The 45,420-nt window shown below is 71.1% G+C and carries 41 protein-coding genes and 1 tRNA gene (1 of these 42 cut by a window edge); 27 read left to right on the top strand and 15 right to left on the bottom strand.

Annotated elements, in window-relative coordinates; all coding sequences use genetic code 11:
* Positions 1–275: 275 nt before the first annotated feature.
* Both AC067A_RS21780 and AC067A_RS21775 read right to left on the bottom strand, forming a co-directional pair.
* Positions 276–449, bottom strand: a complete 174-nt coding sequence (locus AC067A_RS21780; protein ID WP_479244135.1) for a hypothetical protein — start codon at positions 447–449, stop codon at positions 276–278.
* Positions 450–490: 41 nt separating this feature from the next.
* Positions 491–706 carry a hypothetical protein gene (locus tag AC067A_RS21775; RefSeq protein WP_479244145.1) on the bottom strand — a complete coding sequence of 72 codons (216 nt, stop codon included), beginning with the start codon at positions 704–706 and terminating at the stop codon, positions 491–493.
* Between AC067A_RS21775 and AC067A_RS21770 the strand changes: the two genes are divergently transcribed.
* Complete coding sequence (locus AC067A_RS21770; protein ID WP_479244134.1) at positions 660–890, top strand: hypothetical protein; 231 nt, start codon at positions 660–662, stop codon at positions 888–890. The genes AC067A_RS21775 and AC067A_RS21770 overlap by 47 nt on opposite strands.
* 191 nt (positions 891–1,081) lie before the next feature.
* Here the strand turns inward: AC067A_RS21770 and AC067A_RS21765 are convergent, their stop codons facing one another.
* The 5 genes from AC067A_RS21765 to AC067A_RS21745 form a co-directional block, all read right to left on the bottom strand.
* Positions 1,082–3,703 (bottom strand): RICIN domain-containing protein, encoded by a 2,622-nt coding sequence (locus AC067A_RS21765; protein ID WP_479244133.1) that lies wholly within the window; start codon positions 3,701–3,703, stop codon positions 1,082–1,084.
* 40 nt (positions 3,704–3,743) lie between these two features.
* Complete coding sequence (locus AC067A_RS21760) at positions 3,744–6,137, bottom strand: non-reducing end alpha-L-arabinofuranosidase family hydrolase (RefSeq protein ID WP_479244132.1); 2,394 nt, start codon at positions 6,135–6,137, stop codon at positions 3,744–3,746.
* Between the two features lie 382 nt (positions 6,138–6,519).
* Positions 6,520–8,115: a sigma-70 family RNA polymerase sigma factor gene (locus AC067A_RS21755; protein WP_479244131.1), complete on the bottom strand. Its 1,596-nt coding sequence runs from the start codon at positions 8,113–8,115 to the stop codon at positions 6,520–6,522.
* Between the two features lie 866 nt (positions 8,116–8,981).
* The gene (locus tag AC067A_RS21750) at positions 8,982–9,203 is read right to left on the bottom strand and encodes a hypothetical protein (RefSeq protein ID WP_479244130.1); all 222 of its coding nucleotides are present in this window, start codon (positions 9,201–9,203) and stop codon (positions 8,982–8,984) included.
* 306 nt (positions 9,204–9,509) lie between these two features.
* Positions 9,510–9,917 carry a MarR family winged helix-turn-helix transcriptional regulator gene (locus AC067A_RS21745; RefSeq protein WP_479244129.1) on the bottom strand — a complete coding sequence of 136 codons (408 nt, stop codon included), beginning with the start codon at positions 9,915–9,917 and terminating at the stop codon, positions 9,510–9,512.
* Between the two features lie 162 nt (positions 9,918–10,079).
* Here AC067A_RS21745 and AC067A_RS21740 point away from each other — a divergent pair, with 162 nt between their 5' ends.
* Complete coding sequence (locus AC067A_RS21740) at positions 10,080–11,027, top strand: quinone oxidoreductase family protein (RefSeq protein WP_479244128.1); 948 nt, start codon at positions 10,080–10,082, stop codon at positions 11,025–11,027.
* A 67-nt stretch (positions 11,028–11,094) separates the two neighbouring features.
* Here AC067A_RS21740 and AC067A_RS21735 read toward each other — a convergent pair.
* Positions 11,095–11,165 (bottom strand) — tRNA-Gly (locus tag AC067A_RS21735).
* Between the two features lie 405 nt (positions 11,166–11,570).
* Here AC067A_RS21735 and dcd point away from each other — a divergent pair.
* The 5 genes from dcd (at position 11,571) to AC067A_RS21710 (ending at position 16,278) form a co-directional block, all read left to right on the top strand.
* Positions 11,571–12,146, top strand: coding sequence for a dCTP deaminase (gene dcd, locus AC067A_RS21730; RefSeq protein WP_479244127.1), 576 nt, complete (start codon positions 11,571–11,573; stop codon positions 12,144–12,146).
* 13 nt (positions 12,147–12,159) lie between these two features.
* Positions 12,160–12,657, top strand: coding sequence for a phosphoribosyltransferase (locus AC067A_RS21725; RefSeq protein ID WP_317596877.1), 498 nt, complete (start codon positions 12,160–12,162; stop codon positions 12,655–12,657).
* Between the two features lie 272 nt (positions 12,658–12,929).
* Positions 12,930–14,042, top strand: a complete 1,113-nt coding sequence (locus tag AC067A_RS21720; RefSeq protein WP_479244126.1) for a peptidoglycan DD-metalloendopeptidase family protein — start codon at positions 12,930–12,932, stop codon at positions 14,040–14,042.
* Positions 14,043–14,224: 182 nt separating this feature from the next.
* Positions 14,225–15,571 (top strand): ATP-binding protein, encoded by a 1,347-nt coding sequence (locus tag AC067A_RS21715; protein ID WP_479244125.1) that lies wholly within the window; start codon positions 14,225–14,227, stop codon positions 15,569–15,571.
* Positions 15,568–16,278, top strand: coding sequence for a LuxR C-terminal-related transcriptional regulator (locus AC067A_RS21710; protein ID WP_479244124.1), 711 nt, complete (start codon positions 15,568–15,570; stop codon positions 16,276–16,278). Before AC067A_RS21715 ends, AC067A_RS21710 begins: the two co-directional genes overlap by 4 nt.
* 61 nt (positions 16,279–16,339) lie before the next feature.
* Here AC067A_RS21710 and AC067A_RS21705 read toward each other — a convergent pair whose 3' ends face one another.
* The 3 genes from AC067A_RS21705 to AC067A_RS21695 form a co-directional block, all read right to left on the bottom strand.
* A complete protein-coding gene (locus AC067A_RS21705) occupies positions 16,340–17,203 on the bottom strand; it encodes a Yip1 family protein (RefSeq protein WP_479244123.1) in 864 nt (287 codons plus the stop codon).
* Positions 17,204–17,452: 249 nt separating this feature from the next.
* Positions 17,453–19,708, bottom strand: a complete 2,256-nt coding sequence (locus AC067A_RS21700) for a (Fe-S)-binding protein (protein WP_479244122.1) — start codon at positions 19,706–19,708, stop codon at positions 17,453–17,455.
* A gap of 107 nt (positions 19,709–19,815) precedes the next feature.
* Positions 19,816–20,304 (bottom strand): sugar transferase, encoded by a 489-nt coding sequence (locus AC067A_RS21695; RefSeq protein ID WP_479244121.1) that lies wholly within the window; start codon positions 20,302–20,304, stop codon positions 19,816–19,818.
* Positions 20,305–20,566: 262 nt separating this feature from the next.
* On the opposite strand from AC067A_RS21695, the gene dnaK reads away from it, so the two are divergent.
* From dnaK to AC067A_RS21675, 4 genes are read left to right on the top strand one after another with little or no spacing between them, the layout of a single operon-like run.
* Entirely contained in the window at positions 20,567–22,405 is a 1,839-nt protein-coding gene (dnaK, locus tag AC067A_RS21690; protein WP_479244120.1) for a molecular chaperone DnaK, read from the top strand.
* Positions 22,402–23,058: a nucleotide exchange factor GrpE gene (gene grpE / locus AC067A_RS21685; RefSeq protein ID WP_479244119.1), complete on the top strand. Its 657-nt coding sequence runs from the start codon at positions 22,402–22,404 to the stop codon at positions 23,056–23,058. Before dnaK ends, grpE begins: the two co-directional genes overlap by 4 nt.
* A 33-nt stretch (positions 23,059–23,091) precedes the next feature.
* A complete protein-coding gene (dnaJ, locus tag AC067A_RS21680) occupies positions 23,092–24,267 on the top strand; it encodes a molecular chaperone DnaJ (RefSeq protein WP_479244118.1) in 1,176 nt (391 codons plus the stop codon).
* 2 nt (positions 24,268–24,269) lie between these two features.
* A complete protein-coding gene (locus tag AC067A_RS21675) occupies positions 24,270–24,713 on the top strand; it encodes a heat shock protein transcriptional repressor HspR (protein WP_383438555.1) in 444 nt (147 codons plus the stop codon).
* Positions 24,714–24,777: 64 nt separating this feature from the next.
* On the opposite strand, the gene AC067A_RS21670 is transcribed toward AC067A_RS21675, so the two are convergent.
* Positions 24,778–25,245, bottom strand: a complete 468-nt coding sequence (locus tag AC067A_RS21670; protein WP_479244117.1) for a hypothetical protein — start codon at positions 25,243–25,245, stop codon at positions 24,778–24,780.
* A 5-nt stretch (positions 25,246–25,250) separates the two neighbouring features.
* Positions 25,251–26,255 carry a helix-turn-helix transcriptional regulator gene (locus AC067A_RS21665; protein ID WP_479244116.1) on the bottom strand — a complete coding sequence of 335 codons (1,005 nt, stop codon included), beginning with the start codon at positions 26,253–26,255 and terminating at the stop codon, positions 25,251–25,253.
* Positions 26,256–26,576: 321 nt separating this feature from the next.
* Between AC067A_RS21665 and AC067A_RS21660 the strand changes: the two genes are divergently transcribed.
* On the top strand, positions 26,577–26,897 hold the full coding sequence (locus AC067A_RS21660) for a Rieske (2Fe-2S) protein (protein ID WP_026058376.1): 321 nt from the start codon (positions 26,577–26,579) through the stop codon (positions 26,895–26,897).
* A 225-nt stretch (positions 26,898–27,122) separates the two neighbouring features.
* Here the strand turns inward: AC067A_RS21660 and AC067A_RS21655 are convergent, their stop codons facing one another.
* Positions 27,123–27,527, bottom strand: a complete 405-nt coding sequence (locus AC067A_RS21655) for a pyridoxamine 5'-phosphate oxidase family protein (protein WP_479244115.1) — start codon at positions 27,525–27,527, stop codon at positions 27,123–27,125.
* Between the two features lie 121 nt (positions 27,528–27,648).
* Between AC067A_RS21655 and clpB the strand changes: the two genes are divergently transcribed.
* On the top strand, positions 27,649–30,240 hold the full coding sequence (clpB, locus tag AC067A_RS21650) for an ATP-dependent chaperone ClpB (RefSeq protein ID WP_479244114.1): 2,592 nt from the start codon (positions 27,649–27,651) through the stop codon (positions 30,238–30,240).
* A 422-nt stretch (positions 30,241–30,662) separates the two neighbouring features.
* Positions 30,663–31,199 (top strand): type III secretion system chaperone family protein, encoded by a 537-nt coding sequence (locus AC067A_RS21645; protein ID WP_479244113.1) that lies wholly within the window; start codon positions 30,663–30,665, stop codon positions 31,197–31,199.
* 74 nt (positions 31,200–31,273) lie between these two features.
* On the opposite strand, the gene AC067A_RS21640 is transcribed toward AC067A_RS21645, so the two are convergent.
* Positions 31,274–32,443 (bottom strand): pyridoxal phosphate-dependent aminotransferase, encoded by a 1,170-nt coding sequence (locus AC067A_RS21640; protein WP_479244112.1) that lies wholly within the window; start codon positions 32,441–32,443, stop codon positions 31,274–31,276.
* 190 nt (positions 32,444–32,633) lie between these two features.
* Here AC067A_RS21640 and AC067A_RS21635 point away from each other — a divergent pair, with 190 nt between their 5' ends.
* The 13 genes from AC067A_RS21635 to AC067A_RS21575 form a co-directional block, all read left to right on the top strand.
* Positions 32,634–32,819 carry a hypothetical protein gene (locus AC067A_RS21635; RefSeq protein ID WP_479244111.1) on the top strand — a complete coding sequence of 62 codons (186 nt, stop codon included), beginning with the start codon at positions 32,634–32,636 and terminating at the stop codon, positions 32,817–32,819.
* Positions 32,820–32,871: 52 nt separating this feature from the next.
* Complete coding sequence (locus tag AC067A_RS21630) at positions 32,872–33,075, top strand: hypothetical protein (RefSeq protein WP_479244110.1); 204 nt, start codon at positions 32,872–32,874, stop codon at positions 33,073–33,075.
* 280 nt (positions 33,076–33,355) lie between these two features.
* Positions 33,356–33,874 (top strand): DUF2617 family protein, encoded by a 519-nt coding sequence (locus AC067A_RS21625; protein WP_479244109.1) that lies wholly within the window; start codon positions 33,356–33,358, stop codon positions 33,872–33,874.
* Positions 33,875–33,949: 75 nt separating this feature from the next.
* Positions 33,950–35,623, top strand: a complete 1,674-nt coding sequence (locus AC067A_RS21620) for a polyamine aminopropyltransferase (protein ID WP_479244108.1) — start codon at positions 33,950–33,952, stop codon at positions 35,621–35,623.
* 107 nt (positions 35,624–35,730) lie between these two features.
* Positions 35,731–36,687, top strand: coding sequence for an SRPBCC family protein (locus tag AC067A_RS21615; RefSeq protein ID WP_479244107.1), 957 nt, complete (start codon positions 35,731–35,733; stop codon positions 36,685–36,687).
* 241 nt (positions 36,688–36,928) lie between these two features.
* Complete coding sequence (locus AC067A_RS21610) at positions 36,929–37,714, top strand: aldose epimerase family protein (protein WP_479244144.1); 786 nt, start codon at positions 36,929–36,931, stop codon at positions 37,712–37,714.
* 24 nt (positions 37,715–37,738) lie between these two features.
* On the top strand, positions 37,739–38,278 hold the full coding sequence (gene pyrE, locus AC067A_RS21605; protein ID WP_479244106.1) for an orotate phosphoribosyltransferase: 540 nt from the start codon (positions 37,739–37,741) through the stop codon (positions 38,276–38,278).
* 221 nt (positions 38,279–38,499) lie between these two features.
* On the top strand, positions 38,500–39,522 hold the full coding sequence (gene fbaA, locus AC067A_RS21600) for a class II fructose-bisphosphate aldolase (RefSeq protein ID WP_479244105.1): 1,023 nt from the start codon (positions 38,500–38,502) through the stop codon (positions 39,520–39,522).
* 243 nt (positions 39,523–39,765) lie between these two features.
* Complete coding sequence (locus AC067A_RS21595) at positions 39,766–41,763, top strand: Ig-like domain-containing protein (protein WP_479244104.1); 1,998 nt, start codon at positions 39,766–39,768, stop codon at positions 41,761–41,763.
* 82 nt (positions 41,764–41,845) lie between these two features.
* Positions 41,846–43,303: an MFS transporter gene (locus tag AC067A_RS21590; protein WP_479244103.1), complete on the top strand. Its 1,458-nt coding sequence runs from the start codon at positions 41,846–41,848 to the stop codon at positions 43,301–43,303.
* A gap of 14 nt (positions 43,304–43,317) precedes the next feature.
* The gene (locus AC067A_RS21585; RefSeq protein ID WP_479244102.1) at positions 43,318–43,731 is read left to right on the top strand and encodes a DUF3151 domain-containing protein; all 414 of its coding nucleotides are present in this window, start codon (positions 43,318–43,320) and stop codon (positions 43,729–43,731) included.
* A gap of 187 nt (positions 43,732–43,918) precedes the next feature.
* Entirely contained in the window at positions 43,919–44,722 is an 804-nt protein-coding gene (locus tag AC067A_RS21580; RefSeq protein ID WP_479244101.1) for a DUF3152 domain-containing protein, read from the top strand.
* 120 nt (positions 44,723–44,842) lie between these two features.
* Positions 44,843–45,420 carry the 5' portion of a tryptophan 2,3-dioxygenase gene (locus AC067A_RS21575; RefSeq protein ID WP_479244100.1) on the top strand. The gene runs 271 nt beyond the window's last position, so 578 of the gene's 849 nt are visible here — the first part of the coding sequence; its start codon is at positions 44,843–44,845; its stop codon lies beyond the right edge, outside the window.

Here is a 45,420-nt window from a genome sequence, read left to right as displayed (position 1 = left end):
GATCACTGCGGGCCACCCGGTCCGGCCGCCAGTCCCGTCGCCGTCCTGCAACAACCCTGGCTTCGAGACTCCACCGCCGCACCGTCCTGCGAACTACAACTACCTGTACTGCTTGCCGGCAGTTCTTCTCTGCCAGGCCCTTCTGTCTCTTCTGGCTACGAGAGAAACCATAGCGACGCTGCCACCTAATGTCTACTCCGGCCGTTATAGATTTTTGAGTGTTCGGCGATGAGGTAACCGACCTCGAACCGTGATGCAGGGCGGGCATGGCGCGTTCACACCGGGTGGACCGCCCCACGTCGGGGCAGATACGACGGGCAGGAAGGAACGGGCAGGTCGTTGCGCGGTTTCCGCCCCGGGACGCCGAGGAGGCGGTTGCCTTCGGTGGCTTGGTAGGGGGCGGTCAGGACCCGGTCGCGGTACCCCTGTCGCTCGCGGAGTGTCGCCATGGTCGAGTCCCTTCGTGGGGGTGGGGAACGGCCGCGGGTCCTCACACCTCGTCGGCGTGGGTGGCGCCGGCACGTGAGGACGGGCTGCTGGTGGTGAGCCAGGAGAGGGCGGGTTCCGCGGTGGTTTCGGTGTCGACGGTGAGGTGGAGCCGTGTGCCGCCGTCGGGAACGGGGTAACTGCGCTGTTCCGTCCCGGCGAAGGAGCGGCGGATGACTTGGGCGACCGCGCGGGCGGCCTCGGGGGCGGCGGCGACGATGCGGATCTCGGCCTGTCCGGCCGAGGGCGGGGGCGCGGTGACGGCCCGCCTGGCCGGCGCCCCGGCCGACCGACCGCCGCCGACCAAGCACATGGAGCTGGTCGACTGGCTCGAGTTCGAGCACGGCCTCGGCCGCGCCAACGCCCTCGTCGCCCCCACCCTCGCCGAGGACAACGGCAAGTGATCATGCGGGGGCGCCCGGGGCGCGGCGGCACTCGGCCGGACCAAGGGAACCAGCGGCCGATCTGACGCCGCATGAGGTCTCGTACGGCACGTTGTGGCACGGCGTCCCGTCGAGGGGGCGGGGAGGCGTCTTCCCTCAGCCAGGGCGGGGCCGCAGGCCGTTGTGCCTGCGGCCCCGCCCGGGTGTCGGGGTCAGGACGGGTCGCCGTACTGGAGGCCGCGTCCGTTGGTGCCGATGTAGACGCGCCCGAAGGTGTCGGGGTCGCCGGTGACGACGCCGCCGCTGATGTTGCCCCACTGGTGGGCGTCGTCGTTGACGCGGAGCCAGGTGGCGCCCTTGTCGGTGGAGCGGAAGACTCCGGTGACGTCCTTGACGGTACCGATCAGGTACAGGGCCTGGTAGGAGGCGCCCGGCGCGGCTTTGCCGAAGCCGAGGGCGGAGGCGGACTTCGACGTGCTGAGCGTGGTGAAGGTGCGGCCGCCGTCGGTGGAGTGCAGCAGCCCCTTGTCATGGCCGGCGATCCACAGGTCCCCGGCGATGCCGGGGACGGCAGTGAGCCGGCCGGCGGGCAGGCCGGTGGCGCGGGCGGTGAAGGTCGCGCCGCCGTCGGTGCTGACGTGGAGCGTGCCGCCGGACAGTGAGTAGAAAGTCCTGCCCGAGGAGCGGTCGGCGACGACCACGGCGTCGGTGCCCAGGCCGCTGACCTTCGACCAGTTCGCCCCCTTGTCGGTCGAGCGGTACGGAACCTGGCCGCCCTGGGTCCAGACGATGGTCGAGCCGTCCGCCGCGAGCGCGACACGCCCGTCCTGGGCGCCGGCCACCGGCTCCGCCTTGAAGCCGTTCCAGCTGATGCCGCCGTCGGTGGAGTAGGCACCGTCCTGCGCGCCGCCACGGCCGACACGGACCATCACCGAGGGGTTGGACTGGGCGAAATCGATGTCGGTGCTGTTGGTCATCATCGGGTTGCTCAGCCGCCCGGCGGGCACCTTGGTCAGGTCGTCGTGGCGGAAACCGCCTTGGTCACCCATGGCGGTGATGACGGCGGCACCGCCGGGAGGGGCGATCGCGTCCATCAGCGCGGTCTCCTCCAGTCCGCGTGCACCCACGGTCCAGTGGCCGGTGCCGCCGCTGTCGGTGGCGGTGGCGTCCTTGCTGCGCCAGATGCCGTTGCCGGTGCCGTACAGCACGTGCCCGGAGTCGAAGGGGTCGATGGCCAGGGCGGTCATCCAGTGCCCGGTGTGGGTGCCGATGTACGGAGCGGCGGAGGCGTCCCGTGCCGACTTGTCGGCCAGTGCCTTCCAGGTGGTGCCGCCGTCGGTGGTGCGGTAGACCTCGTCCTCGGGCCACCAGCGGTCGAGGGTGGTGACCATCACCGTGGACGGCTTCTGCGGGTCGACGGCCAGACCGGAGAACCCGTAAGAGCCCTGGGACGGGGAGATGTTCTTCCACGCCCCGCCGGCCGGTGTGTACTTCCACACCGAGCCCCCCGTCACGCCGTTGGGTCCGAGGTTGTTGGTGTACGTCAGGTACAGCGAGCCGTCACCGGAGATCACGCCGTGCTGCGGCAGTTGGCCCGCAGGCTGCCCGGAGACGGTCTGCCAGGTGCTGCCGCCGTCGGTGGAGCGGTAGAGGGAGGTGGACCTGTCAGCGACGCCGACGTAGATCGTCTTGCTTCCGGCCGGGCCGTACGTCACGAAGGAGATGCCCGCGCCGCTCCCCGCCCCGTCCTTGACGGGGAACGAGGAGACCTGACTCCATGTCGCGCCGTGGTCGGTGCTCCGCCACAGGCCGTTCTTGCGGGTGCCGAGGAGCAGGGTGCCGTTGTTCGCGGGGTCGATCACCAGGCGTTCGCCCGCCCCGCGGCCGTCCTCGTTGGCGCCCAGCTTGAAGGGCAGATCGGTGCGCTGGAAGGTGCGGCCCCGGTCGGTGGAGCGCAGGATCGCGCCGTTGCCCGCCCAGCTGTTGGTGTAGGTGCCCGCCCCGAGGTAGAGCCGGTCGGGGTCGACGGGGTCGGTGGCCAGCGAATCGATGCCCAGCAGGTTCCAGTCCTTCTCGCCGACCCAGTCGGTCAGTGGGATCCACTGCTCGGCCGCGGCGTCCCAGCGGTAGGCGCCGCCCATGTCGGTGCGCGCGTACAGCAGGCCCTTCGCACGCGGGTTGAACACCAGCCCGGTGACGTAACCGCCGCCCACCACCTGGGCGTTGTTCCACACATACGGTCCGGTTCCGGTCGCCTGGGACCCGGCCGTCTTCACCAGCTTCCACTGCTGGTTGGTGCTGCCCCGGCCGGGATACTGGATGACCACCGCGCCGTCGGCCGTGGAGCCTCCGGAGACGTCCAGGACCTGGCCGCTCCTGCGGGAGGTGAAGGTGACGGTGTCGGAACCGCTCACCTCGTCGATCCGCCACTCCTGAGAGGTGGAGGCGCTGTCGGTCTGCTGCTCGGCGGCGGCCGCCTGGGCGGACGAACCGCCCGCTATGCCCAGCACTTTGCCGCTGTTGCGGTTCACCAGCTCGTAGTAGCCGTCCCCGGTGGGTCGCAGCTTCCACTGCTGGTTGGCGGTGTTCTGGTCGGTCCACTGCTGGATGCGGGTGCCGTCGGCGGTGGAGAAGGCGTTGACGTCCAGCACCTTGCCGCTGCGTACGGAAACCAGCCGGTAGTAGGCATTGCCGTCGACCGTCGCGGCCTGCGAGTCGTCCTGCACGAACAAGAGATACGGCACGACGAGGGCGGGCGCTCCGAGCAGCAGTCCGGTCGCCGTCCAGCGACGGCGGTGACGCCCGCGGCGCCCACGGTTCGTGGGGTTCTTCATGGGGGGTGTTTCTCCTTGCGTATGACCGTGGATCGGGCAGTCAGCGCTGCAGGGTGAGGACACCCGGCCGGTACGGCAGCTTCACGTAGTCGGTGCCGTCCGAGGCGGGGTTCCTGCCCTGGTAGAGGAACTGCAGGTTGCAGGGGTCGATGGTCATGGTCTGGTCGGGGTTGGTGCGGACCAGGTCACCGTGGCTGATGTCATTGGTCCAGGTGGCACCGCTGTTGGCCTTGCCCGCGAAGGGGCTGGACTCGCTGCCGGCCTGCTCGGCCCACGGGCCGTTCAGGCTGGAGGCCGTGAACGAGCGGAAGTAGCGCCCGCGCGCACCCATCGCCTCGACGATCATGAGGTACTGGTTCTGGCCCTGGACCTTGTAGACCTCCGGCGCCTCGAACAGCCTCGCCTTCGTGTCGCTCATGACCGTCGTGTACGAGGAGCCGAAGCTGCCCGGGAAGTTCCCGATCGGCATGGTCGACTTGTAGATCTTGCCGTTGTCATCGGCGAAGAACAGGTACATGTTCTGGCCATCGGCGATCACGGTCGGGTCGATCGGGGCGCCTACGGGGAGGCGGCCGGTGAACAGCTCCCGCGGCGCCGACCAGCCGTTGGGGTCGGTGGGGTCACTGGACGTGCGGTAGCTGAAGGGCCAGGCGGTACCCCACCCGTTCGAGACCAGTACCCAGATCTTCTTGGGCGCGAAGTAGAACAGTTTGGGCGCCACCGCGGACCCGCTGATACTGGTCTGGGTGGCTGTCGCCATGTCCGACCAGTTCGTGAACGGACGGAACGTCATCGCGCCCCACTGCGATCCGGTGGAGGTGGTCGCGTAGACCAGGTGCTTGCCGTTGTACGTCACGGTGGTGAAGTCCTTCAGCGCGACCGACCCGTTCGCCGGCTGCGCCAGCGGGCCCGTCGAGGTCCACCGGTACGTCGACGGAAGCGCGCACGTGCCGCCGCCCGACCCGGACGACCCGGACGGGGCGGACGGGGCGGTCCACTTCTGGTTGCCGACGCCCCCACAGGCGTGCAGCTGGATCTTGGTGCCGTTGGCGGTGGCCGCGCCGACGGCGTCGAGGCACAGCCCGGACTGGACGCCGGTGATCGTGCCGTTGGTGTTGATGTTCCACTGCTGGTTGGTGCCGCCGTTGCAGTCCCAGATGACCACCGCGGTGCCGTTGGCGGTGCCCTTGCTCTTGGCGTCCAGGCACTTGTCGCCGTGGATCTTCAGCTGCTTGCCGGAGGTGTGGGTCCAGCGCTGGTTGGTCTGTCCGTTGCAGTCCCACAGCTGCGCCTGGGTGCCGTTGGCGGTGGTGGAGGCGGGGATGTCGATACAGCGGCCGGAGGCCACGCCCTTGATCTCACCCGTACCGGTACCGGTACCAGGTCCGTCGGACGGCTTGCTCGGGGTGGTACCCGGGCCGGAGTTGAGGGCCTTCATGACGGCGGCGTACGCGGGCTTGGGCTTGCCGTCGTTGTCGAACAGCAGCGGGTTCTCGCCGGTGCGCCAGGAGTCGCTGTCACGAACGCCCCACACCGTGATGCCGGTGCAACGGGCCACGGACAGGCAGGCTCTGACCGCGTCGGCGTAGTGGGTGGGCGATGCCTGGGCGATGTCCAGCTCGGTGATCTGGACATCGACGCCCAGGGCGGCGAAGTTGGCCAGGGTGGTCTTGAAGCCCGCCGGCGGGCCGCCCGCTCCGAAGTGGCTCTGGAGCCCGACGCAGTCGATGGGAACGCCGCGGGACTTGAAGTCCTTGACCATTCTGTAGACGCCCTGGGTCTTGGCGTCCGACCAGTTCTCGATGTTGTAGTCGTTGTAACAGAGCTTGGCCGAGGAGTCGGCCGCACGGGCGGTGCGGAACGCCTCCTCGACGAAGCCGTTGCCCAGGACCTTCTGGAACACCGAGCTGCGGAGCCGGCCGCCGGGGCCGTCGGCGAACGCCTCGTTGACCACGTCCCACGCGTAGACCTTGCCCTTGAAGTGGGTCATCGTGGTGGTGATGTGGCGGTTCATCACGCTGCGGAGCGTGTTCGCGTCGCCGATCGAGCCGACCCAGGCCGGGAGCTGCGAGTGCCAGACCGTGGTGTGGCCGCGCACGCGCTGGCCGTTCGCCTTCGCACGGTCGACGATCCGGTCGGCGGGGCCGAAGGTGAAGTTGCCGCGGGACGGCTCGACGGCGTCCCACTTCATCTCGTTCTCCGGGGTGATCATGTTGAACTCCCGGTCGGCGATGGCGGTGTACGCCGAGTCGCCGAGCCTGCCGGCGGCCACAGCGGTGCCGAAGTACCTGCCCGAGGGGGCCGCCTGCGTCCCCAGGTTCGCGGCTCCGGCGGAGCTGGGGAGGAGCGTCACGACACCGGCCACCACCGTCGCGGCCGACAGTCCTATTGCCACTGTCCGGCGACGCCGGCTGAGCCGGTGCAGGCCCTTCATGATTCTCCTCGGGGGTCGCGGGTCACCCTGGGTGCCGTGATCGTGGGGGCGTGTCGCGTCATGGGAGGGGCTTTCTTCCGGGGATACGTCAAAGGGGGATAGCGGGGAACCCGCCACGCCTGCCCGTCGTGGTGAGCGGCGGGAAGAGCACCCCATGCAAAGGAGGCCTCCGCACGCGCGGTCCCGTAACGGAAATGTCGCGCCGTTCGGACGATTGCCCGGTGATGCATCTCGCGGGCGGAAAGCGTTATGCCGAGCCCCGCGGTCCGGTCGTCGCGGTGGAAAGGGCGCGCCGCCCTGATCACCAGTGAAGGTTTCCGGAATGGCGGCAGCCGTCGATGAACACGGACCGAAGCTGGATCACGTGCTCAACGAGCGGTTCTCAGGACCAGGACCCGCGCACGATGAAGGAAGCCTGGCCGGCGAAGGCCCGAGTGCCGTCGGAGCCGTCGAGCCAGACGCCACCGTCGCGGTGGCGGATGACCGATCCCGGATAGTTGTGCGCGTGCAGGGTCACCGACCCGGCGACCGCCCCCGGGCGCGGACAGAAGGTGGCGTCTTCACGGAACAGTTCGCTGCCGTCGTCGCTGCTCAGCCGCAGCCGCAGGTCACGATGGCGCAGATACCGGCCGTCGGCGGCGCGGAAGGTGACGCACCGTGTGTCGGCCAGCCCCCCGATGACCGTGAAGGTGACCCGCTGGCGTGTCCCCGCGCTGCTGGACGTGGAGACCCGGCCGAGCGTCGCGAAGTCGCCGGCGTACGTGAGGTACAGGGCGGGCTGGTCCACGGACTCCAGCGACTGCGCGCCCAGCGGAACAGTGCCCGCGGAGGCGGACGGACTCACCGGGGACGGTTCGGCCGACGTGGTGGTGCGCGACGGGATCGGCGTGGGAGTGCCGACCGTGGGGTTGCCGACCGTAGGAGTGCCGACCGTGGGGTTGCCGACCGTAGGAGTGGCGATGACCCCGGGCTCCCGATGCGCCGGTTCGGGCCAGGTCGCGTAGGTGGCGGTCCCGGCGATGAGCACCGCGCCGGTGGCGAGGCTCACCAGCTGGTGAGCGGTCACCGCGTGGAGTTTGCCGATCAGCGCGCTGTGGAGACCGCCTCCCGCCGTCGCCGTGCCGACGGCGGCGTGTGCCGTGGCCAGCCCGGCGGCGCTCGCGGCCGTACCCGACAGCAGGCCCTTGGCGGCCAGCGTGGCGACGAGCCCGGCAGGGACGGCCAGCGGCGCGAGGCTGAGGAGCAGCAGTTCGGCCGGAACCCGTTCTGTCGTCGTCGCCATGCAGACCGGGCAGCCGCGGGTGTGCCGCGCGATCCGCTTGCGCCACACCGATGCGGGGAGACCGTCCCAACCGGCGACGGTCTCGTTCAGCTGCGGACAGCGCGGGTCGGCCTCCAGCGCGGCGACGATCGCCCGGCTCAGTTCCAACTGCTCGCGCATGCGTTGCAGGCGTACTCCGACGTGGGCGACGGTGAGTCCCGTCGCGGCGGCGATGTCGTCACGGCTCAGCGAGCCGGCGCGTTCTTGCCACCACAGCGACAGCAGCGCCCGTTGGTCCTCGTCGAGCCACCGTCCGGCTTCGACGGCCTGCCGGCGCTCGTCCGACAGACGCAGACGCAGGATCGTGACGTCCTCGGGTTCGGCCCCGGCGTCCGGTATCCGGCGTGCCTCGTCGATGACCGTGGTCCGGTCGGCGAAGGTGCGTTGCCGGTGCCAGTGGGTGTTGATCTGGCGGAGCGTGATCGACACCAGCCAGGACCGGAAGCTCTCCGGGGCACGCAGGGCAGGCAGGTCGCGCACCACGCGCAGCAGGGTTTCCTGGACGACGTCGTCGACGTCGGCGTGTCCGCTCAGCGCTCGCCCGACGATGTTGTAGACCAACGGCAGGTACGCGGCGATCAGCTCCTCGCGCGCCCGATCATCACCGGCCTGCGCCGCGACGACCAGCCCCGCGTGGTCCGCGTCCATGAGCCCCATCCCCACCTCCCTCAGGGGAGCGGTCTTCCCTCCGGGAAGCGATCCGCCGAGTACGGCGCCTCACCTTAGCGTCGGCAAGCTATGCGGCCAAAGCCCGTGCCTTGGGCCAACGGACCGGCCCGTGCCGGCTGGTGCCCGGCACCGCGCGTGAGGACGGGAGCGAGGTGCTCGTTCACCGCTCGGCGGTCCACGGTGCGCCGAGCGCATCCTGCTCGAGGGCGCGTGGGTGCGCTTCGACCTCACCTCGTCACCGAGGACGGCGAAGCCGGCGCTCCGGAGAACGACGAAGCCCCGGGTCGCTGACCTGGGGCTTCGTTCGAGAGCGGATGACGGGAATCGAACCCGCGCCATAAGCCTGGGAATCACCGACGTCCGTCTCGCTCAGCTCTAGTCCGACCTGCGGAAATGCTTCTTGGCAGGGCATTCCTCGCCGGTCCCGAGACGCCTGTGTCGACCGCTGATCACCGCCCTGAAGGGCACGGCTGGGGCACGCTGCCAGAGCCTGGAAGCGATCTGCGCCCACACCAGCACCGACGAGCCGGCCATGGCCGCCATCCGGGGCGGCCTGCCCACGCTCCGCCGTCTGGTGCCCGAAGCCGTCGTCACGAGTGGGAGCTAGCCCGCCTCGCGTCGAGCCGCACTCGTGCCAGGGGCTGACGCTTGCGCGTCCTCGTCGAACAGGAAGGTGTCGATCTCCCCGAAGTCGGCCGCCCGGAAGGGATGTGTGCTGGGCTGCGGCGATGTTGCGGCGGCGCAGGGGGACGCCTCTTCCGGAGCGGAGAACGGCGAGGTCAGGTCGATGAGAGGGGTCCTCTTCCTTGTGGGTCCGTGAACGCGTCTGGGGTGCCGTGACCGGGCACGGGGTCCTACAGCTTGCTCATCTTGGTGTACGGACTCAGGATCCGCTCTTGCGCCGAGCCGAAATCCACGACGACCGCGATCCCGTCCTCGACGCCGACGACCCGGCCGAGGCCGTGCACGTCGTGTGTGACCTGGTCGCCTACGGCGAACTGCTTGGGAGGCAGCGCGACCGGGGCTTTGAAGGGGCTGGTGGGCAAAAAGCGCTTCGGTGCACTGGGCTTTGTCATTGCTACCAGTATGCGCCCGCACGTATCCGCTAGGGCCGTTCACGTCCGCAGTGAGGTGGAGCCGAGAGGAGTCTCACCGAGAAGCAGAAGCCCCGGGTCGCTGACCTAGGGCTTCGTTCGAGAGCGGATGACGGGAATCGAACCCGCGCCATAAGCTTGGGAATCACCCGGCACTTGGGCTTGCTTATGGCCTCTGAGCTGCGAGAACGACCGACCTTGGGCCCCCTTCCGGCTGCTCCTCCACCCCGTTGTCGACCGCTGTTCACCGCCCCTACTGGCACGTTGTGGCACGGCCTCCGGACGGCGTCATCGTGTCTCCTTCCACTCGGCGGCTCGGTGGGTCTGTTCGGTGAGTACTTCGCGGGCGCGCTCCAGGAGATCGCACAGCGCGGTGTGCTCGGCGGGCGTGAAGGCTTGTGAGAGGGCGCGCTCGAGCACGATCACCTCCTGGTAGGCGCGGTCGAGCAGGTTCCCGCCGAGTTCGGTGAGAGAGGCGATGAGGACCTTCGCGTGTACGGGGGAGGTCTCCCGTTTGATCAGGTCCTTGTTCTGCAGCCCGGTGAGGACCGGGGCCATGGTCTGCTGGGTGACGCCGCAGGCGCGTGCCAGCTGGGCCCCGGACAGGCCGTCGGGTTCCCGGGACAGGGTCAGCAGCACCGTGTACTGGGTCATGGTGAGGCCGTAGCCGCGCAGCACCGCCTCATGGTGTGCCATCAACGCCTGCTCTGTGCGCCGGATGCGCGTGCACAGGTACTCCTCCGCAGGGATCTCCGCCACGTCGCCCACTCCAAACTCAGCTCCCTGACTTGACTCAGGTACCTGTCACTCATAGCGTCTTCGGTGTCAGGGTACTGATTCACCACAGGGAGCGTATTGATGAAGGCCATCGTGCTCGGGTCCGACGATCGATTCACCCTCGCCACTGCCGAAGCACCGACCCCGGGCCCCGGCGAGGTGGCCATCCGCGTCCGGCACGCGGGCCTGCAGTGGGGTGACGTGCTCGTCGGCAACGGCCACTTCCCCACGCCGCGCCCCTTCATCCCCGGCTTCGAGGCCGCCGGGAACATCGTCGCCGTCGGCGAGGGCGTCGATACCGCGCGCATCGGCCGGCCCGTTACCGCGCTCACCGCCTCCGGTGCCTTCGCCGAGTTCGTCACTGCCCCGGCCGTACTCGCCTTTCCCGCCGAGGACCTCGACCCCCGCACTGCGGCGGCCTTCGGCTGGGCCACGCCGACCGCGTACGACCTGGTCAGCACGGTCACCCGCGTCCGCCCCGGAGACCGTGTGCTCATCCACGCGGCGCTGGGAGGCGTCGGTTCACTCGCGGCGCAGTTCGCCAAAGCCGCCGGCGCCGCACGCATCGTCGGCGTCGGCGGTGACGCCGAGCAGGCCGATTACGCGGCCGGCCTCGGCTACGACCACCTGATCTCCCGCGCCGACTTCCCCGATGCGCTCGCCGACGAGCGGTTCGACGTCATCCTCGACCCCGTCGGCGGTCCGGCCCGCCTGGCCAACCTCGACCGGCTGGCCCCGCACGGCCGCCTCGCCGTCTACGGCAACATGGCCACGTTCGAACCGGTGCAGATCAACGCCAACGACCTGCTCATGACCGGCGCATCCGTCCTCGCCTACAACAGCAACCTGCTCAGCCGAACCCACCCCGAACGCCTCGCGGCCGGCGCGGCCGAGGCCCTGCGACTGCTGACCGACCGACGGATCCACATCGACATCTCCGCCGAGTACGAACTCGCCGAGGTCCCCACCGCCATCCAGCGCCTCGCCGCAGGGGCCACCCGAGGCAAGGCCGTCATCCGAATCGGCTGACACGAACGGCCCGAGAGAGCTGGGTGACAAAGAAGCCCCAGGTCGCTGACCTGGGGCTTCGTTCGAGAGCGGATGACGGGAATCGAACCCGCGCTATAAGCTTGGGAAGCTCATGTTCTACCATTAAACTACATCCGCGCAGCGGCCGGATGAACCGTGCCGCATCGTTGCACACTGTACCCCATGCGCCACTTGCGGCGAAGCTCGCGCCTCCGGGTGTCCGGAGTGCCGCGTGGAGGGCGCCCTCTTCATCCCCTAATGTGGCTGATCGTCCACCACATGTGTAGGGGAAGGGACTTGATGGGTTCCATGGAGCGCACCGTCGTCCGCTGTGCCGAGGGGCATGTGTTCAGTACCGCGTCGTTCCCGCTTCAGCAGCTCGGGGCAGGGCGGATCGGGCCCGGGCGGCTGATCCGGTGTCCGCGGTGTGCGCGGTTGCGGCATGCGGTGCCGGTGGAGATCGCGCGGCGCTGAGCCGAGGGTGCCGGGGCGCGGACGGCTGCCGATTGGGGCAGGTCCGCGCCCTCTGCGTATCGTGGGGGCGTGCTTCTCTCAGACAAGGACATCCGGGCCGAGATCGATGCCGGACGGGTGCGCATCGACCCGTACGACGAATCCATGGTGCAGCCCTCGAGCATCGACGTGAGGCTTGACCGCTTCTTCCGGGTGTTCGAGAACCACCGCTACCCGCACATCGACCCCGCCGTCGAGCAGCACGACCTGACGCGCGAGGTCGAGCCGGAGGGCGACGAGGCGTTCATCCTGCATCCGGGCGAGTTCGTGCTCGCCTCGACCTACGAGGTCATCACTCTGCCGGACGACATCGCGTCGCGGCTGGAGGGGAAGAGCTCTCTGGGGCGGCTGGGTCTCGTGACGCACTCGACCGCCGGGTTCATCGACCCCGGATTCTCGGGACACGTGACCCTGGAGCTGTCGAACCTCGCCACCCTGCCGATCAAGCTCTGGCCGGGGATGAAGATCGGCCAGCTCTGCATGTTCCGGCTGAGCTCGCCCGCCGAGTTCCCGTACGGGAGCGAGCGGTACGGCTCGCGGTACCAGGGACAGCGGGGGCCGACGGCGTCCCGCTCGTTCATGAACTTCCATCGGACCCAGGTGTGAGGCGGTCGCAGGCATGAGTGAGGTACGCGAGAACCTGACGTACGAGGGCTTCGGGACGGCCGTCCGCGAGCTGGCCCAGACCATCGCCGACGACGGTTACGAGCCCGACATCGTGCTCTCCATCGCGCGCGGCGGCGTCTTCGTCGCCGGGGGTCTGGCCTACGCCCTCGACTGCAAGAACATCCACCTCGTGAACGTGGAGTTCTACACCGGCGTCGGGACCACCCTGGAGATGCCGGTCATGCTGGCGCCCGTGCCGGACGCGATCGACTTCTCCGACAAGAAGGTCCTGATCACCGACGACGTCGCCGACACCGGCAAGACGCTCAAGCTCGTCCACGACTTCTGCGTCGACCACGTCGCCGAGGTCCGTTCGGCCGTCATCTACGAGAAGTCGCACTCCCTCGTGAAGTGCGAGTACGTGTGGAAGAAGACCGACGAGTGGATCAACTTCCCCTGGTCGGTCGAGCCGCCCGTCGTGAGGCGCGAGGGCCAGGTCCTCGACGCCTGAGGCACCGGCCTCCTCTCCTCCAGGACCGTGGGACCCGGTCACCTGAGCCTTCTCAGGTGACCGGGTCCCCGTCGTTTCCGGGTCCCCCCGTTTCCGGGTCCCCGTCGCTTCCGGGCCCCGTCGTCTTCCTGGGCCCCGTCGTCTTCCCGGTCCCCGTCGTTTCGCGGGTACGCGCGCGGGGTGCGGTTCCGCGGATTCGTTGGGTTGTCGGGGCGGGGGCGGACGGGTGGGATGAGCGGGCTCGCGATCTTCCCCCCGGACAAGGAGAAGCGTTGACCGAGAACGAGGCACGGCACCGTTGTGGCGGCGGCCGGGACGGCCACCACGTCCCGGCGGGCGTCAGCCGCCGCACCCTGCTGCGCGGGGCGGTGGTCGGGGGAGGCGCGCTGGCGGTCGGCGGGCTGGTCCTGCCGACCGGCGCGTACGCCGTCCCCGCGATCTACAACCCGTTCGCCGCGTACGCCGTCACCGGCCCGTGGGACCCGCCGAACCACAACGGCGTCGACTTCGGCATGGCCGTGGGCACGTCGCTGCCCGCCTGCGCGGCCGGGACGATCGAGAACATCCCGTACAACGGGACCGGCGGGCACACCGTGACCATCCACCACGGCGGCGGATACCGCAGCCAGTACATGCACCTGTCGAAGTTCCTGCTGGCGAACGGCGCCTCGGTGGGCGCCGGGACCGTCGTGGGGCTCTCCGGCGGGGCGGCGGGCGCCGACGGCTCGGGGAACTCGACCGGGCCGCACCTGCACTGGCACGTGATCGACCCCAGCGGCGTCCGGGTGAACCCGCTCTCCTTCGGCTCCGCGCCGCCGCCCGTGCAGGGCGAGGGGCTGACGCTGCAGAAGATCGCGGGCGCCGGCGGCTACACCGGAGCGCTGGACGGGGTACCCGGCACGAACACCTGGCTCGGCGTCCAGCAGGTGATGAGGGGCTACGGGTACACCGGCCCGCTCGACGGCGCGCCCGGCACCGGCACGTACGCGGCCCTCCAGCGGATGGCGCAGAAGGGCGGCTACGGCGGGCCGGTCGACGGGGTGATGGGCACCAACTCGTGGAAGGGCGTGCAGACCGTCCTGCGCCGCTTCGGGTACGCCGGCCCCATCGACGGCGCGCCGGGCACGAACACCTACGCCGCACTCCAGCGCCTCGCCAAGCTCGGGGGCTACACGGGTCCGGCCGACGGCGTCCTGGGCGGCATGTCGTGGAAGGGCGTGCAGAAGGTGCTCACCGGCTACGGCTACACCGGCCCGATCGACGGCGCGCCCGGCACCGGCACGTACGCGGCCCTCCAGCGGATGGCGCAGCTCGGGGGCTACACGGGTCCGGTCGACGGGGTCCCGGGCACCTACACCTGGGCCGCGCTCGCGAAGCTCGTCTGACGGGCTCGGCCGTCCGGGGGGTCCGGTCACCGCCCTGATCCGTCCTACCTGTACTTCTCGCAATCCGGCCTCTCCTGACCGGTCTTGCTCATATCTTCATCGTTGCGTGTCACGGGGCCGTCGAGGCCCGGCACATCCGCGTACCTTCCGGCGGCCCGCGCCGCCCGGAGCCGAGGAGGACGATGAGGAGCCGTGACGGGCTGTGGCGGGTCGCGGAGCTGCCGACGACCAGGGCGGGTGTCGAGCGGGCCTTCTCGTACTTCACCGCGGGGGTCCGGCTCGGCACGGTCGCGCAGATGGTCCCCGCCCTGAGGCTCGGGGCGGGGCGCTCGCCGTTCGAGGCCGGCTACCTCGCGTGCTGGGCCGCCGCCGCCCTGGCGGCGGTCGCGGTGAGCGCGGTGACGCTCGTGCGCGGGAGGCCGCCGGGCACGGCCGCGTCCGTGCTCGACTTCGCGCTGGCGGGCGCGCTGCTCGTCCTCGGGCCCCTGGTGCTCGCGCCGTGGGACCGCTTCGGCACGTGGACCGCGTTCCAGCCGGGATACGCGCTGTCCGTCATCATCACCGCGGCGGGCGTGCGCGGGCTGGGACTCTGGGCGGCCGGGCTGTTCGCGGTCTGCGCGGGCTACCTGGTCTACCTGGGCGGTGACGTGGGAAGCGACATGGCGCCCACCGCCGCGGGAAACGTCCTGACCTACGTGGTGTACGCGCTGGTCGCCCGCATGTTCTTCGGCTACACCCGGCGCATCGCGCACGACGCCGACGCCTCGCGGGCGCGCGCCGCCGAGCTCGCCCGGCGCGAGGAGGAACGGCGGGCCCGGGTGATGATGCACAACGGCGTCGCCGTCATGCGCCTGCTGACCGAGCAGGGGGACGACGCCACGCGGGCCCGGCTCGTAGGCCAGGCCGAGGTGGAGCTGCGCCGGATGCGGTCCTATCTGCGAGGCCAGGGCCCGGACGGCGGCGAGGGCGGCGACGGCGGCGCCGGGGGCGGGGGCGGGGGCGACGCGCACGCGGTGCGGCTCGCGCCGGTGATCACGCGGGTCCGCGACCGTTTCGCCGACCTCGGCGTCGTCGCCTCCCTCGACCTCGGCACCGCCCTGCGGGTGCCCGTCGCGCAGGCCGAGGCGCTGGAGCGCGCGCTGGAGAGCCTCCTCCTGAACGTACGGGCGCACGCCCGCGCGCACGAGGTGGTGGTGCACCTCGACGCGGACCCCGCCGGGGAGGGGGAGGAACCCGGGGGCTGGACGCTGACCGTGCACGACGACGGCGTCGGCTTCGACCCGGCGTCGGTGACCGCGGGCGTCGGACTGCGCGAGGTGGTCGTCGGCGAGCTCCGCCGGCGGGGCCTGGGGGTCGGGATCGCGTCGACGGTGGGCGAGGGGACGACGGTGACGGTCCGGTCGCGCCCCGGCCGGGGCGCGGATCCGGCGCGACCGGCCGGGGGCCCCGGAGGGGGCCGGGTCGTCGGCGCCGGGGACGCGCGGCAGGAGCGGCCGACCGTACGGGCCGCCTTCGCGGACGTGCCGTGAGGCCGGCCGTGGCGGTCGTCGACGACGCGTGGCTGATCCGGGATTCGATCGGCCTGCTCGTGCCCGGCGTGGAGGTCGTCGCCGCGGTCGCGACGGTGGAGGAGCTGGTACGCCTCGCCCCCGCGACGGACCTCGTGCTGCTCGACCTGCACCTCGCCGGCCCCGAGCGGCGGGCCGACGTCCGGCAGGGCGTCGCCGCCGTCCGGACCCTCACGGGACACGGCTACCGCGTCTGCGTCTACAGCCAGGAGGAACGCCGGTTCGTGCTCGCGGCGTGCCTGGCGGCGGGTGCGAGCGGCGTCGTCTCCAAGGCGCTGCCCCGCGACCGGACCGAGGCGCTCTTCCTGGAGGTCGCCGCGGGCGGCACCGTCGTGCCGCAGTCGGTCGTCGGCATCCTCGAGGCGCTCGTCCGGCGCGGCCGCATCACCCTGTTGAGCGAGCGTCAGCGCCAGATCCTGCACGGGCGTGCCCGCGGACTGAGCTACGCCCGGATCGCGCGGGACCTCTTCGTGAGCGAGTCGACGCTCCGCGGCTACTGGTTCGAGCTGACCGGGTCGCTGTCGGACTCGCTGCGCGGTCTCACCGCCGGCGAGATCGAGCGGGCGCTCGGACTCGCGCCCGGCGACCTGCTGGAGTTCTGGGCCGACGGGCCGGCCGACCGCGAGGCCTGGTGGCGCATCGGGCGGGGGGCGCGGGGACAGCGGTGAGGCCCCCCGCCGCCGTGCGGTGGGGGGCCTTGCCCGGGTCGGTTCGTGCGGCGTCAGGACGTCACAGCATGCCCAGCTTGATGAGGCTCAGGAGGGCGACCAGCTGGATCGCCGACGCGCCGAGGGCCTTGGGCCAGGGGAGGTCGTGGGAGCGGCTCACCATGAGGGTGAAGAGGGCTCCGGCGGCCAGCCAGGTCAGCCAGCCGAGGACCTGGACGAGGCCGTTCTCGCCGCCGAGGAAGACGGCGAAGAGGAGGCGGGGCGCGTCCGTGATCGACATGATCAGCATGGAGAGGCCGACGGTCGGCTGCCAGGTGCCGTCGCCGCCCAGCTGGCGGGCGAGGGTGTGGGTGACCGCGCCGAGGATGAGTCCGCCGAGGACGAAGCCGGTGGCGGTCATCAGGACGTACGGGATCGCCGTCGAGAGGGTCGCGTTGATCGCCTCGTCGCGGGCCTTGTCGAAGCCGAAGATCGCGAGCAGGCCGTAGAGGAAGGTGACGATCAGCGCCGGGCCCCAGACGGCGTGGTCCCGCATCCGGAGGAAGGTGTCCGCCGGTTTCAGCACGATGCCGCCCAGGAGCGCCTTCCAGGGCAGGCGGGGGCCCACGGGGGCGGGGGGCGCCTGGGGGCCGGCGGCCTGGCCGTACGGGTCGTCGACGCTGAACATCTGCGTGTGACCCGGGTTGTCGGCCGTCGAGTACTGCTGCCGGTGGTGCTGCTGCGGATCGCCGAAGTACTCCGGCTCGCCGTACGGCTGTTGTTGCCGCTGTCCCTGCTGTCCGTACGGCTGCCCCTGCGGTGGCTGCTGCCACTGCTGCTGCGGGTACGACGGAGGAGCCCCGTTGTACCCGTACGGCGCCTGCTGCGGTTGTTGGTGCTGCGGGGGGCGGTTGTCCCGGCCGCGTCCGTTCCTGAATCCAGCCACGTCACCGAACGTACCCGCTCCGGCTGTGGGCTCGCTCCTTTGCGGCTGACCTGTGACATCCCCTAGGGGACGCGACGGCCGTGACGCGGTCGTGGGGGAGGCGCCGGAGGGCCGTCACGGAACCGGCGTATCGCCTCCATACGGGTCTCGTGGCTTCGGAGGCGTCAACGACCCGACGGCACGGCCGAGGCACGCGAAAAGGGCCGCCCCGCGCTTCTCGCGCGGGGCGGCCCTCCTGCGTGTCCGGGATCAGACGGCCGGCTCGGGCTCCTCGGCCGGCTCCGGCTCCGGGTCGACCGGGGTCTTCACCGATTCGAGGAGCAGCTGGGCCACGTCCACGACGGTGACGGACTCCTTGGCCTTGCCCTCGTTCTTCTTGCCGTTGACCGAGTCGGTCAGCATGACGAGGCAGAACGGGCAGGCGGTGGAGACGATGTCCGGGTTGAGGGAGAGGGCCTCGTCGACGCGCTCGTTGTTGATGCGCTTGCCGATCCGCTCCTCCATCCACATCCGCGCGCCGCCGGCGCCGCAGCAGAAGCCGCGCTCCTTGTGGCGGTGCATCTCCTGCTGGCGCAGGCCGGGGACGGCGGACATGATCTCGCGCGGCGGCGTGTAGACCTTGTTGTGCCGGCCCAGGTAGCAGGGGTCGTGGTAGGTGATGAGGCCGTCGACCGGGGTGACCGGGATCAGCTTGCCCTCGTCGATGAGGTGCTGGAGCAGCTGGGTGTGGTGGATGACCTCGTACTCGCCGCCGAGCTGCGGGTACTCGTTGGCGATGGTGTTGAAGCAGTGCGGGCAGGTCGAGACGATCTTCTTGGCCGACTTCGGCTTCTTCGTCGACTCGTCCTCGTCGTCCTCGCCGAACGCCATGTTCAGCATGGCGACGTTCTCCTGGGCGAGCTGCTGGAACAGCGGCTCGTTGCCCAGGCGGCGGGGGGAGTCACCGGTGCACTTCTCGTCGCCGCCCATGATCGCGAACTTGACGCCCGCCATGTGCAGGAGCTCCGCGAAGGCCTTGGTGGTCTTCTTGGCCCGGTCCTCCAGGGCGCCGGCGCAGCCGACCCAGTACAGGTAGTCGAACTCGGAGAGGTCCTCCGCGTCCTTGCCGATGATCGGGACCTCGAAGTCGACCTCCTTGGTCCACTCGACGCGCTGCTTCTTGGCCAGGCCCCAGGGGTTGCCCTTCTTCTCCAGGTTCTTGAGCATCGTGCCCGCCTCGGACGGGAACGCGGACTCGATCATCACCTGGTAGCGGCGCATGTCGACGATGTGGTCGATGTGCTCGATGTCGACCGGGCACTGCTCGACGCAGGCGCCGCAGGTGGTGCAGGACCACAGGACGTCGGGGTCGATGACGCCGTTCTCCTCGGCGGTGCCGATGAGGGGGCGCTCGGCCTCGGCGATCGCGGAGGCCGGGACGTCCTTCAGCTGCTCCTCGGAGGCCTTCTCGTTGCCCTCCATGTCCTTGCCGCCGCCGGCGAGCAGGTACGGCGCCTTGGCGTGCGCGTGGTCGCGCAGCGACATGATGAGGAGCTTGGGGGAGAGCGGCTTGCCGGTGTTCCAGGCGGGGCACTGCGACTGGCAGCGGCCGCACTCGGTGCAGGTGGAGAAGTCGAGGATGCCCTTCCAGGAGAACTGCTCGACCTGGGAGACACCGAAGACGGCGTCCTCGGCCGGGTCCTCCCAGTCGATCTCCTTGCCGGCCGTCGTCATCGGCTGGAGCGCGCCCAGGGCGGTGGAGCCGTCGGCGTTGCGCTTGAACCAGATGTTCGGGAAGCCGAGGAAGCGGTGCCAGGCGACACCCATGTTGGTGTTGAGCGAGACCGTGATCATCCAGGTGAAGGACGTGACGATCTTGAGGCAGGCGAAGAAGTAGGTGAGGTACTGGATCGTGCTCGGGTCCAGGCCGTCGAGCAGCGCGATCAGCGGGTACGAGGCGAAGAAGCCCGGCTCCCAGCTCGTCACGTGGTGCTGGACGCCTTCGAGGGCGCGCAGCGTCATGATGCAGACGCCGACGATCAGGATGACGGCCTCGACGAAGTAGGCCTGGCCGGTCTTGGAGCCGGCGAAGCGCGACTTGCGGCCCGCCTTGGTCGGCTTGCTGAGCTGGCGGATCACGATGAGGGTCACGATGCCGAGGACCGTCATCAGGCCGAGGAACTCGGTGAAGACCTCGTACGGCAGCCAGTCGCCGATGATCGGGATCAGCCAGTCGGCCTGGAAGAGCTGGCCGAAGGCGTTCACGATGGTGAGGAGCAGCGAGAAGAAGCCCACCGCCACGAACCAGTGCGCGAAGCCGACGATGCCCCAGCGGTTCATCCTGGTGTGGCCGAGGAACTCCTTGACCAGGGTGATGGTGCGCTGCTTGGGGTCACCGGTGCGTGTACCGGCGGGCACGGGCTGACCGAGCCGCACGAAGCGGTAGATCTGCACGGTGGCGCGGCCGAACAGCGCGACGGCCACCACCGTGATGGCGATCGACACGATGATCGCGGCGAGTTGCATGACGGGCTCCTCGGGCGGGCCTACTAAGCGGTAACTTATTGAGTTCCTGCTGAGATTACCCGGTCACGGCGCCGCGCTGTAGCGGCGCTCGCGGTGATATGTGTCGCTCAGGCAAACCTTGCCGCGCGACGTCTACGGACTGCTGGAAGCGTACGCGCCAGGATGGCGAGGTCCATCCCCAGCCAATGATGGTCCACGTAGTGGAGATCGAGCAGCTCGCGCTCCTCCCACGGCAGCTCCGAGCGGCCGCTGATCTGCCACGGGCCGGTGAGTCCCGGGCGCACGGAGAGCCGGCGCCGGCCGTCGCCCGCGCACTCGCGGTGGGTGGGGGTCAGCGGACACGGTCCCACCAGTGACATCCGGCCGGTGACGACGTGCAGCAGCAGGGGCAGCGCGGCCAGCGGGCTCCTCGTGCGGAAGGTCAGCATCGTGAAGGCCCGGCCGTCCAGTCCGGCCACCGTCCGCCGGCGCAGCACGCCGCGGCCCGGGGTGGCCGAGCCGAGCGCGACCGAGAGGGCGACGGCGAGGACCAGGGGGGAGAGGAGGGCGAGGAGGGTGACTCCGCCCGTCAGGTCGAGCGTGCGCTTCGCCGTCATGCGCCCTGCCTCCGTGCTCCGACGAGATCCGAAAGGAATCATGGGATATTCGTGGGATATGCCTGCTTTGCCCGGCCGCGGGCATCCGGACTCTCTCACGCCGCACCCCGTCCGGTCCGGCACCGACGCGCTCACGAGCGTTCTTTGAGCGGGCCCGCAGGCGAAGAGTTGAGTCGCCTCCACTCAGGTCTGTTGACGCGATCGGTGTCGTCGTGCATCCTTGAGTCAGTTCCACTCAAGTCGGTCAGCTGGAGGAATCGAAATGGCACGTGCGGTCGGCATCGACCTGGGCACGACTAACTCCGTCGTCAGCGTTCTGGAAGGCGGCGAGCCCACCGTCATCACCAACGCCGAGGGCGCCAGGACCACGCCGTCCGTCGTCGCCTTCGCGAAGAACGGCGAGGTGCTCGTCGGCGAGGTGGCCAAGCGCCAGGCCGTCACCAACGTCGACAGGACCATCCGGTCGGTCAAGCGCCACATGGGCACCGACTGGAAGATCGAGATCGACGGCAAGAACTTCAACCCGCAGCAGATGAGCGCCTTCATCCTGCAGAAGCTGAAGCGCGACGCCGAGGCCTACCTGGGCGAGAAGGTCGTCGACGCGGTCATCACCGTCCCGGCGTACTTCAACGACTCCGAGCGTCAGGCCACCAAGGAGGCCGGTGAGATCGCGGGCCTCAACGTCCTGCGCATCGTCAACGAGCCGACCGCGGCCGCCCTGGCGTACGGCCTGGACAAGGACGACCAGACGATCCTCGTCTTCGACCTCGGTGGCGGCACCTTCGACGTGTCCCTCCTGGAGATCGGCGACGGCGTCGTCGAGGTGAAGGCCACCAACGGTGACAACCACCTCGGTGGTGACGACTGGGACCAGCGCGTCGTCGACTACCTGGTGACGCAGTTCCAGAACGGTCACGGCGTGGACCTGGCCAAGGACAAGATGGCTCTCCAGCGTCTCCGCGAGGCCGCGGAGAAGGCGAAGATCGAGCTGTCGTCCTCGACCGAGACCTCGATCAACCTGCCCTACATCACGGCGTCCGCCGAGGGCCCGCTGCACCTGGACGAGAAGCTCACGCGCGCCCAGTTCCAGCAGCTGACCTCGGACCTGCTCGACCGCTGCAAGGTGCCGTTCCACAACGTCATCAAGGACGCGGGCATCCAGCTCTCCGAGATCGACCACGTCGTCCTCGTCGGTGGCTCGACCCGTATGCCGGCCGTCGCCGAGCTCGTCAAGGAGCTGACCGGCGGTCAGGACGCCAACAAGGGCGTCAACCCGGACGAGGTCGTCGCCATCGGCGCCGCCCTCCAGGCCGGTGTCCTCAAGGGTGAGGTCAAGGACGTCCTGCTCCTCGACGTGACCCCGCTGTCCCTCGGCATCGAGACCAAGGGCGGCATCATGACCAAGCTCATCGAGCGCAACACCACGATCCCGACCAAGCGGTCCGAGATCTTCACGACGGCCGAGGACAACCAGCCGTCCGTGCAGATCCAGGTCTACCAGGGCGAGCGCGAGATCGCGGCGTACAACAAGAAGCTCGGCATGTTCGAGCTGACCGGTCTGCCGCCGGCCCCGCGTGGCGTCCCGCAGATCGAGGTCGCCTTCGACATCGACGCCAACGGCATCATGCACGTGACCGCGAAGGACCTGGGCACGGGCAAGGAGCAGAAGATGACCGTCACCGGCGGCTCCTCGCTGCCGAAGGACGAGGTCGACCGGATGCGCCAGGAGGCCGAGCAGTACGCGGACGAGGACCACCGTCGCCGCGAGGCCGCCGAGTCCCGCAACCAGGGCGAGCAGCTCGTCTACCAGACGGAGAAGTTCCTCAAGGACAACGAGGACAAGGTCCCCGGTGACGTCAAGGCCGAGGTCGAGGCCGCGCTCGTCGAGCTGAAGGAGAAGCTCAAGGGCGAGGACACCGCCGAGATCCGCACCGCCACCGAGAAGGTCGCGGCCGTCTCCCAGAAGCTGGGCCAGGCGCTGTACGCCGACGCCCAGGGCGCGCAGGCCGCGGGCGGCGAGGCTCCGAACACGTCGAAGGACGACGACGTGGTCGACGCCGAGATCATCGACGACGAGCAGCCGAAGGGCGGCCAGGCGTGACCGAGGAGACCCCGGGCTTCGAGGAGAAGTCCGACGTCCCCTCCGGCGCCACCCCTGACGACGCCGCCGAGGCCGTCGAGAACTCCGCCACGGAGGACTCGACGGCCCCGGCCGGGGACGCGAGCAACGAGAAGTCGGCCGGTACCGCGGGCCTCACCGCCCAGCTGGACCAGGTCCGTTCCGCGCTCGACGAGCGCACCGCGGACCTCCAGCGGCTCCAGGCCGAGTACCAGAACTACCGCCGCCGCGTGGAGCGGGACCGGGTCACGGTCAAGGAGATCGCCGTCGCGAGCCTCCTGTCCGAGCTCCTCCCCGTGCTCGACGACGTCGGCCGGGCCCGGGAACACGGCGAGCTCGTGGGCGGGTTCAAGTCGGTGGCCGAATCGCTGGAGACCGTCGTCGCCAAGATGGGCCTGCAGCAGTTCGGCAAGGAGGGCGAGCCCTTCGACCCGACGATCCACGAGGCCCTGATGCACTCGTACGCGCCGGACGTCACCGAGACGACCTGCGTGGCGATCCTGCAGCCGGGGTACCGGATCGGCGAGCGGACCATCCGGCCCGCCCGTGTGGCCGTCGCCGAGCCCCAGCCGGGCGCGCAGGCGAAGGCGGAGGAGTCGGAAGACCCCGACACGTCCGAGAAGGACAGCGAGTAACAGCCGTACCCGCACGCGGGAGGAGGGACGTCGATGAGCACGAAGGACTTCGTCGAGAAGGACTACTACAAGGTTCTCGGCGTCCCCAAGGACGCCACCGAGGCCGAGATCAAGAAGGCGTACCGGAAGCTCGCCCGCGAGAACCATCCGGACGCCAACAAGGGCGACACCAAGGCCGAGGAGCGCTTCAAGGAGATCTCCGAGGCCAACGACATCCTCGGTGACCCCAAGAAGCGCAAGGAGTACGACGACGCCCGCGCGCTGTTCGGGAACGGCGGCTTCCGGGCCGGCGGCCCCGGCGGCGGCTCGTTCAACTTCGACCTGGGCGACCTCTTCGGAGGCGCCCAGGGCGGGGCGGGCGGCGGCTTCGGCGGCGGTGGCGGCATCGGGGACGTCTTCGGAGGCCTGTTCAACCGCGGTGCCGGCGGGGGCACGCGCACCCAGCCGCGGCGCGGCCAGGACATCGAGTCCGAGGTGACGCTCAGCTTCACCGAGGCCATCGAGGGCGCGACCGTACCGCTGCGGATGTCCAGCCAGCAGCCGTGCACGGCCTGTTCGGGCACCGGCGACAAGAACGGCACGCCCCGGGTGTGCCCGACCTGCGTCGGCACCGGTCAGGTCTCGCGCGGCAGCGGCGGCGGCTTCTCGCTCACCGACCCCTGCGTCGACTGCAAGGGCCGCGGCCTCATCGCCGAGAACCCCTGCGAGGTCTGCAAGGGCAGCGGGCGCGCCAAGTCGTCCCGCACCATGCAGGTCCGCATCCCGGCGGGAGTCTCCGACGGGCAGAAGATCAGGCTGCGCGGCAAGGGAGCGCCGGGCGAGCGCGGCGGGCAGAACGGCGACCTGTACGTCGTCGTGCACGTCGACGCCCACCCGGTCTTCGGCCGCAAGGACGACAACCTCACCGTCACGGTGCCGGTCTCCTTCGCGGAGGCGGCGCTCGGCGGCGAGATCAAGGTGCCGACCCTCGGCGGTCCCGCGGTCACGCTCAAGCTGCCCGCGGGCTCGGCGAACGGTCTGACCATGCGCGCCCGGGGCAAGGGCGCGGTCCGCAAGGACGGCACCCGCGGCGACCTCCTCGTGACGGTCGAGGTCGCGGTGCCCAAGGAACTGGACGACAAGGCACGCGAGGCCCTGGAGACCTACCGCGAGGCGACCGCCTCCGAGGACCCCCGGGCGGAGCTGTTCCAGGCCGCGAAGGGAGCGTGACCATGGACGGACGCCGACGCAATCCGTTCGAACTGACCGACGAGTCGCCGGTGTACGTCATCTCGGTGGCGGCCCAGCTCTCCGGGCTGCACCCGCAGACCCTGCGGCAGTACGACCGGCTGGGTCTGGTCTCCCCGGACCGTACGGCCGGGCGGGGGCGGCGCTACTCGGCCCGTGACATCGAGCTGCTCCGCCAGGTGCAGCAGCTGTCGCAGGACGAGGGCATCAACCTGGCCGGAATCAAGCGCATCATCGAGCTGGAGAACCAGGTCGCGGCGCTGCAGAGCCGGATCGCCGAGCTGTCCGCGGCGGTCGACGGCGCGGCGGCGGCGATGCGCCAGCGCGAGGCCCAGGTCCACGCCTCGTACCGGCGCGACCTGGTGCCCTACCAGGACGTGCAGCAGGCGAGCGCCCTGGTGGTGTGGCGTCCCAAGCGCGGCGAGTAGGTCCGCGAGGTACCCGTCGAAGCCCTGTCCACAGCTGTGGACGGGGCTTTCGCGCTTCCCGGGGTCAGGGGATCAGTTCGGAGACGATCTCGCCGACCGTCTCGTACCACGGGGAGGCGCCGGTCCCGAACGCGGCGGCCAGGGTGGTGCCGACGGCGATGTCGCGGGGCGTCGCGCCGGGCTCCCAGGTGTCGATGACCCGCCCGTTCCCCGAGCACAGCAGCTCGCCGACGCGGCGGCCGTCCCGGGTGAAGCGGCTGTGGTCGTGGCTGCTCGGGACGAGCCGGTAGCGGACGCCGCCGGTGTGGACGTCGACCCGGTACGACCGGCGCAGCAGCCGCCCGCGGGCCGGCCGGATGGCGGCCGGCTCCCCGTCCACGGTGAGGGCGAGGAGCTCCGCCCGGCGGGTGCCGATCGGCGTGTGGGCGTCGGGGAGCGTTCCCGGGGCCCGTACGAGCTCCACGGCGGGCAGTCCGTGGCCGGACACCCGGAGCGTGCCCGCGGGGCCGTCCAGGTCGATCTGTGCGTACACGGTGGTCAGTTGTCCCGTTCGAGGATGCCGGACTGCGCGATCAGATAGCCGAGCTGGGCCCGGCTCCCGCTGCCGAGCGCGGCGGCGAGTTTGGCGATGTGGGCGCGGCAGGTGCGCACGTTCATCCCGAGGCGGCGGGCGATGGCCTCGTCGACGTGGCCTTCGACGAGGAGCTTGGCGATGGACCGCTGGACGCCCCCTATGCCGTCCACGGACGGGCTGTAGGGGATCTCCTCCTCCCAGGGCACGCCGTGGAGCCAGAACTGGTCGAAGACGCCGACGAGGTACTGGACGAGGCCTTCGTGGCGGAGTTCGAGGGCGACCTGGCGGTCGCTGCGCGCGGGGACGAAGGCGACCTTGCGGTCGACGATGATCAGCCGGTCGATGATCTCCTCGAGGGTGCGCAGTTCGAGGCCGTAGGGGGCGACGCGCTCGACGTAGGCGAGGGTGGCGGGGTGGTGCCGGGCGGTGTGCTGGTAGAGCGTGCGCATCCGGACGCCGCGGTTGAGCAGGGGTTCCATCCGCCGCAGGGCCGCTTCGAGGGTCTCGGGGCGCCGTCCGCTGCCGGGCTGGATCGTGAGGAGTTCCTCGGTGCACTCGTTGATGACGCGGTCCAGCGTCGCGTTGATGACGCTGAGGCCTTCGAGGACGGTGATCGCCTGTGCGGCGGAGGGGTTGGGGGTGTGGATCGCGAGGAATGGCTCGAACGCGTCGGCGAGCGCGATGGCGTGCTGCCGACGCGCCTGTATCTCCTGTTCGATGGGGTGGACGAGCTGGTTGAGGGCGATCGAGGGCGACACCGGGTGCAGCCACTGGCTGTCGTCGGGGTCGGGGTGAAGGAGGGAGAGCTCCTTCAGGCACGGGGCGGCCGCGGCCTCGGAGCGGGCGATTCGACCCGTGCGGAGGGCGTTCGCGTACAGCTCCTTGCCCACGTCGCATAGTTCACCGTGACTGTGGTTATGGCCCGTTCCGTCACATTCCAGACTCATTTGCACCCCCCTCAGGGTCATGAATTACAGGAACATGATGCCCGGGTTGGCTGGTGGACGGGTCATGAGTGAGTCATCGTCTAACTCGCGGGGGGGAGGTAGTGATCAAAAGAGGTGGAGATCGGCCATGACCAGGATGGTTCGTGCACTTAGCGCCATAGCCGTTGCGGCGGCTGTTCTCGGTGTGCTCGCACTCGACGGCGAGCCCTCATGGGAGACCACCCCGGCGCACTCCGTAGTGGCGGAGCCGGGCGAGCCTTCGTGGGAGAGCACTCCGGCGCACGATGTGCTCGCGTCGCCCGGCGAGCCGTCTTGGGAGATCCTTCCCAAGGGTGCGGGCGCGTGAGCGTCCCGCCCGACGACCCCAGGTTCCGGCGTGAGATGGCCTCGGCCTATCGCTCCGGATGGCACTTCGTCGATCTCGCCACGGCCATCCCCCACCGTGGCGACTCGCTGAAGGTCACCCTCTTCGGGGAGCCGATCGTCGTCGCGCGTGAGCAGGACGAGGACGTCCGTGCCTACCGCTGTCTCCGGCGCCCCCGGGGCGCACCGCAGCCGATCCGCTGTGCCATCCGGTACGGCATGATCTTCGTCAATCTCGACCAGCGTGACCACCAGCTGATCGAGCCAGAGACCATCACCGCCACCCCCCGCAGTGCCTGAGCGATTCCCCCGTCGTTGTAGATCGCTCCGGCACTTCCCCCACACAGCGGCGCCATCGCGGACCTGAAACGCGATGGCGCCGCTGTGCTGCCCGCGCGCGTTCTCCGGCGCGCGCGGCGCCCCCGGACGAGCCCGCGTACCTCTCGGGCGGGGGCTTGGCGCCCGGGACGGGCCCGCGTACCTCTCAGGCGGGGGTCCGGCGCCCGGGACGGGTTCGCGCGCCTCTCAGGCGCGGCCCATCGCCCGGGTGAGGGCGATCTCGATGACGACGCGGTCCGGGTTCGGGGCCGGCGTGCGGCCGTACCGCTCGGCGTAGCGGGCGACGGCGTCCGCGACCACCTCGGCCTCCGTGCGGATGTGGGCGACGCCCTCCAGGGTGGCCCAGCGCCCCTTGTCGACCTGGCAGACCGCGACCCGCGCGCCGTCCGCGCCCGCCGCCAGGACGTTGGCGACCTTCCGGCTGTTCTTGTTGGTGATCACGCGCGCGAACCCGCCCTCGGGGTCGTACGTGACGCCGACCGCCACGACGTGCGGGGTGCCGTCCGGGCGGGGCGTGGTCAGGGTGCTCATGTGGTACTCGCGCCAGAAGCCCGCGTACGAGTCGGAGGGGTTCCTCGGGTCCGTTGCCATGCCCGGAAACTACCCGGGGCGGGGCTCCCTCCCACACCTTGAGCGGGTTCGACTCAACTTTGTGTACCCTGGAGAAGTCATAGAGGAGAGGACCCACGAGAACCCAGGAGGAGCACCGCACGTGGACGCCGAACTGACCAACCGGAGCCGGGACGCGATCAACGCGGCGAGCAGCCGCGCCGTGTCCGAGGGGCACGCCGACCTGACCCCCGCGCACCTGCTGCTCGCGCTGCTGACCGGTCAGGACAACGAGAACATCACCGACCTGCTCGCCGCCGTCGAGGCCGACCAGGCCGTGGTGCGGTCCGGCACGGAGCGCCTGCTGGCCGCCCTGCCGAGCATCACGGGGTCCACGGTCGCGCCCCCGCAGCCCAACCGCGACTTCCTCGCCGTCATCGCCGACGCCGACAAGCGCGCCAAGGAACTCGGGGACGACTACCTCTCCACCGAGCACCTGCTCATCGGCATCGCGGCCAAGGGCGGGCAGACCGGTGAGATCCTCGACCGGCAGGGCGCGAGCGCATCGAAGCTGCTCGACGCGTTCGAGAAGAGCAGGGGAGGACGCCGGGTGACCACACCGGACCCGGAGGGCCAGTACAAGGCGCTGGAGAAGTTCGGCACGGACTTCACGGCCGCCGCGCGCGAGGGCAAGCTCGACCCGGTCATCGGCCGGGACCACGAGATCCGGCGCGTCGTCCAGGTGCTGTCCCGCCGCACCAAGAACAACCCGGTCCTCATCGGCGAGCCCGGCGTCGGCAAGACCGCCGTCGTCGAGGGCCTCGCCCAGCGGATCGTGAAGGGCGACGTGCCCGAGTCGCTGAAGAACAAGCGGCTGGTCTCGCTGGACCTCGGCGCGATGGTCGCGGGCGCCAAGTACCGCGGCGAGTTCGAGGAGCGCCTCAAGACCGTCCTCTCCGAGATCAAGGAGAGCGACGGCCAGATCATCACCTTCATCGACGAGCTGCACACGGTCGTCGGCGCGGGCGCCGGCGGCGACTCCGCCATGGACGCCGGCAACATGCTGAAGCCGATGCTGGCCCGCGGCGAGCTCCGCATGGTCGGCGCGACCACCCTCGACGAGTACCGCGAGCGGATCGAGAAGGACCCCGCCCTGGAGCGCCGCTTCCAGCAGGTCCTGGTCGCCGAGCCGACCGTCGAGGACACCGTCGCCATCCTGCGCGGTCTGAAGGGCCGCTACGAGGCCCACCACAAGGTGCAGATCAACGACTCCGCCCTGGTGGCCGCCGCGACCCTGTCCGACCGGTACATCACCTCCCGCTTCCTCCCCGACAAGGCCATCGACCTCGTCGACGAGGCCGCCTCCCGGCTCCGCATGGAGATCGACTCCTCGCCCGTCGAGATCGACGAGCTCCAGCGCTCCGTGGACCGGCTCCGCATGGAGGAGCTGGCCCTGAAGAACGAGACGGACGCGGCGAGCAAGCAGCGCCTGGAGAAGCTGCGGCGCGACCTCGCCGACCGCGAGGAGGAGCTCCGCGGCCTCACCGCCCGCTGGGAGAAGGAGAAGCAGTCCCTCAACCGGGTCGGCGAGCTCAAGGAGCGCCTCGACGAGGCCCGCGGCCGCGCCGAGCGCGCCCAGCGCGACGGCGACTTCGACACCGCGTCCAAGCTGCTGTACGGCGAGATCCCGGCCCTCGAACGGGAGCTGGAGGCCGCCAGCGAGGCCGAGGCCCAGCAGGAGGCCAGCAAGGACACGATGGTGAAGGAGGAGGTGGGCCCGGACGACATCGCGGACGTCGTCGGCGCCTGGACCGGAATCCCCGCCGGCCGCCTCCTGGAGGGCGAGACGCAGAAGCTGCTGCGCATGGAGGACGAGCTCGGCAAGCGGCTGATCGGCCAGTCCGAGGCCGTCCGGGCCGTCTCCGACGCCGTGCGCCGCACCCGGGCCGGCATCGCCGACCCCGACCGGCCCACCGGCTCCTTCCTCTTCCTCGGCCCGACCGGCGTCGGCAAGACCGAGCTGGCGAAGGCACTCGCGGACTTCCTCTTCGACGACGAGCGGGCGATGGTCCGCATCGACATGTCGGAGTACGGCGAGAAGCACTCCGTCGCCCGGCTGGTCGGCGCGCCTCCCGGCTACGTCGGGTACGAGGAGGGCGGCCAGCTCACGGAGGCGGTCCGCCGCCGTCCGTACAGCGTGGTCCTGCTCGACGAGGTGGAGAAGGCGCATCCGGAGGTCTTCGACGTCCTGCTCCAGGTCCTGGACGACGGACGCCTGACCGACGGCCAGGGCCGGACGGTGGACTTCCGCAACACCATCCTGATCCTCACGTCGAACCTGGGCAGTCAGTTCCTGGTCGACCCGCTGACCGCGGAGGACGTCAAGAAGCAGCAGGTCCTCGAGGTCGTCCGGGCGAGCTTCAAGCCCGAGTTCCTCAACCGGCTCGACGACCTGGTCGTCTTCTCGGCCCTCGACCGGGCCGAGCTGGGGCGGATCGCGCAGCTCCAGATCGACCGGCTCGCGAAGCGGCTCGCCGAGCGCAGGCTCACCCTGGACGTCACCCCGACGGCCCTGGAGTGGCTCGCCGAGGAGGGAAACGACCCCGCGTACGGCGCCCGGCCGCTGCGCCGCCTCATCCAGACGGCGATCGGCGACCGGCTCGCCAGAGAGATCCTCGCCGGCGAGGTCGTCGACGGCGACACGGTCCGGGTGGACCGGTTCGAGGACGGCCTGATCGTCGGCCCGGCGCGCTGAGGCCCGTCCGGGCGGGCCCCGGCGGGCCTGCGCGCCGGAGGACATCAGGTGTACGAGGGCGGTGCCGCCGCCCTCGTACACCACCTTGAAGCGGACGTGGAGCACCTGGCCGGCGTCGGCCCCACGGCACAGGTCCTCGTCGCAGGGGGTGGTCGCCTCCGCGGCCGGACAGGTGGCTTCCGGCCACTCGGCCACCCCGGCGCGGGGCGTGCGGAAGTCGACGGTGACGGACGAGTCCTGCCGGTGCATCCCGGTGCACAGGGCGTCCTCGGCGGACCCGGGAATTTTTTCTTCCGTTCCCCCAGGGGAACGAGATCCTGTCAGCTGGCAGCGGATCTCGCCGCTTCCGGACCAACGGGGCTTGCCACGTACCGCCCGGCATGGGAGAGGATGGCGAGCATCCGTACGAAGGGAAATACACGGTGAGCATCGACCCGTCCTCGATTCCGAATTTCGGGGGCCAGCCCCAGCCTCAGGCCGCAGGACCGGCGGGCCCCGTCGTCCCCGACCAGGACCTCGTCAAGCAGCTCCTCGAGCAGATGGAGCTGAAGTACGTCGTCGACGACGAGGGTGACCTCGCGGCGCCGTGGGAGGAATTCCGCACGTACTTCATGTTCCGCGGCGAGGAGGAGCAGCAGGTCTTCTCGGTGCGGACGTTCTACGACCGCCCGCACTCGGCCGACGACCGCGCGAAGATCCTCGACGCGATCGACGACTGGAACCGCCGCACCCTGTGGCCCAAGGTGTACACCCACCTGCACGAGGAGGAGGACGGCTCCGCCACCCTCCGCCTCATCGGCGAGGCCCAGATGCTGATCGGCACCGGCGTCGCCCTGGAGCACTTCGTGTCCTCCACGGTCAGCTGGGTCCGCGCCTCCATCGAGTTCGACAAGTGGATCGTCGAGCAGTTCGGCCTGGAGACCCCCGAGGACAAGGCCCCGGGCGACGAGGAGGCGTAACCCTCCCCGCCGACCGGCGCACGGGAGCCCGGCCCCCTTCCGCGGGGGCCGGGCTCCCGTGCGTCCGGACCGCCTCAGGCGAGGCGCTTGAGGCGGGAGACCGCCTCCTCCAGGACCTCGGCCTTCTTGCAGAAGGCGAAGCGGACGAAGGGGGCGCCGGCCTCGCGGTGGTCGTAGAAGACGGCGTTGGGGATGGCGACCACACCGGCCCGCTCGGGCAGGGAGCGGCAGAAGTCGAAGCCGTCGGTGGCGCCGAGCGGGCGGATGTCGGTGGTGACGAAGTAGGTGCCGGCGGGACGGTAGACCTCGAAGCCGGCCTGCGCGAGGCCCTCGCTCAGCAGGTCCCGCTTGGCCTGGAGGTCGGCGCGCAGGGAGTCGAAGTACGCGTCCGGAAGGCGGAGCGCCTCGGCGATCGCGTACTGGAAGGGGCCGGCGGAGACGTACGTGAGGAACTGCTTGGCCGAGCGGACGGCGGAGGTCAGTTCGGGGCTCGCGGTGATCCAGCCGACCTTCCAGCCCGTGAACGAGAACGTCTTGCCGCTCGAACCGATGGTGACCGTGCGCTCGCGCATGCCGGGGAGGGTCGCGATCGGCACGTGCTCGGTGCCGTCGAAGACCAGGTGCTCGTACACCTCGTCGGTGACCACGAGCAGGTCCCGCTCGACCGCCAGCTCGGCGATCGCGGTCAGCTCGGCACGGGTGAGGACGGTGCCGGTGGGGTTGTGCGGGGTGTTGAGCAGGATCAGCCGGGTCCGGTCGGTGACGGCGGCCCGCAGCTCGTCCAGGTCGAGGACGTAGCTCCCCTCGTGGGGGCGGAGGGTGACCGGGACGCGGGTGCCGCCGGCCATCGCGACACAGGCCGCGTACGAGTCGTAGTACGGCTCCAGGGCGATCACCTCGTCGCCCGGCTCGACGAGTGCGAGCAGGGCCGCCGCGATCGCCTCGGTCGCGCCCGCGGTGACCAGCACCTCCGCGTCGGGGTCGTACGCGAGGCCGTACCGCTCCCGCTGGTGGTCGGCGACGGCCGTGCGCAGCTCGGGGACGCCGGGGCCGGGCGGGTACTGGTTGCCGCGGCCGTCCCGCAGCGCGCGGACGGCGGCCTCCCGGATCTCCTCCGGGCCGTCGGTGTCGGGGAAGCCCTGACCGAGGTTGATCGACCCGGTCCTGGCGGCGAGCGCGGACATCTCGGCGAAGATCGTCGTCCCGAACTCGGCGAGGCGGCGATTGAGCAGCGGTCGTGTCATGAGGGCCATCCTGGGGGGAAGCTCTGGACTTGCTCAAGTGTGCTTTGACAGGGTCGCGGCGAGGGGATCGCCCTGGCATGGACATCGCATTCTTCCTCCTCGGGATCGCGGCCGTGATCGGCTTCGCGGTGTGGCTCGTCGCGCGCGGGATGAGCGGTACGAGGCGCCCGAGCGGCGGCGGTGACAGCTGGTGGGCCGGGTCGGGCTCCACCTCCTCCCCCTCGTCCTCGTCGTCCTCCTCCAGCTCCTCCTGCTCCTCGTCCTCGTCGTTCTCCTGCTCCTCCTCCTCGTGTTCCGGCTCGTCCTGCTCGTCGTCCTCGTGCTCCAGCTCGTCGTCGTGCAGCTGAAGCTCTCGATTCGCTCAAGTCGGCTTTGACGGGGGCCCGTAGGGGGCATCCCCCTCGCACAGAAGAACGGGGGTAGTACAGATGGAACTCTTCATCGTCATCCTGGGGGCCGTGGTCGTCATCGGCCTCGCCTCCACCGCCCGGGACCGCCGGCGCCGCAGGCGGCGCGGGAGCCGCAAGCGCGGTGGCTGGGCCGACGGCGGGGGCGGCTGCGGCGGGGGCGCCTCCTCCTGCGGGTCGAGCTGCGGCGGCGGTGGCTGCGGTGGTGGCTGCGGCGGCAGCTGAGCGCGTGACGGCTCCGGAGGCACGTGACGTTGGCAATGCGTGCCGACATCTCGATCGATTCTGATTGAACAATTGAACTGTGGGTTCCCCGAAGGGGTTGGAAAACACAGCAAGTTGGGTAAAAACGCTGCGAGTCGCCCGGCGTCCGTGGTTCTCTCGCTCCTGACAGAGACAGCCCTCGGACCGTGTGTGGAACCGAGCCGGCGATCCCCCACTCCCGTTGGACCCTCTCCGGGGCGCCCCCGGCCCACCCGTCAAACCGTGTTTGCGGAGCCGACCCATGCTCACCACCCTGAAGACCACCTACACCGACACCCGAGCGGCCGATCTGGCCTGGGCGCTGGGGCGCGAGCCGCTCCCCGCCCTCGCGGTGCTCGACCTCGAACTCACCGGCGCCAAGCTGCAGTTGAGGCTGCTCGGCGCCTCCCATCAGGTCCTCCTCGAAGAGGACGGCGGCAGCTGCTCGGAGACGGTGGCCTGCATGCCCGGCAGCACCACCCCGCTCCCGCTCGGCGTCTCCAAGCGCGTCGGCGAATGGGAGTACGAATTCGCCGCACGCGTCGAGACGCTCCCGCACGGCGCGTTCGCGGGGCGCGCCCAGGAGCTGCTCGCCCTCGTCGCCGACCATCCCAACGGCCTCGCGGGCACCTTCCCCGGCTCGCCGCACGCCTTCACGGCGATGCTGGCGCACCGTCACGAGGGCCAGGTGCGGTGGCGCACCTGGCACGCCTACCCGCAGGAGGGGCAGTTGGTGGTGACCAGGACCCGCATCGGCGCACGTATGCCCGCGACGCTCTGATGCATCCCCCCGGCGGCCCAGGTGCACTCGTGTGGGTGACAAAGGGTCCGTCAGTCGTGACGTAGCGTTACGGTCATGATCGAGCCGACCGTGACCATGCCACCCAAGAGGGTGCGACGGCCGCCCGCGCGGCGGCCCGTCCGGCCACGGGAGGCGGTGCGGTTCCCGGTCCTCGCGGTGGTGTTCGTCTGCGCCGCCTGCGGCCTGGTCTACGAACTGGAACTGGTCGCGCTCGCCTCCTACTTGATCGGCGACTCGGTCACCCAGGCCTCCGTCGTGCTCTCCGTGATGGTCTTCGCGATGGGCGTCGGCTCACTGCTCGCCAAGCGGCTGCGCTGCCGCGCCGCCGTCGGCTTCGGCCTGGTCGAGGCCGGGCTCGCGCTCGTCGGCGGCTGCTCGGCGATGGTGCTGTACGCGGCCTTCGCCTGGCTCGGCGAGTCGCGGTACGTGCTCGTGGCGTTCTCGCTCGCCATCGGCGTGCTCATCGGCGCCGAGATCCCGCTCCTCATGTCGCTGATACAGCGGGCGCCCCGGTCCCGGCGGGCCGGTCGGCAGGCCGCGCCCGGGGAGCAGGACGACGCCGCCGGGACGGTCGCCGACCTCTTCGCCGCCGACTACGTCGGCGCGCTGGTCGGCGGCCTCGCCTTCCCGTTCCTGCTGCTGCCCTGGCTCGGCCAGCTCACCGGCGCGCTCGTCACCGGCGCGGTCAACGCGGTGGCGGGCGGCGGGCTCGTCCTGTGGGTGTTCCGCCGCGACCTGACCCGCCGCTCGCGGGCCCTGCTCATGGCGGTGAACGTGGCCGTCCTCGCCGTCCTCGCCACCGCGACCGTGCTCGTCGACGACTTCGAACAGGCGGCGCGCCGGGCCGTGTACGGCGAGCGGGTGCGGGTCGCCGTCCACACCGACCTCCAGGAGGTCGTGGTCACGGGCGGCCGGGAGGGGCCGCCGGACCTCTTCCTCGACGGCCGCCTCAGAGTGGCCGGCCAGGACGAGTACCGCTACCACGAGGCGCTCGTCCACCCCGCGATGAAGGGCGCGCACGCGCGCGTGCTGATCGTCGGCGGCGGGGACGGCCTGGCCGCCCGCGAGGCCCTGCGCTACCAGGGGGTCCGCGCCGTCACCGTCGTCGAGATCGATCCGGGCGTCGTCCGCCTCGCCCGTACGGACCCGGCACTCGCCACGCTCAACGCGCAGGCGTTCCGGGACCCGCGCGTCCGGGTGGTCTACGCGGACGCGTTCGGCTGGCTGAGGGAGGCCGCCGATCGTGTGCAGGAACGGTACGACGTGGTGATCTCCGACCTGCCCGACCCCGGCATCACCCCCAGCACCAAGCTGTACTCCGAGGAGTTCTACGGCCTGGTGGCCCGCGTGCTCACCGGCGCCGGACGGTTCGCCGTGCACGCCGGATCCGCCGCCGACCGGCCCCGCACCTACTGGACCGTGGACGCCACCCTGCGCGCCGCCGGATTCGCGACCCGCCCGTACAGCGCGAGCGGCCGCACCCCCGGCTTCGCCGCCGGACCCGACCGCGCGGACCGCACCGGCCGCACGGGCCGGGGACCGTGCGACTGGGGTTTCCTCCTCGCGGTCCCCGGCGACCGGCCGCCCGTCCTGGGGCTCGCGTCCGACGCGCCCCGACTGCGCTCGCTCGCCGCGGACACCCTGGCCGTCGCGGCCCGCCGCGCCGAACGCACCAGGCCCGCCGCACTGCCCCCGTCCACGCTCGTGCACCCGCGATACGGCGCCTGAGGACGGGGCGACGCGCGGACGGCCGGGTGCCCCGGCGGCGGGCGGGGGCGCGCGCCCCCGCGTCAAACAGGCGACGTCGCGCCCCCGCCTGAGTAGGCTCGGCTTCCATGGAGCATGAGGTGTTCGTTCCCGTCCCGGCCGAGGCCCTGCGCGCGACGCTCACGGACCCGGCCCGGGTGGTGCGCTGCGTGCCCGGGCTCCAGCGTGACGCCGACGAGGCGGCGGGCCCCCTCACGGGCCGGCTCAAGGTCCGGGTCGGCGGCAACACCATCACGTACCGCGGCGCCCTCAAGGTCGTCGAGCGGGACGGTGCCATCACCTACGAGGGCCAGGGCACCGAGGCCCGCGGCACGGGCTCGGCCGAGCTGTCGCTGACCGTCGTCCTCACCCCGGTGGCCGAGGGCACCAGCCTGAGCTTCACCGGCGCGCTCACGGCGGCCGGCCGGCTCGCCGAGGCGACGGACGGGGCGAGGTCCCTGGCCGGCGCCAGGCTCCTCGACAAGTTCGTCGAGGCGCTGGCCGCCCTCGCGGAGAAGCCCACGGGAGCGGACGGCCCGTCCGGAGCGGGGAGCCCGGCACCGACGGACGGCCCCTCGGGACCGGGAAACCCGACGGGACCGGACGGTCCGACGGGAACGGAAGGCCGGCCGGGAACGGAAGGCCGGCCAGGTGCCGGAGAGCCGTCGGCGGCCGGGGAGCCCGGGGACGGGGACGTGGACGACGACGGCGTCGACGACGGGGTCGAGGAGCCCGGCCGCGGCACCGTCTTCGACACACCGGTCCCGCCGTCCTCCCTCGACCCGGTGCTGGGCGAGGACTTCGGCGAGACGCCGATCGCGTTCCCCTCACCGCAGCCCGCCGCCGAGGCCGCCCACGCCCGCCGGACCATGATCGGACGGAGCGCCGAGGAGGTCGACCACGCCCCGCCGCGCGGCCGGTACGCCCCCGTGCCCGCGCCCGAGGCGAACAGCGCGGGCGCCACCCTGCGCTGGATCGCACCCGCCGCGGCCCTCGCCCTGGCCTCGGCCGTCGTCTTCGGACGGGCCCTGCGCCGCAGGCGCTGAAGCCGCAGCCGGAAGCCGGGGCTCGCGTTCCCCGCTCGAAGCCGCAGCCGGAAGCGGGCGCTCGCGTTCCCCGCTCGAAGCCACAGCCGGAAGCGGGCGCTCGCGTTCCCCGCTCGAAGCCGCAGCCGGAAGCGGGGGCTCGCGTTCGCCGCCCGAAGCCGTGGCCCGATGCCGTCGCGCGAGACGGTCGTCGCGGCCGTCGTTGAAACGGTCCAATCGGGGCTAGGGTCGGGGCGTGACGATGCAGACGCGACTGACGGCGGGCGCCGCCGAGTTGACCATCAACCCCGAGCACGGCTGCCGGATCGAGAGCCTGCGCATCGGCGGCACCGAGGTGCTGCGACAGGGCGAGCGGTACGGCAGCTTCCCGATGGTGCCCTGGTGCGGGCGGACCGAGAACGGCCGCTTCCGCAACGGCGCCACCACGCATCGGCTGCCGGTCAACGCGGACCCGCACGCCATCCACGGCACCGTTCGGGACGTGGCCTGGAAGACCGCCCGGACCTCCGCGACCGAGGCGGTGTTCACCTGCGAGCTCGGTGACCCGTGGCCGTACAAGGGCCGGGTCACCCAGGTCTTCGAACTCGCCGAGGACGCCCTCACCCTCCGCTTCGGCGTCGAGACCTACGCCGACTCGTTCCCCGCCCAGGCCGGCTGGCACCCCTGGTTCCTGCGCAACCTCGGCCAGGGCGGCCAGGACGTGGAACTCGGCTTCGCCCCCGCCTGGCAGGAGGAGCGCGGCGAGAACCACCTGCCCACCGGCCGTCGCATCGATCCCCTCCCGGGTCCCTGGGACGACTGCTTCGGCATGCCCGGCGGCGTCGACGTGACCCTGACCTGGCCGGGTGAGCTGGAGGTGAAGGTCGCGAGCCGCGCCGAGTGGGTCGTGATCTACGACGAGCCGGCCGAGGCCGTCTGCGTCGAGCCGCAGTCCGGCCCGCCGAACGGTCTCAACACCCTCCCGCGTCTCGTCACCCCGATCGACCCCCTGGAGGTCGAGAGCGTCTGGAGCTGGCGGCGGCTGTAAAAGACGCCCCTTAAGCTGCTGAGCATGACTGACGTACGTGCTGAGCTGCTCCAGCAGATCAAGGACAAGGCCGTGGTGCACGGCAAGGTGACCCTCTCGTCGGGTCTGGAAGCCGACTACTACATCGACCTGCGCCGGATCACGCTGGACGGCGAGGCCGCGCCGCTGGTCGGGCAGGTCATGCTCGACCTCACGGCCGACCTGGACTTCGACTGCGTCGGCGGCCTGACGCTCGGCGCCGACCCGGTCGCGACCTCGATGCTGCACGCCTCCGCCGCTCGCGGGCGGCGCCTCGACGCCTTCGTCGTGCGCAAGGCGCAGAAGGCGCACGGCATGCAGCGCCGTATCGAGGGCGCGGACATCAAGGGCCGTCGCTGCCTCGTGGTCGAGGACACCTCGACCACCGGCGGCTCGCCGCTGACCGCGGTCGAGGCCGTCCGCGAAGCGGGCGGCGAGGTCGTCGCCGTGGCCACGATCGTGGACCGCGGCGCCGCCGACGCGATCGCCGGGGCCGGCCTGCCGTACCTCACCGGCTACCAGCTGGCGGATCTCGGCCTGGCGTAACCGCCGCGAAGTCGTGACTTAAGGCCCGGACCCCGGCGATGAGGGTCCTGACCTGGGGATTCGTCGAAGGGCGGGGTGTTTCACGTGAAACACCCCGCCCTTCGTCGTGCCGCGCCCGTGGGAGCCCGGACGAGAGTCTGAAAGGATGGGGGCGACGATGACGTCGCCCCCAGGTCAGGGACAGAAACGCACACACCCCGCACATCACAAGGAGCGGACGAATGCCCATCGCAACCCCCGAGGTCTACAACGAGATGCTCGACCGGGCGAAGGCAGGCAAGTTCGCCTACCCGGCCATCAACGTGACCTCGTCCCAGACCCTGCACGCTGCGCTGCGCGGCTTCGCGGAGGCCGAGAGCGACGGCATCATCCAGATCTCGACCGGCGGAGCCGAGTTCCTGGGCGGTCAGTACAACAAGGACATGGTCACGGGCGCCGTTGCCCTGGCCGAGTTCGCGCACATCGTCGCCGCGAAGTACGACATCACGGTCGCTCTGCACACCGACCACTGCCCGAAGGACAAGCTGGACGGCTACGTCCGTCCGCTGCTCGACATCTCCGCCGAGCGCGTCGCCCGTGGCGAGAACCCGCTGTTCCAGTCGCACATGTGGGACGGCTCCGCCGAGACCCTCGCGGACAACCTGGCCATCGGCCAGGAGCTGCTCGCGAAGGCCGTCGCCGCCAAGATCATCCTCGAGGTCGAGATCACCCCGACCGGTGGCGAGGAGGACGGCGTCACCCACGAGATCAACGACGAGCTGTACACCACGGTCGACGACGCGATCCGCACCGCCGAGGCCCTGGGCCTGGGCGAGAAGGGCCGCTACCTGCTCGCCGCGTCCTTCGGCAACGTGCACGGCGTCTACAAGCCGGGCAACGTCGTGCTCCGTCCCGAGCTCCTCAAGGACCTCCAGGCGGGCGTCGCCGAGAAGTTCGGCAAGTCCTCCCCGTTCGACTTCGTCTTCCACGGCGGTTCGGGCTCGACGGCCGAGGAGATCGCCACGGCGCTCGAGAACGGCGTCGTGAAGATGAACCTCGACACCGACACCCAGTACGCCTTCACCCGCCCGGTCGTGGACCACGTGTTCCGCAACTACGACGGTGTCCTGAAGGTCGACGGCGAGGTCGGCAAGAAGTCCACCTACGACCCGCGCACCTGGGGCAAGCTCGCCGAGGCCGGCATGGCCGTCCGCGTGACCGAGGCGTGCGCGGCGCTGCGCTCGACCGGCACGAAGCTGAAGTAGGCAGGAAACCGCGACAGGCACGAAGCCGCGGTGAGTACGACACCGCGGTGGGCACGAAGCCGCGGTGAGCACGAGGCCGCGGCAGGCACGAAGCCGCGGTCAGCACGAAGCGGAAGCCCGGCACTTCAGGGTGCCGGGCTTTTTCGCGTGCGCGCGTTGTCATGGACGTGGTCTAGTCTTCCCTGCACCGTGCCCCCATGATCGAGGGGCCGGAGACCATGTTCTTGGGGGGTCTCTATCATCGTGCGCAAGCGCACTCTCTCGGCCGCGACCTCGTTCGCGGTCCTTGTCGGTTCCGCGGCGCTGGTCGCGGGCGCGGCGGGCCAGGCGGCCGCCGACAGCAGCAAGCTCCTGCCGATGTCGTCCGTGGGCGACATGGTGGTGGACGGCGTCCACCGGAAGATCTTCATCAGCGACCCGTACCTCGGGAAGGTCGTCGCGACCGACTACGCGGGCACGGTCCTGGGCGCCGTCTCCGACCTGCCCGGTGTCACCGGGCTGGCGCTCTCCGCCGACTCGGGAAGCCTGTACGCCGCGGTGCCCGGCGCCGACGCGGTCGTCGCCCTGGACGCCGAGGCGGTGACGGAGAAGGCCCGGTACGCCACCGGCGAGGGCACCGACCCGAAGTTCGTGGCAGCCGCGGGCGGCAGGATCTGGTTCGGCTACGGCACCGACTACGACGGTGACATCGGCTCGATCGACACCTCCGGCGAGCAGCCCGTGGTGACCCTGGGCCAGGACGCGGAGATCGACTACTCCGGCGCCCCGCGGCTCGTCGCCTCGCCCACGGACCCGAACGCCCTCGCCGCCGTGTCCTCGTACTACCACTCGTTCCGCATCGGCGCGTACGACGTGAGCACGGGCGCCGCGGTCCGCACCGCGCGCTCGCCCGAGGCGGAGACGGGCAGTGGAGGCATGGTCAGCGACCTCGCCTACACCCAGGACGGCAGCCGTCTGATCACGGCCACCGCGGGCAACCGGCACCGGGTCTGGCAGGTCTCCGACCTCACCCAGGTGGGGGCCTACGCCAGCGAGTACCACGGCGCGGCCGTGGCCGTCGCCGCCGACGGCACCGTGGCGGCGGGCTCCGACGCCCCGTACGACCCGGACGTGTTCGTCTACCGGCCGGGTGAGACGACCGCCGTGCGGCAGTACGACTTCCCCAACACCGGGACCTACAGCAGCGGCGACGGCCTCGCTGCCGGCTCCCTCGCCTGGGAGCCGGGCGGCAGCCGCCTGTTCGCGGTGACCACCGCCAGTAGTGGCAACGGCGTCCGCCTGAACGTCCTGGACGAGCCCACCAAGTCCGTGCCGACGGTCACGGTGAAGGTCCCGGCCACCGTGGCGGTCCTCAAGCCGATCACCGTCTCGGGCACGGTCACGGGGACCCTGGTGCCGCCGGCCGGCACGCCGCTCACCGTGACGCGTTACGACGCCGAGTTCCCGAAGGGCAAGGCGCTCGGGACCAGGCCGCTCGGGGCGAACGGCGCGTTCGCGTTCGCCGACACCCCGCTGGCGGCGGGCAACGTCACGTACCGGGTGACGTACGCGGGCGACGCCACGCGCACCGGTGCGAGCGGCACGGCGGTCGTCAACGTGACCCCGTTCAAGACCGCGCTGACGCTCGACCGGAACAGGCTCACCGTCAACTACGGCACCAGCGTGACGTACACGGCCTCCCTGGGCTGGACGTACCGCAACCGCGTGGTGGAGATCTGGGCCGACCCGTACGGGGCGGAGCCGCGGCGGCTGCTCAAGCGGGGCACGGTCGACTCGGCGGGCAAGCTGTCGGTGACGGCCAAGATGACCCGCGACACCTGGGTGACCGCGATCTTCGCCGGTGACACCCGGTCCGGCTGGGCCAAGGCCGGGTCCACGGTGTACACGAAGGCCGGCCTGACGACCTCGCTGTCCCGGCACTACAAGTGGTCGAAGATCGGCACCATCTGGTACCAGACGTACCACCAGTCCACCGACGTGCTGGTCACCGCGTGGAACAACCCGTACCCGGGCCGCAAGGCCAAGGTCGAGCTCCAGGTCTGGTACGCGGGCGCCTGGCGCAGCGGCGCCACGGACTACGTCTCGCTGACCAGCGGCGGCATGGCGTACGTCAACCTCGACGCCAACGGCGCGGAGGGCGTCCGTGCCCGGCTCCGCACGGCGTACGTGGACACCGAGTCCGGCGACAACGTGAACACCACGGTCTACGGCGGGTGGAAGTACTTCAACGTCACCCGCTGACGCGTCGGCCACCACGGGCCCCGTCCACCGGTTCCTCGGATTCCGGTGGGCGGGGCTTCGCCGTTCGCGGGACCATGCAGGCATGGACATCCGGATGAGTTCCGGAACGGGCCGCTGGATCGTGTTCACGACCGTGCTCGGGTCCGGGATGGCGCTGCTCGACTCCACCGTGGTGAACGTCGCGCTGCCGCACATCGGCGAGGACCTGGGCGCCGATCTCGGTGCGCTCCAGTGGACGGTCAACGCCTACATGCTGACCCTGGCCGGGCTGATCCTGCTGGGCGGGGCGCTCGGCGACCGCTACGGCCGGCGGCGGGTGTTCGTGATCGGCGTGGTGTGGTTCGCGGTCGCGTCGCTGCTGTGCGGGCTCGCCCCGAACGTGGGGGTGCTGATCGCGGCCCGCGCCTTCCAGGGAGTGGGCGGGGCGCTGCTCACGCCCGGTTCGCTGGCGCTGATCCAGGCGAGTTTCCACGAGGACGACCGGGCCAGGGCGGTCGGTCTGTGGTCCGGGTTCGGCGGGGTCGGGGCGGCGATCGGACCGTTCGTCGGCGGCTGGCTGGTGGACGGGCCGGGCTGGCGCTGGGTGTTCCTGCTGAACGTGCCGCTCGCGGCCCTCTGCGTGCCGGTCGCCCTCCGGCACGTGCCGGAGTCGCGGGACGAGTCCGCGCACGGCCGGTTCGACGTGCTCGGCGCGTTCCTCGGGGCGGCGGCGCTCGGGCTCGTCACGTACGCGCTGATCGGCGCGGCCTGGTGGGCCGGGGTGGCCGGGGCGCTGGGCGGGGTGGCGTTCGTGCTGGTGGAGCGGCGGCGCGGCGAGTCGGCGATGACGCCGCCGTCGATCTTCCGCTCGCGGCTGTTCACCGCCGTCAACCTGGTCACCCTGTGCGTGTACGCGGCCTTCGGCGGGTTCTTCTTCCTGGCGGCGCTCCAGCTCCAGGTGGTCTCCGGCTACTCGGCGCTCGCCGCCGGTACGGCCCTGCTGCCGACGACCGTGCTGATGCTGCTGCTCTCGGCGAAGTCCGGCGAGCTGGGGGAGCGGATCGGACCCCGGATCCCGCTCACGGTGGGGCCGCTGCTGTGCGCCGCGGGCATGCTCCTGATGCTGCGGGTCGGGGAGGACGCCCCGTACGTCCGGGACGTGTTGCCGGCCATGGTGGTCCTCGGGCTCGGCATGACGGCCCTGGTCGCCCCGCTGACCGCGACCGTCCTGTCCTCGGTGGACGTGGCCAGGGCCGGCCTGGCCAGCGGGATCAACAACGCGGCGGCCCGGGCGGCCGGGCTGCTCGCGGTGGCCGCGCTGCCGCTGCTGGCCGGGATGGGCCCGGAGGCGTACCTCTCGGCGGCGGAGTTCGACGAGACCTTCCGGCGCGCCATGCCGATGTGCGCGGGTCTCCTGGTGGCCGGTGCGGGCCTCGCGTGGACGACGATGCGCGGGCCGGCCGCGCGGGCCGGCTGCCATCCGGAGTGCCGGGTGCACTGCGGGGTGACGTCACCGCCGCTGGACCCGGGGGAGCGGGAGCGCCCGGGGCCGGTGCCCTGAGGCAGACTGGGCCCATGGCCATCCACGAGAACCTCCTGGGGGGACCGGCCCCCACCCACCTGCCCGACGACCCGGGTCCGCGCGAGCTGCTCGCGAGCGGTACGGCCCCGGCGGACGTCGCCGCGAAGTACCCGACCTCCTCGCTCGCCTGGGCCCGGCTCGCCGACGACGCCTACGAGCGGGGCTCGGTCGTCGAGTCGTACGCCTACGCCCGCACCGGCTACCACCGCGGCCTGGACGCGCTGCGCCGCAGCGGCTGGAAGGGCCACGGTCCGGTGCCGTGGGAGCACGAGCCGAACCGCGGCTTCCTGCGGGCGCTGCACGCCCTGGCCCGCGCGGCCGGCGACATCGGCGAGAAGGACGAGTACGAGCGCTGCACGACGTTCCTGCGGGACTCCTCGGAGACGGCGGCCGAGACGCTCGGCTGACGTTCCCCGCTCCGTTCGCACGCCCTTTCCCTCCGCGTGGGGGAAAGGGCGTTCGACTCGGCCGGTACGATCCCCGGACCGGAGGACCGAGGGGGAGTCTGTCGTGGGGAAGCGTGGCGCGCGGGCGGGACGGCGAAGATCGAGGAAGAAGCGCAGGTCGGGCACGCGTCTCGGGTTGCCGGCGCTGGTGCTGACGACGGTCGCGCTGGGGGCGGGAGCGGCCGTCGCGCACTTCGACGGCTCCACGGAGAACGACGTGGTGGCGGCCCCCGTGGTGGAGCGGACGACCGCGACGGCGACGGCGACCGTGAGCCCCCGGCCCGCGGCGCCGACGCCGAGGCCGAAGGCCCCCGCGCCGAGGCCGACGGCCGTCACCCCGGAGAAGAGAGCGCCGGAGACGACGGCCCCGAGGGCGGTCGCCGTGCCGCGGTCGGGCACGGGGACCTTCACGACGGCCCGCTCGTCCGGGGCGCCGACCGGCGACACCGGCACCCTGCGCCGCTACCGGGTCCAGGTCGAGAACGGCATAGAGATCTCGGCGCAGGACGCCGCCGCCGAGATCCAGCGCATCCTCGCCCATCCGCGCGGCTGGGCCGCGCACGGCCGGGGCCGCTTCCAGCTCGTGTCGGAGAACGCCGACTTCGTCATCCGGATCGCCACCCCGGACACGGCGGACGCGCTCTGCCTCCGCCAGGGGCTGCGCACCCACGGCGAGCTGAACTGCGAGACCGCCGACGGCGTCGTGGTGAACCTCAAGCGGTGGATGACGGGCTCGCCGACGTTCACGGGGAAGCCGGAGGAGTACCGGCACCTGATCATCAACCACGAGGTCGGACACGAGATCGGCATCCGCACCCACATGGGCTGCCCGGGTCCGGGCAGGCTCGCCCCCGCGATGATGCAGCAGATCAAGGGCCTCCACGGCTGTCGCTCGAACGCGTTTCCGTATGACGAAGACGGGAGCTACATCACTGGGCCGATCGTGTCATGATGCGCTTGGGACGGCGCGCGACGCAGCACGCCTCCCGAGGGGACCGGGGCTCCCGTGCCGGACGACGTGCCGCACGGACGAGCAGACCGCTACCCGGTAATACGTATCGAGGAGACAGAAATGTCCACCTTCCCCGATGCCGGAGCCGGTTCGGTCGCCGATGCGCCGAACCTCGACTTCGCGGGTACCACGCCGTACGAGGACTACGTCCAGGCGGACGTCCTCACCCACCTCCAGCACCTCCGCTCGGACGACCCCGGCGAGATGGTCTTCCTGGTCACCACCCAGGTCATGGAGCTGTGGTTCACGGTGATCGTCCACGAGTGGGAGACCGCGAGCCGCGCCCTGCGCGAGGACCGCGTCCCCGTCGCGATGGACGCGCTCAAGCGCTCCGTGCGCGAGCTGGAGGCCCTCAACCACTCCTGGCGGCCGCTCGCCCAGCTCACCCCGGGCCAGTTCAACGCCTACCGCTCCGCGCTCGGCGAGGGCTCCGGCTTCCAGTCGGCGATGTACCGGCGGATGGAGTTCCTGCTCGGCGACAAGGCCGCCTCCATGCTCGTGCCGCACCGGGGCGCGCCCCGTGTCCACGCCGAGCTGGAGAAGGCGCTCCACGAGCCCAGCCTGTACGACGAGGTCCTCGCGTTCCTGTCCCGCCGCGGCCTGCCCGTGCCGGCCGCCGTCCTCGGCCGCGACCTGTC

Source organism: Streptomyces sp. NPDC043176 (assembly GCF_056436715.1).
This window is presented reverse-complemented; position numbering and strand designations above follow the sequence as displayed.

Bases quoted from the DNA above. Each gene is read 5' to 3' on its own strand.
- pyrE (WP_479244106.1), top strand. From the start codon at position 37,739: ATGACTGACGTACGTGCTGAGCTGCTCCAGCAGATCAAGGACAAGGCC.
- AC067A_RS21625 (WP_479244109.1), top strand. From the start codon at position 33,356: ATGCTCACCACCCTGAAGACCACCTACACCGACACCCGAGCGGCCGAT.
- AC067A_RS21695 (WP_479244121.1), bottom strand. From the start codon at position 20,304: ATGACGGCGAAGCGCACGCTCGACCTGACGGGCGGAGTCACCCTCCTC.
- AC067A_RS21665 (WP_479244116.1), bottom strand. From the start codon at position 26,255: ATGACCCTGAGGGGGGTGCAAATGAGTCTGGAATGTGACGGAACGGGC.
- AC067A_RS21590 (WP_479244103.1), top strand. From the start codon at position 41,846: ATGGACATCCGGATGAGTTCCGGAACGGGCCGCTGGATCGTGTTCACG.
- AC067A_RS21610 (WP_479244144.1), top strand. From the start codon at position 36,929: ATGCAGACGCGACTGACGGCGGGCGCCGCCGAGTTGACCATCAACCCC.
- AC067A_RS21740 (WP_479244128.1), top strand. From the start codon at position 10,080: ATGAAGGCCATCGTGCTCGGGTCCGACGATCGATTCACCCTCGCCACT.
- fbaA (WP_479244105.1), top strand. From the start codon at position 38,500: ATGCCCATCGCAACCCCCGAGGTCTACAACGAGATGCTCGACCGGGCG.
- AC067A_RS21755 (WP_479244131.1), bottom strand. From the start codon at position 8,115: ATGGGGCTCATGGACGCGGACCACGCGGGGCTGGTCGTCGCGGCGCAG.
- AC067A_RS21765 (WP_479244133.1), bottom strand. From the start codon at position 3,703: ATGAAGAACCCCACGAACCGTGGGCGCCGCGGGCGTCACCGCCGTCGC.
- AC067A_RS21780 (WP_479244135.1), bottom strand. From the start codon at position 449: ATGGCGACACTCCGCGAGCGACAGGGGTACCGCGACCGGGTCCTGACC.
- AC067A_RS21715 (WP_479244125.1), top strand. From the start codon at position 14,225: ATGAGGAGCCGTGACGGGCTGTGGCGGGTCGCGGAGCTGCCGACGACC.
- AC067A_RS21770 (WP_479244134.1), top strand. From the start codon at position 660: ATGACTTGGGCGACCGCGCGGGCGGCCTCGGGGGCGGCGGCGACGATG.
- AC067A_RS21620 (WP_479244108.1), top strand. From the start codon at position 33,950: ATGATCGAGCCGACCGTGACCATGCCACCCAAGAGGGTGCGACGGCCG.
- AC067A_RS21615 (WP_479244107.1), top strand. From the start codon at position 35,731: ATGGAGCATGAGGTGTTCGTTCCCGTCCCGGCCGAGGCCCTGCGCGCG.
- AC067A_RS21585 (WP_479244102.1), top strand. From the start codon at position 43,318: ATGGCCATCCACGAGAACCTCCTGGGGGGACCGGCCCCCACCCACCTG.
- AC067A_RS21750 (WP_479244130.1), bottom strand. From the start codon at position 9,203: ATGACAAAGCCCAGTGCACCGAAGCGCTTTTTGCCCACCAGCCCCTTC.
- AC067A_RS21725 (WP_317596877.1), top strand. From the start codon at position 12,160: ATGAGTGAGGTACGCGAGAACCTGACGTACGAGGGCTTCGGGACGGCC.
- AC067A_RS21630 (WP_479244110.1), top strand. From the start codon at position 32,872: ATGGAACTCTTCATCGTCATCCTGGGGGCCGTGGTCGTCATCGGCCTC.
- dnaK (WP_479244120.1), top strand. From the start codon at position 20,567: ATGGCACGTGCGGTCGGCATCGACCTGGGCACGACTAACTCCGTCGTC.
- AC067A_RS21745 (WP_479244129.1), bottom strand. From the start codon at position 9,917: ATGGCACACCATGAGGCGGTGCTGCGCGGCTACGGCCTCACCATGACC.
- AC067A_RS21700 (WP_479244122.1), bottom strand. From the start codon at position 19,708: ATGCAACTCGCCGCGATCATCGTGTCGATCGCCATCACGGTGGTGGCC.
- AC067A_RS21675 (WP_383438555.1), top strand. From the start codon at position 24,270: ATGGACGGACGCCGACGCAATCCGTTCGAACTGACCGACGAGTCGCCG.
- AC067A_RS21640 (WP_479244112.1), bottom strand. From the start codon at position 32,443: ATGACACGACCGCTGCTCAATCGCCGCCTCGCCGAGTTCGGGACGACG.
- dnaJ (WP_479244118.1), top strand. From the start codon at position 23,092: ATGAGCACGAAGGACTTCGTCGAGAAGGACTACTACAAGGTTCTCGGC.
- AC067A_RS21760 (WP_479244132.1), bottom strand. From the start codon at position 6,137: ATGAAGGGCCTGCACCGGCTCAGCCGGCGTCGCCGGACAGTGGCAATA.
- AC067A_RS21655 (WP_479244115.1), bottom strand. From the start codon at position 27,527: ATGGCAACGGACCCGAGGAACCCCTCCGACTCGTACGCGGGCTTCTGG.